This is a genomic window from Streptomyces sp. NPDC000075, from assembly GCF_040301925.1.
Taxonomy (GTDB): Bacteria; Actinomycetota; Actinomycetes; order Streptomycetales; family Streptomycetaceae; genus Streptomyces; species Streptomyces polychromogenes.
This window is the reverse complement of sequence record NZ_JBEPFL010000038.1, coordinates 1-57,671: the sequence shown is the minus strand read 5'-3', so window position 1 is coordinate 57,671 and position 57,671 is coordinate 1. Positions and strand designations below refer to the sequence as shown.

Annotated in this window: 48 protein-coding genes and 1 pseudogene (1 of these 49 running past the window's edge); 29 read left to right on the top strand and 20 right to left on the bottom strand. The window is 72.5% G+C overall.

Going from position 1 to position 57,671, the window contains the following annotated elements:
- A protein-coding gene (locus tag ABT403_RS32445; RefSeq protein WP_344168640.1) for a hypothetical protein crosses the window boundary here: on the top strand, positions 1–407 show its 3' end. 727 nt of this gene lie to the left of the window's left edge; 407 of the gene's 1,134 nt are visible here — the last part of the coding sequence; its start codon lies off the left edge, out of view; the stop codon is at positions 405–407.
- Positions 404–1,801 (top strand): hypothetical protein, encoded by a 1,398-nt coding sequence (locus ABT403_RS32440; RefSeq protein WP_344168643.1) that lies wholly within the window; start codon positions 404–406, stop codon positions 1,799–1,801. Before ABT403_RS32445 ends, ABT403_RS32440 begins: the two co-directional genes overlap by 4 nt.
- Before the next feature lie 75 nt (positions 1,802–1,876).
- Here ABT403_RS32440 and ABT403_RS32435 read toward each other — a convergent pair whose 3' ends face one another.
- Positions 1,877–3,397: a peptide MFS transporter gene (locus ABT403_RS32435; protein ID WP_344168646.1), complete on the bottom strand. Its 1,521-nt coding sequence runs from the start codon at positions 3,395–3,397 to the stop codon at positions 1,877–1,879.
- A 471-nt stretch (positions 3,398–3,868) separates the two neighbouring features.
- On the opposite strand from ABT403_RS32435, the gene ABT403_RS32430 reads away from it, so the two are divergent.
- Positions 3,869–4,546, top strand: coding sequence for a response regulator transcription factor (locus tag ABT403_RS32430; protein WP_042812873.1), 678 nt, complete (start codon positions 3,869–3,871; stop codon positions 4,544–4,546).
- A 58-nt stretch (positions 4,547–4,604) separates the two neighbouring features.
- Positions 4,605–5,870: a sensor histidine kinase gene (locus ABT403_RS32425; RefSeq protein ID WP_344168652.1), complete on the top strand. Its 1,266-nt coding sequence runs from the start codon at positions 4,605–4,607 to the stop codon at positions 5,868–5,870.
- 18 nt (positions 5,871–5,888) lie between these two features.
- Here the strand turns inward: ABT403_RS32425 and ABT403_RS32420 are convergent, their stop codons facing one another.
- Positions 5,889–6,422 (bottom strand): GtrA family protein, encoded by a 534-nt coding sequence (locus tag ABT403_RS32420; protein ID WP_344168655.1) that lies wholly within the window; start codon positions 6,420–6,422, stop codon positions 5,889–5,891.
- 233 nt (positions 6,423–6,655) lie between these two features.
- Here ABT403_RS32420 and ABT403_RS32415 point away from each other — a divergent pair, with 233 nt between their 5' ends.
- The 4 genes from ABT403_RS32415 to ABT403_RS32400 all read left to right on the top strand — a co-directional run bounded on the left by ABT403_RS32415 (position 6,656) and on the right by ABT403_RS32400 (position 10,739).
- Positions 6,656–7,795: a 5-(carboxyamino)imidazole ribonucleotide synthase gene (locus tag ABT403_RS32415; protein ID WP_344168658.1), complete on the top strand. Its 1,140-nt coding sequence runs from the start codon at positions 6,656–6,658 to the stop codon at positions 7,793–7,795.
- The gene (purE, locus tag ABT403_RS32410) at positions 7,792–8,319 is read left to right on the top strand and encodes a 5-(carboxyamino)imidazole ribonucleotide mutase (RefSeq protein ID WP_344168661.1); all 528 of its coding nucleotides are present in this window, start codon (positions 7,792–7,794) and stop codon (positions 8,317–8,319) included. The genes ABT403_RS32415 and purE overlap by 4 nt, the downstream gene beginning before the upstream one ends.
- Complete coding sequence (locus tag ABT403_RS32405; RefSeq protein ID WP_344168664.1) at positions 8,316–9,494, top strand: dipeptidase; 1,179 nt, start codon at positions 8,316–8,318, stop codon at positions 9,492–9,494. The genes purE and ABT403_RS32405 overlap by 4 nt, the downstream gene beginning before the upstream one ends.
- Before the next feature lie 171 nt (positions 9,495–9,665).
- Positions 9,666–10,739, top strand: a complete 1,074-nt coding sequence (locus tag ABT403_RS32400; protein ID WP_344168667.1) for a membrane dipeptidase — start codon at positions 9,666–9,668, stop codon at positions 10,737–10,739.
- A 21-nt stretch (positions 10,740–10,760) separates the two neighbouring features.
- Here the strand turns inward: ABT403_RS32400 and ABT403_RS32395 are convergent, their stop codons facing one another.
- Entirely contained in the window at positions 10,761–12,047 is a 1,287-nt protein-coding gene (locus tag ABT403_RS32395) for a glycosyltransferase 87 family protein (RefSeq protein WP_344168670.1), read from the bottom strand.
- 103 nt (positions 12,048–12,150) lie between these two features.
- Entirely contained in the window at positions 12,151–13,494 is a 1,344-nt protein-coding gene (locus tag ABT403_RS32390; RefSeq protein WP_344168673.1) for a UDP-glucose dehydrogenase family protein, read from the bottom strand.
- 242 nt (positions 13,495–13,736) lie between these two features.
- On the opposite strand from ABT403_RS32390, the gene ABT403_RS32385 reads away from it, so the two are divergent.
- The 3 genes from ABT403_RS32385 (at position 13,737) to ABT403_RS32375 (ending at position 17,236) form a co-directional block, all read left to right on the top strand.
- Complete coding sequence (locus ABT403_RS32385; protein ID WP_042812866.1) at positions 13,737–14,894, top strand: acyl-CoA dehydrogenase family protein; 1,158 nt, start codon at positions 13,737–13,739, stop codon at positions 14,892–14,894.
- Positions 14,895–15,322: 428 nt separating this feature from the next.
- Positions 15,323–16,405: a mannose-1-phosphate guanylyltransferase gene (gene manB / locus ABT403_RS32380; protein ID WP_344168678.1), complete on the top strand. Its 1,083-nt coding sequence runs from the start codon at positions 15,323–15,325 to the stop codon at positions 16,403–16,405.
- A 24-nt stretch (positions 16,406–16,429) separates the two neighbouring features.
- On the top strand, positions 16,430–17,236 hold the full coding sequence (locus tag ABT403_RS32375) for a polyprenol monophosphomannose synthase (RefSeq protein WP_344168681.1): 807 nt from the start codon (positions 16,430–16,432) through the stop codon (positions 17,234–17,236).
- A 91-nt stretch (positions 17,237–17,327) separates the two neighbouring features.
- Here ABT403_RS32375 and ABT403_RS32370 read toward each other — a convergent pair whose 3' ends face one another.
- A complete protein-coding gene (locus ABT403_RS32370; RefSeq protein WP_344168684.1) occupies positions 17,328–18,461 on the bottom strand; it encodes an acyltransferase family protein in 1,134 nt (377 codons plus the stop codon).
- A 138-nt stretch (positions 18,462–18,599) separates the two neighbouring features.
- Entirely contained in the window at positions 18,600–19,994 is a 1,395-nt protein-coding gene (locus ABT403_RS32365; protein ID WP_344168687.1) for an LCP family glycopolymer transferase, read from the bottom strand.
- A 121-nt stretch (positions 19,995–20,115) separates the two neighbouring features.
- Here ABT403_RS32365 and ABT403_RS32360 point away from each other — a divergent pair, with 121 nt between their 5' ends.
- Together ABT403_RS32360 and ABT403_RS32355 are read left to right on the top strand one after the other, a co-directional pair.
- Positions 20,116–20,655 carry an acyl-CoA thioesterase gene (locus ABT403_RS32360; RefSeq protein WP_344168690.1) on the top strand — a complete coding sequence of 180 codons (540 nt, stop codon included), beginning with the start codon at positions 20,116–20,118 and terminating at the stop codon, positions 20,653–20,655.
- Between the two features lie 160 nt (positions 20,656–20,815).
- Positions 20,816–22,342, top strand: coding sequence for a glycosyltransferase family 39 protein (locus tag ABT403_RS32355; protein WP_344168693.1), 1,527 nt, complete (start codon positions 20,816–20,818; stop codon positions 22,340–22,342).
- Between the two features lie 36 nt (positions 22,343–22,378).
- Here the strand turns inward: ABT403_RS32355 and ABT403_RS32350 are convergent, their stop codons facing one another.
- Positions 22,379–23,893, bottom strand: coding sequence for an LCP family protein (locus ABT403_RS32350; protein ID WP_344168696.1), 1,515 nt, complete (start codon positions 23,891–23,893; stop codon positions 22,379–22,381).
- Positions 23,894–24,037: 144 nt separating this feature from the next.
- On the opposite strand from ABT403_RS32350, the gene ABT403_RS32345 reads away from it, so the two are divergent.
- Complete coding sequence (locus ABT403_RS32345) at positions 24,038–25,078, top strand: glycosyltransferase family 2 protein (RefSeq protein ID WP_344168699.1); 1,041 nt, start codon at positions 24,038–24,040, stop codon at positions 25,076–25,078.
- Between the two features lie 79 nt (positions 25,079–25,157).
- On the opposite strand, the gene ABT403_RS32340 is transcribed toward ABT403_RS32345, so the two are convergent.
- From ABT403_RS32340 to ABT403_RS32325, 4 genes are all read right to left on the bottom strand, one after another.
- On the bottom strand, positions 25,158–26,870 hold the full coding sequence (locus ABT403_RS32340; protein ID WP_344168809.1) for an LCP family protein: 1,713 nt from the start codon (positions 26,868–26,870) through the stop codon (positions 25,158–25,160).
- A 152-nt stretch (positions 26,871–27,022) separates the two neighbouring features.
- Positions 27,023–28,759, bottom strand: a complete 1,737-nt coding sequence (locus tag ABT403_RS32335) for an LCP family protein (RefSeq protein ID WP_344168702.1) — start codon at positions 28,757–28,759, stop codon at positions 27,023–27,025.
- A gap of 222 nt (positions 28,760–28,981) precedes the next feature.
- A complete protein-coding gene (locus tag ABT403_RS32330) occupies positions 28,982–30,385 on the bottom strand; it encodes an LCP family protein (protein WP_425580335.1) in 1,404 nt (467 codons plus the stop codon).
- Between the two features lie 26 nt (positions 30,386–30,411).
- Entirely contained in the window at positions 30,412–31,161 is a 750-nt protein-coding gene (locus ABT403_RS32325) for a TIGR03089 family protein (RefSeq protein WP_344168709.1), read from the bottom strand.
- Positions 31,162–31,301: 140 nt separating this feature from the next.
- Here ABT403_RS32325 and ABT403_RS32320 point away from each other — a divergent pair, with 140 nt between their 5' ends.
- On the top strand, positions 31,302–32,720 hold the full coding sequence (locus ABT403_RS32320) for a peptidoglycan recognition protein family protein (protein ID WP_344168712.1): 1,419 nt from the start codon (positions 31,302–31,304) through the stop codon (positions 32,718–32,720).
- Between the two features lie 630 nt (positions 32,721–33,350).
- Here ABT403_RS32320 and ABT403_RS32315 read toward each other — a convergent pair.
- The 3 genes from ABT403_RS32315 to ABT403_RS32305 form a co-directional block, all read right to left on the bottom strand.
- Positions 33,351–33,818 (bottom strand): NUDIX hydrolase, encoded by a 468-nt coding sequence (locus tag ABT403_RS32315; protein WP_344168715.1) that lies wholly within the window; start codon positions 33,816–33,818, stop codon positions 33,351–33,353.
- Positions 33,819–33,886: 68 nt separating this feature from the next.
- On the bottom strand, positions 33,887–34,120 hold the full coding sequence (locus tag ABT403_RS32310; protein WP_344168718.1) for a hypothetical protein: 234 nt from the start codon (positions 34,118–34,120) through the stop codon (positions 33,887–33,889).
- Positions 34,113–34,253, bottom strand: coding sequence for a hypothetical protein (locus ABT403_RS32305; protein WP_344168721.1), 141 nt, complete (start codon positions 34,251–34,253; stop codon positions 34,113–34,115). The genes ABT403_RS32310 and ABT403_RS32305 overlap by 8 nt, the downstream gene beginning before the upstream one ends.
- Before the next feature lie 542 nt (positions 34,254–34,795).
- Between ABT403_RS32305 and ABT403_RS32300 the strand changes: the two genes are divergently transcribed.
- From ABT403_RS32300 to ABT403_RS32285, 4 genes and pseudogenes are all read left to right on the top strand, one after another.
- A complete protein-coding gene (locus ABT403_RS32300; protein WP_344168724.1) occupies positions 34,796–35,299 on the top strand; it encodes an NsdA family TPR-like regulatory protein in 504 nt (167 codons plus the stop codon).
- Between the two features lies 1 nt (position 35,300).
- Positions 35,301–35,615 carry a 4a-hydroxytetrahydrobiopterin dehydratase gene (locus ABT403_RS32295; RefSeq protein WP_344168727.1) on the top strand — a complete coding sequence of 105 codons (315 nt, stop codon included), beginning with the start codon at positions 35,301–35,303 and terminating at the stop codon, positions 35,613–35,615.
- Positions 35,594–36,079 (top strand): annotated as a pseudogene (locus ABT403_RS32290) (XRE family transcriptional regulator); the annotation flags it as partial. The gene ABT403_RS32295 and the pseudogene ABT403_RS32290, both read left to right, overlap by 22 nt.
- A 679-nt stretch (positions 36,080–36,758) precedes the next feature.
- Positions 36,759–37,769 (top strand): DNA-3-methyladenine glycosylase family protein, encoded by a 1,011-nt coding sequence (locus tag ABT403_RS32285; protein WP_344168730.1) that lies wholly within the window; start codon positions 36,759–36,761, stop codon positions 37,767–37,769.
- Between the two features lie 21 nt (positions 37,770–37,790).
- Here ABT403_RS32285 and ABT403_RS32280 read toward each other — a convergent pair whose 3' ends face one another.
- Genes ABT403_RS32280 through ABT403_RS32270 form a run of 3 tightly spaced genes read right to left on the bottom strand, consistent with a single transcriptional unit; the run spans position 37,791 to position 40,634 of the window.
- On the bottom strand, positions 37,791–39,086 hold the full coding sequence (locus tag ABT403_RS32280) for a coenzyme F420-0:L-glutamate ligase (RefSeq protein WP_344168733.1): 1,296 nt from the start codon (positions 39,084–39,086) through the stop codon (positions 37,791–37,793).
- A complete protein-coding gene (gene cofD / locus ABT403_RS32275) occupies positions 39,083–40,045 on the bottom strand; it encodes a 2-phospho-L-lactate transferase (RefSeq protein WP_344168736.1) in 963 nt (320 codons plus the stop codon). The genes ABT403_RS32280 and cofD overlap by 4 nt, the downstream gene beginning before the upstream one ends.
- Positions 40,046–40,058: 13 nt before the next feature.
- Entirely contained in the window at positions 40,059–40,634 is a 576-nt protein-coding gene (locus ABT403_RS32270) for a cysteine dioxygenase (RefSeq protein WP_344168739.1), read from the bottom strand.
- Between the two features lie 649 nt (positions 40,635–41,283).
- Here ABT403_RS32270 and ABT403_RS32265 point away from each other — a divergent pair.
- From ABT403_RS32265 to ABT403_RS32255, 3 genes are all read left to right on the top strand, one after another.
- The gene (locus ABT403_RS32265) at positions 41,284–41,547 is read left to right on the top strand and encodes a WhiB family transcriptional regulator (protein WP_003983763.1); all 264 of its coding nucleotides are present in this window, start codon (positions 41,284–41,286) and stop codon (positions 41,545–41,547) included.
- Between the two features lie 286 nt (positions 41,548–41,833).
- Positions 41,834–45,478 (top strand): glycosyltransferase family 2 protein, encoded by a 3,645-nt coding sequence (locus ABT403_RS32260; RefSeq protein ID WP_344168743.1) that lies wholly within the window; start codon positions 41,834–41,836, stop codon positions 45,476–45,478.
- Entirely contained in the window at positions 45,475–46,962 is a 1,488-nt protein-coding gene (locus ABT403_RS32255) for a DUF5719 family protein (protein WP_344168746.1), read from the top strand. The genes ABT403_RS32260 and ABT403_RS32255 overlap by 4 nt, the downstream gene beginning before the upstream one ends.
- 30 nt (positions 46,963–46,992) lie before the next feature.
- On the opposite strand, the gene ABT403_RS32250 is transcribed toward ABT403_RS32255, so the two are convergent.
- A complete protein-coding gene (locus tag ABT403_RS32250; protein ID WP_344168749.1) occupies positions 46,993–47,469 on the bottom strand; it encodes a metallopeptidase family protein in 477 nt (158 codons plus the stop codon).
- Between the two features lie 217 nt (positions 47,470–47,686).
- Here ABT403_RS32250 and ABT403_RS32245 point away from each other — a divergent pair, with 217 nt between their 5' ends.
- From ABT403_RS32245 to ABT403_RS32220, 6 genes are all read left to right on the top strand, one after another.
- Positions 47,687–48,061: a DUF3499 domain-containing protein gene (locus ABT403_RS32245; protein ID WP_344168752.1), complete on the top strand. Its 375-nt coding sequence runs from the start codon at positions 47,687–47,689 to the stop codon at positions 48,059–48,061.
- 78 nt (positions 48,062–48,139) lie between these two features.
- Complete coding sequence (locus tag ABT403_RS32240) at positions 48,140–49,510, top strand: phosphomannomutase/phosphoglucomutase (protein WP_344168755.1); 1,371 nt, start codon at positions 48,140–48,142, stop codon at positions 49,508–49,510.
- Between the two features lie 254 nt (positions 49,511–49,764).
- Positions 49,765–49,950, top strand: a complete 186-nt coding sequence (locus ABT403_RS32235; RefSeq protein ID WP_344168758.1) for a Trm112 family protein — start codon at positions 49,765–49,767, stop codon at positions 49,948–49,950.
- A gap of 60 nt (positions 49,951–50,010) precedes the next feature.
- A complete protein-coding gene (locus tag ABT403_RS32230) occupies positions 50,011–51,144 on the top strand; it encodes an SIS domain-containing protein (RefSeq protein ID WP_344168761.1) in 1,134 nt (377 codons plus the stop codon).
- A gap of 48 nt (positions 51,145–51,192) precedes the next feature.
- Entirely contained in the window at positions 51,193–52,350 is a 1,158-nt protein-coding gene (gene manA, locus ABT403_RS32225; RefSeq protein WP_344168764.1) for a mannose-6-phosphate isomerase, class I, read from the top strand.
- A 75-nt stretch (positions 52,351–52,425) separates the two neighbouring features.
- On the top strand, positions 52,426–53,361 hold the full coding sequence (locus ABT403_RS32220; RefSeq protein ID WP_344168767.1) for a cation diffusion facilitator family transporter: 936 nt from the start codon (positions 52,426–52,428) through the stop codon (positions 53,359–53,361).
- A gap of 105 nt (positions 53,362–53,466) precedes the next feature.
- Here the strand turns inward: ABT403_RS32220 and lepB are convergent, their stop codons facing one another.
- Both lepB and ABT403_RS32210 read right to left on the bottom strand, forming a co-directional pair.
- Positions 53,467–54,198 (bottom strand): signal peptidase I, encoded by a 732-nt coding sequence (lepB, locus tag ABT403_RS32215; RefSeq protein WP_344168770.1) that lies wholly within the window; start codon positions 54,196–54,198, stop codon positions 53,467–53,469.
- 173 nt (positions 54,199–54,371) lie between these two features.
- Positions 54,372–56,402: a fructose-specific PTS transporter subunit EIIC gene (locus ABT403_RS32210; RefSeq protein ID WP_344168773.1), complete on the bottom strand. Its 2,031-nt coding sequence runs from the start codon at positions 56,400–56,402 to the stop codon at positions 54,372–54,374.
- A 322-nt stretch (positions 56,403–56,724) separates the two neighbouring features.
- Between ABT403_RS32210 and ABT403_RS32205 the strand changes: the two genes are divergently transcribed.
- Positions 56,725–57,671: adenosylhomocysteinase (locus ABT403_RS32205; RefSeq protein WP_351650420.1), on the top strand; the 947-nt coding region annotated here is incomplete at its 3' end.

Genomic DNA, 57,671 nt, shown 5'->3' with positions numbered 1-57,671 from the left:
AGCTGCCGGCGGGCGCGCACGGGGACTACACCGTCTCGCTCAAGTACGGGGAGACCGTCCTGGCCACCCAGCCGTGGGGCGTGGACCGGCCGTACGGGGTGCTGCTCTTCTGGGGGCTGCTGCTGGTGGTGATCCCGACGGCGCTGTTCCGGCTGGGCATGGCCGTCGTGGACCGGGTCCGCCCCCGCGCCGGGACCCCCCGCGCCGGGGCCACCGGTGGCCGCCACCGGGGCGCCGGCCCGCCGCCGGAGGGCGCCGCGGAGGTCACGGCCCGCCTCCCGGGGATCCCGTCGCCGCAGCCCCCGGCGGCCGCTCCGCCCGCCCTTCCGTGGTTCACCCCGGAGCCCCGGCCCCCACAGCCTTCCGCACCGTCCGATCACAGTCCGACGACGAGAGGACCCCAGTGAAGACCCAACGGAGGGCGAGCGCGGCCCTGGTCGCGCTGCTGCTCAGCGGCGCGGGTGTCGCCGTGGCGGCTTCCCCCGCCCAGGCCGCCGAAACCACGTTCAAGGTCAGGTGCGTGCCGCCGGCCGGCGGCGGCGACCCGGTCGAGGGCGAGACCACCGCGCGGATCACCGCACCGGCCACGGCCAAGGTCGGCGACGAGGTCGACGTCTCGTGGGAGACGGTGAAGCCGGCGTCGAACAACACCGACCTGATGGTGATCCCGAAGGACTCGGTCCAGCCCACCGGCTGGCTCACCGCGAGCGACGGGGGAGGCGAGGCCAAGGTCGTCGGGGAGAAGAAGAACCCGGAGATCCCCAAGAAGGCCCCCATGGTCATGTCCGTCATGAAGGGCAAGCTGAAGCTGACCAAGGCCGGCAAGATCACCGTGACCCCCGGCAAGTACGAGGTGGCGGTGACCTTCTCCTTCGGCACGTTCGTCACCAAGTGCGCTCCGGTGGGCGAGGTGAAGGGCGGAGCCGTCATCGACGTCTCGGGCGGCGGGACGGGCGGTACGACGGGCGGCACGACCGGCTCGACGACCACCGGCGGCACCACGGGCGGCTCGACCACCGGCTCCACCACGGGCGGCTCGACGGCCGGCTCCACGGCCGGCGGCTCCACGGGCGGCTCGGCCACGGGCGGCGGGACGGGCGGCTCCACGGGCGGCGGCTCGGCCGGCGGCTCGACCACCGGCGGCTCCGGCGGCCAGACCGACTTCCCCGGCAAGGCGGTGGAGGTCGCCTACGACTGCGGCGCCGTGGTGCCTAATGGCATCAAGACGCCCGTGACCATTAGCGCGAAGAAGAACGGCGGCGACTACGCCCTCACCGTCAAGACCGCCAAGGGCGCGATGGCCAGCCCCATGCAGCTCCCGGCCGGCGCCCTCAAGCCCTCGATGGACATCAAGCTCGGCGGCGCCGACAGCGGCACGGTCAAGGTCACCGGCCCGGCCAACGCCGAGCCGATCCCCAGCGGGGCGCCGGTCAGCCTGACCGACATGACGGGCACTTACAAGCCCGGCAAGTCCGGCAAGGTGACGCTCAGCCCCGACCAGCTGACCATCGACGTCACGATGACCCCGGGCACCACCCCGATCAACGTGCCCTGCAAGGCCACCGGCAGCGGCGTCTCCCTGGAGCTGGACACCACCGCCCAGCCCGGCGGCTCCGGCTCGACCACCGCCGGCCCGTCCGCCGGCGGCTCCTCGGCCGCCGCCTCCGGCGGCCTCGCCGAGACCGGCGCCACGGACGACGGCGGGATCAGGGCCCTGGCCCTGGTCGCCGGCACGGTCGTCCTGCTCGGCGGCGCGGTCTTCACCTTCACCCCCTGGCGCCGCCTGCGCGGCACGAGGTAACCCGGCCCGGAACGGGCGAAGGCCCGGCACACCGTCCGGTGTGCCGGGCCTTCGCTCACCCCTGGGGGCGAAAGGTCACTTCATGTCGCCCATCAGGGCGTCGACCTTCTTGCGGTACATGTAGATCGCGAGACCGGCGATCACGGCGGCGGCCGCCTGGAAGAGGATCACGCCGACGCCGTCCAGCTTCACGTCGGCCAGGCCGAGCAGACCGGTGACGCAGTCACCGGCGGTGACGGCGAGGAACCACACGCCCATCATCTGGGAGGCGTACTTCTGCGGCGCCATCTTCGTGGTGACCGAGAGGCCGACCGGGGACAGGCACAGCTCGGCGACGGTCTGCACCAGGAAGATCAGCACCAGCCACCACATGGTGACCTTGGTGTCGTTGCCGGCGGTCTGGTTCAGCGGAATCGCGAAGAGGAAGAACGAGAAGCCCACGAGGACCAGGGCCCCGGAGAACTTCACGATGGTGCTGGGCTCGCGGTTGCGGCGGGCCAGAACCACCCACAGGGCGGCGAAGACCGGGGCCAGGGCCACCACGAAGAGCGGGTTGAGCGCCTGGAAGATGACGGTGGGGACTTCCCAGCCGAACAGGCTGCGCTCGGAGTTCTTGTCACCGAACAGGGAGAGGGTCGAACCACCCTGGTCGTAGATCATCCAGAACACGGCGGCGGCCACGAAGAACCAGATGTAGGCGCTCATCCGGGACTGCTCACCGGCCGACAGGTCCTTGTCGCGCTTGATGCGCACGAGGACGGCGACCGGGATGATCAGACCGGCGATGGTGATCGGGTACAGGGCCCACTTGATGGTGAACATGCCCGCGACGGCCACGGCGCCGTAGAAGACGGCGATGACGGCCAGAACGGCGAGGGCCTTGAGGATGACGGCCTTGCGCTCCGCCGGGGACAGCGGGTTCGGGACGACGCTGCTCTCGGGGTTCAGGGTGCGGGCGGCGAGCAGGTAGATCACCAGGCCGACGCCCATGCCGATGGCGGCGAGCAGGAAGCCGAGGTGCCAGTTGACGGTCTCGCCGATGGTGCCGATCACGAGCGGCGCCGCGAAGGCACCGACGTTGATGCCGATGTAGAAGATCGTGAAGCCACTGTCGCGGCGCGAGTCGTCCAGGCCCTTGTACAGGTGGCCGACCATCGTGGAGATGTTGGCCTTCAGCAGACCGGAGCCGAGCGCGACGAGCAGCAGACCGACGAAGAACGCGATCTGGCCGGGGAGGGCCAGCGAGACGTGGCCCGCCATGATCACGCCGCCGGCGATGGCGACCGTCTTGCGGGCGCCCCAGACGCGGTCACCGAACCAGCCGCCGGGCATGGCCATGAGGTAGACCATCGCCACGTACACGGAGTAGATCGCCGTGGCCGTCGCGGCCGTGAAGGCGAGGCCCCCGCCCTGGCTGCCGGTCGCGGCGTCGGCGCCGCCGGAGACCAAGTACAGAACGAGAAGCGCACGCATGCCGTAGTAGGAGAAGCGCTCCCACATCTCGGTCATGAACAGCGTGGCCAGGCCAACGGGGTGGCCGAGGAAGGTCTTCTCGTGAGCTGCGCTCGGCGAGGCCTTCGTCAGGCTGGAAGCCATGGTCGATCCTTGTTTGCTCGGGACGCTTGGCTTCGTGAGCTGTTCAGCGCCCGGTGGGGGGTGGCCGGCACCGGCGACGGATGTCCCACCCCACGCCCTGGGGTCTCGTTCCCCGCAGTGTCGGGGTGACGGAGCAGCCGTAACCGGGATCCACGCCCTGCACGCCTCCTCGCGCGCCGGGCCCGGCCCATAGGTCATTCACTGTCATCTGGGCCGGATGAAACCGGCCAGAGCAGAATTTGAGGTTCTTGGCTCGGATTTGAGCGCAAATATCCCCTCGATAGTGCATCGGGCGTTCCGCCACCATACGACAGGGGACCGATGCATATGGAAGGGCTTGAGATATGGATCACAGGATTCCGGGGAACCGATCCATCAAGTTCGAAGGCCGATAGTAGTTAATAACCCCAGTTCGAGAGGGGTACGCAGGCAGGCGCCTCCTTTGAGCCGCCGCGGACTACCATCACCCACATGACGCGTGTACTGCTCGCCGAGGACGACGCATCCATCTCGGAACCCCTGGCCCGCGCCCTGCGCCGCGAGGGCTACGAGGTCGAGGTCCGCGAGGACGGCCCCACCGCCCTCGAGGCCGGACTGCAGGGCGGCGTCGATCTCGTCGTCCTGGACCTCGGACTGCCCGGAATGGACGGCCTGGAGGTGGCCCGGCGACTGCGCGCCGAGGGCCACGGCTTCCCCATCCTGGTCCTGACCGCCCGGGCCGACGAGGTCGACACGGTGGTCGGCCTGGACGCCGGCGCCGACGACTACGTGACCAAGCCCTTCCGCCTCGCCGAGCTGCTGGCCCGCGTACGGGCCCTGCTGCGGCGCGGCGCCAACGACGCCGCCCAGGCCCCCGCCACCCACGGGGTGCGCATCGACGTCGAGTCCCACCGCGCGTGGATGGGCGAGGAGGAGCTCCAGCTCACCGCCAAGGAGTTCGACCTGCTGCGCGTCCTGGTCCGCGACGCCGGCCGGGTCGTCACCCGCGACCAGCTGATGCGCGAGGTCTGGGACACCACCTGGTGGTCCTCCACCAAGACCCTCGACATGCACATCTCCTGGCTGCGCAAGAAGCTGGGCGACGACGCCGCCAACCCCCGCTACATCGCCACCGTCCGCGGCGTCGGCTTCCGCTTCGAGAAGAGCTGACGCGGCGGGCCCCGCAGGCCGTCGGAGCGCGTTCGTCCGTTAGGGCATGCTCTAGGACATGCGCCGCCGTCTGATCAACTCCACGCTCGCCGTGGTCCTCGTCGTGATCGCCGTGTTCGGGGTCTCCCTCGTCATCGTGGAGACCCGGACCATCACCAGCAGCGCCCAGGACCGCATCGGCTCCGAGGCGCTGCGCCTGCTGGGCGTCGTCGAGGCCGACGCCCTGGAGCACCGGAAGGTCGACGCCGGCTCACTGTCCGAACAGCTCGACGTCGGCACCTACGCCCGCATCACCGTCCCCGGGCAACCGGTCGTCGAGGTCGGCGACCGCATCGAGGACAACGTCATCCGGGGCACCGCGCGCGGCGAGCAGGGCGAGGTCGTGGTCGTCGAGGAGTCCCGCTCCACCGTCACCCGCGAGGTCGGCCGCACTCTGGCCGTGGTCGGCGCGGTGGCGCTGCTGGCCGTCGTCGCCGCCGTGCTGCTCGCCGTCCGCCAGGCCAACCGGCTGGCCTCGCCCCTCACCGACCTCGCCGAGACGGCCGAACGGCTCGGCTCCGGCGACCCCCGGCCCCGGCACAAGCGCTACGGGGTCCCCGAGCTGGACCGCGTCGCCGACGTCCTCGACGCCAGCGCCGAACGCATCGCGCGGATGCTCACCGCCGAACGCCGCCTCGCCGCCGACGCCTCCCACCAGCTGCGCACCCCCCTCACCGCGCTGTCGATGCGGCTGGAGGAGATCACGGTCACCGACGACCTGGAGACCGTACGGGAGGAGGCGACCATCGCCCTCACCCAGGTGGAGCGGCTCACGGACGTGGTCGAGCGGCTGCTGACGAACTCCCGCGACCCCCGTACCGGCTCCGCCGTCCCCTTCGACCTCGACGAGGTCGTCAAACAGCAGGTCGAGGAGTGGCGGCCCGCCTACCGCAGCGCCGGCCGGGCCGTCGTCCGCTCCGGGAAGACCGGCATGCGGGCCGTCGGCACCCCCGGAGCCGTCTCCCAGGTCCTCGCCACCCTCGTCGAGAACGCCCTCATGCACGGCGGCGGCACCGTCGCCCTGCGCACCCGCGTCACCGGCAACCAGGCCGTCATCGAGGTCACCGACGAGGGTCCCGGCGTCCCGCCCGACCTCGGCAACCGGATCTTCGAGCGGGCCATCAGCGGCCGCAACTCCACCGGCATCGGCCTGGCCGTCGCCCGCGACCTCGCGGAAGCGGACGGCGGCCGCCTGGAGCTCCTCCAGAGTCAGCCGCCGGTCTTCGCGCTCTTCCTCAGCCGTACCGCCCCCGAGCGCGCGGAGCCGGAACGGACGGTCAGGTGACCGCCGGGCGCCCGTACGTCAGCCCTGGTTGCCCGCCGGCTCCGGGGTACGGGCGGCGACGGCCACCTCGTGCCCGTCGCGCTGCTCCACGACCAGCGAGGGCGCCGCGTCCGTCGGCAGCGCCTTGAACACCCACGTCCGGTACGACCAGAACCGGAAGACCGTCGCCACGCCCATGCCGAAGAACTTGAAGATGTTGTTCTGCAGCGAGCTGTCCAGGCCGAAGCCGTACGTGGCGACGTAGAGCACACCGCTCTCGATGACCATGCCGATCAGGCTGAACAGCACGAACAGGATCATCTCGCGGCGCCGGCTTCCCAGGTCGCGGTCGCGGTAGGTGAAGTAGCGGAACCCCACGTAGTTCGTGATGATGGCGACCACGATGGCTATCACGTTCGCCCGGACCGTCTGCAGGTCCGTGGTGCTGCGCAGCAGGTTGAAGACGCCGAAGTTGACCAGGACGCCCGCACCGCCGACCGCGCCGAACTTGACCGCCTCCCGCACGAGGCCTCGGAAGCGCTCGGACAGCGGTACTGCGTTCGGCGTACTCATGGTGATGGTTCAGTCCCTGTCAGTCGTCGTGGGCGTCGCGGGGTGATCCGTCAGCGCCCGGCGGGGCGTGTCACCCGATCTCGTCAACCCCACCATGTTAAGTCTCGCCCCGGGTGCCCGCCCGCGCCCCGGCACCCTTGCGACACAACGCACACAAGGCCCGCGGACCCCACCGGCGAGTCCGCGCCAGGCCTGCGTCCGTATGGCGGAATACCGGCGGATACCCTGGAGAGGTGACGTTCCCGGTAGTCGGCATGGTCGGCGGCGGTCAGCTCGCCCGCATGACCCACGAGGCGGGTATCCCCCTCGGCATCAGATTCAAGATCCTCAGTGACACCCCCCAGGACTCGGCGGCCCTGGTCGTGAACGACGTCGTCATCGGCGACTATCGCGACCTGGACACGTTGCGCGCCTTCGCGCGCGGCTGCGACGTGATCACCTTCGATCACGAGCACGTACCCACCGAGCACCTCCGGGCCCTGGAGTCGGACGGCATCCCCGTCCGGCCGGGGCCCGACGCGTTGGTGCACGCCCAGGACAAGGGGGTGATGCGCGCCAGGCTCGACGAGATCGGCGCGCCCAGCCCCCGCCACCGGATCGTGAGCGATCCGGCGGACGTGGCGGCCTTCGCGGACGAGGTCGGCGGTTTCCCCGTCATCCTCAAGACGGTGCGCGGCGGGTACGACGGCAAGGGCGTGTGGTTCGTCCGCACGCCCGAGGACGCGGCCGCCCCGTTCCACGCGGGTGTCCCCGTCCTCGCGGAGGAGAAGGTGGACTACGTCCGCGAACTCGCCGCCAACATCGTCCGCTCCCCGCACGGCCAGGCCGTGGCCTACCCCGTCGTGGAGTCCATCCAGGTGGACGGGGTGTGCGACACGGTGATCGCCCCCGCCCCCAACCTCTCCGAAGCCCTCGCGGGCGAGGCCCAGGCCCTGGCCCTGCGCATCGCCAAGGAACTCGACGTGACCGGCCACCTGGCCGTGGAGCTGTTCGAGACCACCGACGGCCGCATCCTCGTCAACGAACTGGCCATGCGCCCGCACAACAGCGGCCACTGGACCCAGGACGGCGCGGTCACCTCCCAGTTCGCCAACCACGTCCGAGCGGTCCTGGACCTCCCCCTGGGCGACCCGCGCCCCCGGGCCCGCTGGACCGTGATGGCGAACGTCCTCGGCGGGGACTACCCCGACATGTACGCGGCGTACCTGCACTGCATGGCCCACGACCCGCAGGTGAAGATCCACATGTACGGCAAGGACGTGAAACACGGCCGCAAGGTCGGCCACGTCAACACCTACGGCGACGACCTGGACGATGTGCTGGAACGCGCACGCCACGCAGCCGGCTACCTCAGAGGAACGATCACCGCATGAGCACCCCTCCCGTCGTAGGCATCGTCATGGGCTCGGACTCCGACTGGCCGGTCATGGAGGCCGCCGCCCAGGCCCTGGACGAGTTCGAGATCCCCTACGAGGTCGACGTCGTCTCCGCCCACCGGATGCCGCGCGAGATGGTCGCGTACGGGGAGCACGCCGCCGAGCGCGGGCTCAAGGCGATCATCGCCGGCGCGGGCGGGGCCGCCCACCTGCCCGGCATGCTCGCCTCCGTCACCCCGCTGCCCGTCATCGGCGTGCCGGTCCCGCTGAAGTACCTCGACGGCATGGACTCGCTCCTGTCGATCGTCCAGATGCCCGCCGGTGTCCCCGTCGCCACCGTCTCCGTCGCCGGCGCCCGCAACGCCGGCCTGCTGGCCGTACGCATGCTCGCCGCGCACGACCCGGAGCTCCTCGGCCGGATGCGCGACTTCCAGCAGGAGCTGAACGACCAGGCCACCGAGAAGGGCAAGCGGCTGCGCGCCAAGGTCGCGGGCGCGGAATCCTTCGGGTTCGGCAAGTGAGCGCGGCGGACCTGCTCGCGCGGGCCCGGGAACTGCTCGCCGAGCACCCGGTCGTCGACGGACACAACGACCTGCCCTGGGCCCTGCGCGAGCAGGTGCGCTACGACCTCGACCGGCGCGACATCGCCGGCGACCAGTCCGCGAACCTGCACACCGACATCCCCCGGCTGCGCGCCGGCGGGGTCGGCGCGCAGTTCTGGTCCGTCTACGTCCGCTCCGACTTCGCGGGCGACCGGGCCGTCAGCGCCACCCTGGAGCAGATCGACGCCGTCGACCAGCTGATCGCCCGTTACCCCCGGGCCCTGGTGCGGGCCCTGACGGCCGACGACATGGAGGCCGCCCGCGCCGACGGCAGGATCGCCTCCCTGACCGGCGCCGAGGGCGGCCACTCCATCAACAACTCCCTCGCCACCCTGCGCGCCCTGCACCGGCTCGGCGTGCGCTACATGACGCTCACCCACAACGACACCATCGACTGGGCGGACTCGGCGACCGACGAGCCCCGGCACGGCGGACTCGCGGACTTCGGCCGCGAGGTGGTGCGCGAGATGAACCGCATCGGCATGCTCGTCGACCTCTCCCACGTCGCCGAGACCACCATGCGCGACGCGATCGCCGTCTCGGCCGCGCCGGTGATCTTCTCGCACTCCTCGGCCCGGGCGGTCTGCGACCACCCGCGCAACGTCCCCGACGACGTGCTGGCACAGCTGCCGGCCAACGGAGGCGTCGCCATGGCCACCTTCGTGCCGAAGTTCATCCTCCCGGCCGCCGTCGAGTGGACCCTGGCCGCGGACGAGAACCTGCGCGCCCACGGCTTCCACCACCTCGACACCACCGCCGAGGCGATGGCCCTGCACCGGGCCTTCGAAGCCGCCCGCCCCCGCCCGGTGGCCACCGCCGCCACCGTCGCCGACCACCTCGACCACATGCGCGAGGTCGCCGGCGTCGACCACATCGGCATCGGCGGGGACTTCGACGGCACCGCCTTCACCCCGGCCGGGCTGGACGACGTCTCCGGCTACCCGAACCTGATCGCGGAGCTCCTGCACCGCGGCTGGTCCCGGGCCGACCTGGCCAAGCTGACCTGGTCCAACGCGGTACGGGCGCTGCGCGACGCCGAAGCCGTCGCCCGGGACCTCTCGGCCACCCGCGGCCCGTCGAACGCGGTGCTGTAGGGGGAGTCCGTACGAGCCGCCCACGGGGGCGGGGCCGGGGAACCATCCCGGCCCCGCCCCCGTCCCGTACGGCCGTACACCCGAACGCCGCGTTCGCCGGGCGGCACCGGTACCCCGCATGTCACGGTGGCCCCATATCTCCCTGCTGCCGCCGAGACCGGAGCGAATGCCATGGCCGACCTGCAGGATGAACCCCACTCCGTGGGTGTCGGAGCCGAAGACGTCCCCGTCACAGCACCGCTGATGGCGGGCGGGTCCCTGGACCGCGCGGCCGCGCTGCTCGCCGTCCATCCCGTCGCCGACGGCTGCAACACCCTCGTCTGGACCCTGCGCCAGAGCCCGTACCACGACATCGACACCCCGGACACCGGCGTCGACACCGACATCCCGCGGCTGCGCGCCGGGGGAGTGGGCGCCCAGTTCTGGACCCTCCTCGTCCCCCCGGGGCCGCCGCGCGCGGACTCCTGCGCCCAGGCCGTGTGCGAGACCCTCGAACAGATCGACGCCGCCCGCGCCCTGATGCGCCGCTACTCCGACAGCCTCTGTCTCGCGCTGACCGCCGACGACATGGCCGACGCCCGCAACCGGGGCCGGATCGCCTCGTTCCTCGGCCCCGTCCCGGGCAGCACCCTCACCGGCTCCCTCGGCGCACTGCGCGCCTTCCACGCCCTCGGCGTACGCCTGCTGGCGCCCGCCGGAGCCCCCTGGGCGGAGGAGGGGCTGACGGCCTTCGGCCACGAGGTGGTCAAGGAGGTGAACCGGCTCGCGATGCTGCTCGACCTGACGGGCTGCCCGCCCGCCGCCGCCTGCCAGCTCGCCGCCGCCTCCAAGGCGCCGGTGATCATCTCGAACACCGGCGCGGCCTCCCTCAACCCGCACCCGGACAACGTCACCGACGAGGTGCTCCTCGCGCTCCGCGCGGCCGGCGGCCTCGCGATGGTCACCTTCGACACCGACCGCACCGGCGACTCGCTGCACGCCGTCGCCGACCACGTCGAACACGTACGGGCCCTCGCGGGCCCGGAGGGCGTCGGCCTCGGCGCCGCCTTCGGCGCCGAACCCGGAAGCCCGAGGCCGACGGGACTCACCGACCCCTCGGGCTACCCGCGGCTGATCGCGGAACTACTGGAACGCGGCTGGTCGGAAACCGAACTCGCCCTGCTGACCTGGGGCAACGCCCAGCGGGTGCTGCGCGAGGCGGAGTTCACCGCCCGCGCCGCACAGTACAAGGCACCCCCCGGCTAGGCCGACCCCGCACGGGACGGCTCAGAGCGCCGACTTCGGCAGCACGGTCGCCTTCCACAGCCGGACGCCGGACCACACCGTCGCCCACAGCAGCAGCGCGTTGCGGGTGCAGAGCAGCACCGTGCCCAGCGCGCTGGTGGTCAGGACCTCCGTGTCGTACCAGACCGGGAAGACCAGCGTGGTCAGCGCGGTCGTGGCGACCAGCAGGAGCGCGACCGGCCGCTGGGTGGTGTGCTTCGAGGTCAGGCAGACGGCCGCCAGACCCAGCAGCCAGATCATGTACTGCGGGCTGATGACCCGGCTGGTGACCGTGAAGACCAGGATCGCGCAGAGCGCGGCGTCGAACGGCGTCGCGCTCGACCAGCGGTTGGCCTTCACCCGCCACAGGAGGAGCAGCAGGAACCCGAGGACCGTCAGCCCCACCGAGGCCCGCGCGATGCTGGACACGTACGGGCCGACGTACTCGAACGCCCCGTACTGGAAGTTCGTCTTGCCGGGCCACAGGTCCAGCAGCCGCGCCGCCATGAGCGCCGAACCGCCCAGCGACTCGACCTGGACACCGCGGTTGCCCTGGTTGCCCAGGAAGCCCAGCGTGTCCTTGAACAGCACCGCGAAGACGCCCAGCAGCGCCACGCAGGACAGCGCCGCCGCGACGAAGGCGTCACGCGTGGACTTGCCCCGGGGGACACCGAGCAGCGTCAGTAGCGGCCACACCTTGACCATCGCCCCGATACCGGCGACGACCCCGCCGAGCCGGGGGCGGTTGCGCATGAGGAGCAGCGCGAAGACCGCGAAGAGGGTGACGTGGATGTCGTAGCGGGCGAACGGGGTCGCCATCATCAGCGGCAGCGCCACCAGCCACATCAGCGCGCCGGCCATGCTGCCGTCACCACGCCGCGCCGCCCGCAGCAGGCCGAGCAGGATGACGGCGTCGCAGAGCACGGTCAGGGCGACGAAGCCCTGGAAGTAGGTGAGGAACGGCAGCAGGTCCGGGGAGAGGAAGACGGCCGCGGCGGCCGGCGGGTACTGCCACATGACGTCGTTGTGCGGCATCGTCCAGTGGACGAGCACGTTGTACCAGTTGTGGTAGGTCAGGGTGACCTCCACACGGGTGTTCGTGGAGTGCCCGACGTTGTGGACGAGCGTCCACAGCATCGCCGCCCTGCTGGCCAGCCAGAAGACCGCGATGCCCAGCAGGGCGCCCCGGCTTCGCACGGCTGCTTCGAAGGATTCCCGCCGGTCACGCGTGGCGGGCCCCGTCGCCGCGGCTGCGGTGGGGTGGACTGTGGGGCTGCTGGTCGTGGTCATCGGCGCGAAGTCTACCCATTCGATTATTCCGGTTCTTTGACTGAGAACCTTCAAAAGTGGGTAGGGGTGTACGCCCCGATCGGCCGGCGCCCCCGCGTATCCCCTAAGCCTGCGGGCGCCCCATGGCCCGGTAGGTCCAGCCGGCGGCCCGCCAGTGCGCCGGGTCCAGGGCGTTGCGGCCGTCGAGGATCAGCCGGTCCGTGACCACGGAGCCCAGCTCCGCGGGGTCGAGCTCGCGGAACTCGCGCCACTCGGTGAGGTGCAGGACGACCTCGGCCCCGCGGGCGGCCTCCAGCGCGGAGCCGGCGTACCCGAGGGTGGGGAAGACGCGGCGGGCGTTGTCCATGCCCTTGGGGTCGTAGACGGTGACCTGCCCGCCCTGGAGGTGGATCTGCCCGGCGACGTTCAGCGCGGGGGAGTCGCGCACGTCGTCCGAGTCGGGCTTGAAGGTGGCGCCGAGCACGGCGACCCGCTTGCCGAGGAAGGAGCCGCCCACCGCGTCGCGCGCCAGCTCGACCATGTGGCCGCGCCGCCGCATGTTGATGGAGTCGACCTCCCGCAGGAAGGTCAGCGCCTGGTCGGCGCCCAGCTCGCCGGCCCGGGCCATGAAGGCGCGGATGTCCTTGGGCAGGCAGCCGCCGCCGAAGCCGATGCCGGCGCGCAGGAACTTGGCGCCGATCCGCTCGTCGTGGCCGATGGCCTCGGCGAGCTTGACGACGTCACCGCCGGCGGCCTCGCAGACCTCGGCCATGGCGTTGATGAAGGAGATCTTGGTGGCGAGGAAGGAGTTGGCCGCGGTCTTCACCAGCTCGGCGGTCGGGAAGTCGGTGACCACCAGCGGGGTCCCCTCGGCCATCGGGGTCGCGTACACCTCGCGCAGCAGCTTCTCCCCGCGCTCGCCCCGGACGCCGATGACGATCCGGTCGGGGTGCAGGGTGTCGTTCACGGCGAAGCCCTCGCGCAGGAACTCCGGGTTCCAGGCCAGCTCCACCTCCTCGCCCGCCGGTGCCAGCGCGGCGAGCTTCGCGGCGAGCCGCTCGGCCGATCCCACGGGCACGGTGGACTTGCCGACGACCAGGGCGGGCCGGGTCAGGTGCGGCGCCAGCGACTCGATGGCGGAGTCCACGTACGACATGTCACACGCGTACTCGCCGTGCTTCTGCGGCGTGTTGACGCACACGAAGTGGACGTCGCCGAACTCCCCGACCTCCTCCCACGACTGCGTGAACCGCAGCCGCCCGGTGGCCCCCGGCAGGCCCGCGACGTGCTGGGCGAGCAGTTCCTCCAGCCCCGGTTCGTACATCGGGACCCGGCCGGAGGCCAGCATCTCGATCTTCTCCGGCACCACGTCCAGGCCCAGCACCTCGAAGCCGAGCTCCGCCATGGCCGCGGCGTGGGTGGCGCCCAGGTAGCCGGTGCCGATCACGGTGATCTTGAGGGGGGCCATGGATGCTCCAGAGGTGCGGGGCCGTTTGCGGCCCCCGAGCATAGTCGGGCGGGTCCCGGGGGACGTTCACGGGAGCATCCCGCTGTCACGCAGCTCACGTACGTGCTGCATACCGCTGTGGCGGCGCCGGGAACTAGAATTTGGGTTACTTAACGGTAGTTAGCATCCCGCGCCGAGCGCACGCCAGCGACGCACAGCCGCCGGCCTGTCACCCGGCGCCGCAGACTGGGGAGTGAAAGATCTTGGCGGGTTCTGCCGACTTCGACCTGTACCGCCCGGCCGAGGAGCACGACATGCTCCGCGAGTCGGTCCGCGCGCTCTGCGAGGCGAAGATCCTCCCGTTCGCGGCCGCGGTCGACGAGGAGGCGCGCTTCCCGCAGGAGGCCCTCGACGCCCTCGTCGCCAACGACCTGCACGCCGTCCACGTGCCCGAGACCTACGGCGGCGCCGGCGCCGACGCCCTCGCCACGGTCATCGTGATCGAGGAGGTGGCCCGCGTCTGCGCCTCCTCCTCCCTGATCCCGGCCGTCAACAAGCTCGGCTCCCTCCCGGTGATCCTCTCCGGCTCCGAGGAGCTCAAGGCCAAGTACCTCGGCCCGCTGGCCAAGGGCGACGCGATGTTCTCCTACTGCCTCTCCGAGCCCGACGCGGGCTCGGACGCGGCCGGCATGAAGACCCGCGCGGTCCGCGACGGCGACTTCTGGGTCCTCAACGGCGTCAAGCGCTGGATCACCAACGCGGGCGTCTCCGACTACTACACGGTCATGGCCGTCACCGACCCGGAGAAGCGCTCCAAGGGCATCTCCGCCTTCGTCGTCGAGAAGTCGGACGAGGGCGTCTCCTTCGGCGCCCCGGAGAAGAAGCTCGGCATCAAGGGCTCCCCGACGCGCGAGGTCTACCTCGACAACGTCCGCATCCCCGCCGACCGCATGATCGGCGCCGAGGGCACCGGCTTCGCCACCGCGATGAAGACCCTCGACCACACCCGCATCACCATCGCCGCCCAGGCCCTCGGCATCGCCCAGGGCGCCCTGGACTATGCCAAGGGCTACGTCCAGGAGCGCAAGCAGTTCGGCAAGCCGATCGGCGACTTCCAGGGCGTCCAGTTCATGCTCGCGGACATGGCCATGAAGATCGAGGCCGCCCGCCAGCTGACCTACGCGGCCGCCGCGAAGTCCGAGCGCGTCGACTCCGACCTCACCTTCTTCGGCGCCGCGGCCAAGTGCTTCGCCTCGGACGTCGCGATGGAGGTCACCACGGACGCCGTCCAGCTCCTCGGCGGCTACGGCTACACCCGCGACTACCCGGTCGAGCGCATGATGCGCGACGCGAAGATCACGCAGATCTACGAAGGCACGAACCAGGTCCAGCGGATCGTCATGGCCCGCAACCTGCCGTAACGCGGACCGCCCGCCCAGCAACCCCGACAAGGCCCCCGGCGCCAGCCGAGGGCCTTGTCGTGCACGGGCTGCTTTGTAACGATTCCGATCCAGCGGTCGCCGTCGTGCGTGGCGCGCGCTCCCGACGGCCGGTGCCCCGGTACCGGCGGGGGAGGGGCGCCGGGGCGGGCCGGGGCGGCGCCGGGCGTACGATGCGGCCGGAAGCGGTGGCACGGGTTCAGGCTGAGCAGGGGCTTTCCCCCGCGCGGGCGCGGCGCCGCCTATATAGGGGAGACGGCCGGCGGTCCCGGTACCCGCACCGTACGGAACCCGTCGTAACCGGAACGTTGCCGCAGCGGCCCCGGGCGGGGCGCCGCCGGGCTTCGCACTATGCCGGATGGGCTAACTTTGAAGCTTCGTACGCCTGAACCGCTTGGGGAGAGAACAAAATGACGGAAGCGATCCTGCTGGTCGGCGGGCAGGGGACGCGTCTGCGCCCCGTGACGGTGAACACCCCCAAGCCGATGGTTCCGGCAGCAGGCGTCCCGTTCCTCGCCCACCAGATCGCCAGGGCCGCTGCCGCCGGTGTCACGCACATCGTGATGGCCACCTGCTACCTGGCCGAGGTCTTCGAGCCCTACTTCGGCGACGGGTCCGACTTCGGCATCACCCTCGAGTACGTCGTCGAGGACGAGCCCCTCGGCACCGGCGGTGCCATCCGCAACGCCGCCCAGCGCCTGACCGGCGGCCCGGACTCCCCGGTCCTCGTCTTCAACGGCGACATCCTGACCGGCCTCGACATCGCCGGCCTGGTCGAGTCCCACCGGGCGGCCGACGCCGACGTCTCCCTCCACCTCGTGCGCGTCGAGGACCCCCGCGCCTTCGGCCTGGTCCCCACCGACGCCGACGGGCGGGTGCTGGCCTTCACCGAGAAGCCGCAGACCCCCGAAGAGATCATCACGGACCAGATCAACGCCGGCTGCTACGTCTTCCGCCGCAGCGTGATCGACTCCATCCCGGCCGGCCGCCCGGTCTCCGTCGAGCGCGAGACCTTCCCCGGCCTCCTCGCCTCCGGTGCCAAGCTGCACGGCGTCACCGAGGACACGTACTGGCTGGACCTCGGCAAGCCCGAGTCCTTCGTCCAGGCCTCCGCCGACCTCGTGCGCGGCGTCGTCTCCTCCCCGGCCGTCCCCGGCCCCCGCGGCGAGGCGCTCGTCCTGCCCGGTGCCCAGGTGGCGGAAGGTGCCAAGCTGACGGGCGGTACCGTGGTGGGTGCCGGCGCCCGGATCGAACCGGGTGCTGTCGTCCAGGGCTCCATCGTGCTGGACGGCGCGATCCTCGGCGCCGACACGGTGGTGAACGCCAGCCTCATCGGCGCCGGCGCCTCGGTGGGTTCGCGCACCGTCGTGACCGGTGCCGTCATCGGTGACGGTGCCGTCGTCGGGGCTGACAACGAACTTCGCGCAGGGGTGCGGGTGTGGTGCGAGGCCGAACTGCCCGACGCAGCCGTCCGCTTCTCCTCCGACCGGTGACCAACTTCAGTGAGGCATAACCCTGTGATAGGCGAGCAGCAGACTCCCCGCACGACCGACGTCGCCACCACCAAGCTCCCCGACACCTGGGCGCACACCCCCCTCACCGTGGTCATGCCGACCTACAACGAGGCGGGCAACCTCCCGGGCATGGTGGAGCTGCTCATGGGCCTCGACCAGCCCGGCCTGCGCCTGCTGGTCGTCGACGACTCCTCGCCCGACGGCACCGGCAAGATCGCCGACGAGCTCGCGGAGGGCTTCCTCACCGAGGACGGCAAGCCGCGCATGTCGGTCCTGCACCGCACCGCGAAGGACGGCCTCGGCCGCGCCTACGCCGCCGGCATGGCCAAGGCCGTCGAGGACGGCGCCGAGTACGTGCTCCAGATGGACGCGGACGGCTCCCACCCGGCCGGCAAGATCGCCGAGATGCTGGGCGTCGCCCGCTCCACCGGTGCCGGCCTCGTCGTGGGCTCCCGCTACGTGCCCGGCGGCACCCTGTCCGACGCCTGGGGCGCGCACCGCAAGCTGCTCTCCCGCTGGGCCAACGCGTACGCGAGCACCATCCTGGGCACCCGCGTCCGCGACATCACGGGCGGCTTCAACCTGTGGAGCGCGGGCGCGCTGAAGGCGATCGACCTCGCGTCGATCGGCAGCGCCGGCTACAGCTTCCAGGTGGAGATGAAGTACAAGGCCCTGCGCCGCGGCTTCCAGGTCATGGAGGTCCCGATCCACTTCGAGGACCGCACCGTCGGTGAGTCGAAGATGAACCTGGCCGTGCAGCTGGAGTCCATCGCGATGCCGTGGAAGCTCCGCGCCCGCGCCGGCCGCTGACCGGCACCGGCACCGGCACCGGCACCGGACCATGAAGAAGGGGCACCCCCTCGGGGGTGCCCCTTCTTCATGTCCTCAGGCCCGCAGGCCCTCAGGCCCTGACCGGGCGCCGTTCCAGCATCCGCTTGAGCGCCGCCGAGCCGGGCCGCTCCACGAACTTCACGACCAGCCAGGACGCCAGCAGCATCGAGCAGGTCATCGACAGGATCAGCACGTACGGGTGGACCCTGCCCGCCCAGTGCTCCATCAGCGTCACGCCCACCTGCTGGTGCAGCAGGTAGAGGGGGTAGGACATCGCGCCCGCCACCGACAGCCAGCGCCAGTTGATCCGGTCCAGCCAGCCCAGCGCGACCGCGGCCATCACGCAGTAGAAGAAGGTGACCACCGCGACGCAGACCGCCCAGGAGAGCTTGTCGCCGGCGCGGGTGTTCCAGCCGTGGATGTCGGTCATGTAGCGCTGCATCAGCAGCCAGGACATGGCCAGCAGGATCCAGGGCTCGCCCACGCGGGCGCCCTCGCGGCGGATCAGGTAGAAGCAGATGCCGGAGATGAACAGCGGCGAGTACGTCTGGTTCGCCAGCGCCTCCAGTACCGGCAGGCCGGAGGTCGGCGCGAGGATCGAGGCCACGGTCCAGATCCAGCAGAAGTTCATGACCCGGCGGTACGTCAGGCCCTTCCAGGCGACGATCGCGAAGATCAGGTAGAACCGGGCCTCCGACCACAGGGTCCAGTAGGAGGGGTCGAGCGAGGGGTTGTTCAGCGGCATCTGCACCATCGTCAGATTGGTCAGGATCTGACTGGGCGTGGGGTGGTTGCCGCCGTAGAACTGCGCGTAGACGGTCATGACCGCGCCGGTCACCAGGGCGCAGAACCAGTACGCCGGTCCGAGCCGCACCACGCGGCTGCGCAGGTAGCTGCCGAGCGGCCGGCCCCAGGCGGACATGCAGATGACGAAGCCGCTGATCATGAAGAACAGCTCGACGCCGAGCCAGCCGTAGCGCGAGGCGGTGGCCAGCGGGCCGAACAGCTCCTTGTTCTCCCGCGCGCCCCAGATCACGGGGTGGACGTAGTGGGCGCTGAGCACCACCACGGCCGCCACGATGCGCAGGCCGTCCAGGACGCGCAGCCGGGGCTTGGCCCCGGAGGGGGAGACGCGCTGCTGCGGTATGAGCTCTTCGTCCCGCTTCAGGTCGCCGGGTCGGGGCGGGGCCGCGGGCAAAGACATCTACGCTCCAGAGCAGGCGTGCAAAAGGCGGATCAGTCTTACGAAGAACCTGCCGGACTGTCCAGCGCGGCGCGGAACGAGTGCTTCATGTCACTGCCGTGCCGATCGCCGCGCCGACTGCCGTGCCGACTGCCGTGCTCACTGCCCCTTGACGGTGACCTTCTGGTCGTTCTGGATCTCCTTGACGAGCTGCTGGACCTTCGGCTTGTCCCAGATGAGGTTGCCGCCGCGCTCGCCGGAGATCGGCATGTTCAGCGACACGCCCTCACCGCTGTTGATGCCCTTCATGGCGAAGAACATCTGGCCCATGTCCCACAGCGACATGTCCTTGTCGACGATGAGGGTGTCCAGGCCGGCGCCCATCACCGGGTAGAGGGAGAAGGGGTTGAGGATGGTCCCCGGGGTGGCGGCCTGGCTGGCGAGGGCGGCCAGGAACTTCTGCTGGTTCTTGGTCCGCTGGAGGTCCGACTCGGCGAAGGCGTAGCGGGTGCGGACGAAGGCCAGGGACTGTTCGCCGTTGAGGGTCTGCCGGCCCGCCTTGAAGTCGGCGCCGGACTTCTCGTCCTTGAAGCCCTTCTCGATGTCCAGCTCCACGCCGCCCAGCGCGTCCACGATGTTCGCGAAGCCGGCGAAGCCGATCTCGGCGTAGTGGTCGATGCGCAGGCCGGTGTTGAACTCGATCGTGCGGACCAGCAGCTCCGGGCCGTCGTCCGCGTACGCGGCGTTCAGCTTGGTGTGCTTGCCGGTGCCGGCGTACTTCTTGCCCGACTGGGAGCCGACGAAGGAGGGGATCTCCACGTCGGAGTCGCGCGGCAGCGAGACCATGGTGTTCCCGCTGGAGCACTTGGCCAGGACCATCATCGAGTCGGTGCGCTTGCCCTCGGCGGAGCCCGTGTGGAGCTTCTTCTTCTCCTCGTCGGACATGCCCTCGCGGCTGTCGGAGCCCACGATCAGGTAGGTCGTGCAGTCGCCTTCCTTGGGCCGCTCGATGACCTTGGACAGGTCGACCTCGCGGCGGACCTTGGAGTCGGCCCAGACGTAGGTGCCGATGGTGGTCACCAGGAGGACGGAGACGAGCGCGATCGACCCGATCTTGATCCGCTTGCGCCAGTCGACGACCACACGGACCGGCACCGGTCCGCCGGGGCCGCCGGGGCCGCCCGGGCCCCCGCGCCGTCCGGGACCGCCGGGACCCGAGGGGCCGCCGGGGCCGGAGGGGCGCCCGTAGACCTGGCCGGTGTTGTAGCCGCTGTCGTACGCCGCGTCGGGGCCCTGGGGCTGGCGCGGCGGCGCCCCGTAGCCGGGGCCGGGCCGCGCGCCCGGCGGCGGGGCCTGCGGCGGGACCGGGGGCCGCGCGGGGCGCTGGGCGGGACGGGGCCGGCCCTGGGGAGGCAGGGGGGCCTGCGGCTGCCGCTGGACGTGCCGCATCCGCTGCGGCCCCTCCGGCTGCGCCTGCCCGCTGCCGCGCCCGTACCCGTCATCACGCCGGCCGCGCGCGTCGCGCTCGCCGCCGAACCCGTCCCAGTCACTCATGCGCACAAGGATGCCCGCCCGGGAGCACCCCGGGACACCCCGGTGGGGTCTTCGTACCGGGGCTGTTGCACACCTGATGCCTGCGGGACGCACTCAAGGGGACCGCACTTAAGGTGGTTGCATGACACAGATACCGGAGGCACCGGAGGGCAAGCCGATCTCGGCGTCCCGGACCACCCTCAGCCACATCATGACCGCGGCCGACACGAACCTCCTCGGCACCGTGCACGGCGGCGTGATCATGAAGCTGGTCGACGACGCGGCCGGCGCCGTGGCCGGGCGGCACTCCGGCGGGGCCGCCGTCACCGCCTCCATGGACGAGATGGCCTTCCTGGCCCCCGTCCGCGTGGGCGACCTCGTGCACGTCCGGGCGCAGGTCAACTGGACCGGCCGCTCCTCGATGGAGATCGGCGTACGGGTCCTGGCGGAGCGGTGGAACGAATCCACCCCCGCCACCCAGGTCGGCAGCGCCTACCTCGTCTTCACGGCGGTGGACGCCGAGGGCAAGCCCCGCACCGTCCCGCCGGTGATCCCCGAGACGGAGCAGGACGAGCGCCGCTACCAGGAGGCGCAGATCCGCCGCACGCACCGCCTCGCCCGCCGTCAGGCGATCAAGGAGCTGCGCGAGCGCCGCATCGCGGAGGGCCTGGACGAGGACTGACGCGGAGCTGCTGCGGAGCTGACGCGGAGCTGACGCGGACCTGCCGCGGACCTGACGTGGACGGACCGGGCATACGGGAGCCTTACGGCGATCCCCCTTATGCTGATACGTCGACGTCCGGCTCCCGCGCGAGTGACGGCCGTGCACCCACGACCGGCCCATGAACGGCACTGCCGCGGAGACCTCACTGATGCCGACTGCCACGCAGAACGCCCCCGCGACCGCCGCCCCCGCCCGTGCGGCGCGGCGGCGCGCGACCGGGCCCGACTGGCTGTGGGCGGCGCTGCTGACCCTGGCGGTGACCGCCTTCCGGGCCGGGACCCCGCAGCTGTGGCGCGACGAGCTGGCCAGCTGGAACGCCGCCTCCCGGAGCACGGGTGAGCTGATCGGGATGCTGGGGCACGTCGACGCCGTGTCCGGCTTCTACTACCTGCTGCTGCACTACTGGGTCACCCTTTTCGGGGACTCCCCGGCGATGCTCCGGCTGCCGTCGGCGCTGGCCATGGCCGGTTCCGCCGCGCTGGTGGTGCTGATCGCCCGCGCCCTGTTCGACCGCCGGACCGCCGTGTTCGCCGGGCTGCTGTTCGCACTGCTGCCCGCCGTCACCCGGTACGGCACCGAGGCCCGGTCGTACGCCTTCGTGGTGCTCGCGGTGACCGCCGCGACCTGGCTGCTGCTGCGGGTGCTGGAGCGGCCGTCGCTGCCGCGCTGGGCCGGGTACGCCGTGCTGGTGGCGGTGTCGGGGCTGCTGCACATGGTGTCCCTGCTGTTCCTGCTGCCGCACGCGATGATCGTCGCCCTGCGGTGGTGGCGCGCCCGCCGTGTCCGCGTGCCGCTGTCCTTCGCGGTGGCGGCCGTGGCCGGGCTGCTGCCGGTGATCCCGCTGGTGCTGCTGGGGCGGCGGCAGGTCGGCCGGCAGATCGCCTGGATCGACACCCCGCACCTGCGGGACGTCTCCGGGCTCTGGGACAACCTGTTCGCCTCCCCGCTGGTGGGCCTGGCCGTCGCCGCGCTCGCGCTGCTGCCGCTGGCGTGGCCGCGGGGCCGGCGTCCCGCCGTGGAGATGCTGCTGATGGGGGCCGTGCCGATCGGCGCCTGCTTCGTGGCCTCGCAGGGCAGCTCCTCGTACTTCATCGACCGCTACGTGCTCTTCACCGTCCCCGCCTGGGCGATCCTCGCCGCCGCCGGCCTGGCCGCGCTGCGGCCCCGCGCGGCCGGTGCGGCCGGGCTGGCCGCGCTGATCCTGCTCGGCGCCCCCGACCAGCGCCAGCTGCGCACCGAGCAGGCCAAGGAGACCTCGGACGGGGTGGCGGCGGCCCGGGTGATCGCCCAGGGGTACCGGCCCGGCGACGGCTTCGTCCCGCCGCGCGGCAAGCTGGAGCGGGTCTTCATGATCGACTACCAGATCGGCTACTACCTGCCCGACCGGGTCAAGCTGCGCGACGTCTTCGCGGAGCGCCCGGCGGTCGCCTCCGACGACCTGTTCCCCGTGGAGTGCGGGCAGCCGGAGCGCTGCCTGGGCGACACCCGGCGGATCTGGCTGGTGACGCGGATCACCGACGGCGACCACGACCCGTACAACAAGCTTCCCGCGGCCCCGAAGAAGGCCCTGAAGGAGCACTACCGGATCGCGCGGACGACCGACGTGCGCGGCCTGCACGTCTCGCTGCTGGAGCGGGTGAAGTAGCGCCCGGGCGCCAGCCACGGGCGGGCGCCCCGCGCGCTACTTCCCGCACACCACCTGGTCGCCGGTGACCACGCCGAACTCGCCCTGGTAGGGGTCCTCGGCCCGCACCGGCACGACCTTCGCGTAGTCGGAGCCGGCGATCACCACGACCGTCTTGCCCTGCCCGGCGACCGCGCGCAGCTCGCTGCCCGGCAGGGCCGCGGCCACCGTCTTGGCGGAGCGGTCCCAGCGCGGGTCGTACGAGATCACCGTGCGCCGGACGTCGCGGCCGGCGCCGCTCGCGGGGGTGCCGGTGGTGTCGAACCCGGTGGCGCGCAGGGCGGAGTCCACCCGGCCCCCCAGACCGTCGATCCGGGTGCCGTTCTCCACCTGGACGCGGACCTGCTGCGGGGGCACGTCCACCGGGACGGGCGAGGGCGCGGCGGGGGCCGGGGGCCGGCCGGCGGGGTGCCCGGGGCGGGGCGGGGACAGCGGGCGGTCCTCGCGCAGGGACTCGAAGAGCTGGGCGGCCTTGTGCTCGTCCCACTTGACGGTGGAGCCGATGCCCTTGACCGGGTACGAGGCGTCACCGATCGGGACGGAGGCGAACTCGGACGAGGAGGGGGTGAAGCCGCGCATGGCCTGCCCCAGCGCCAGCATCTGCTCGGACCCGAAGTCCTTGTCGGCGCGCACCGAGCCGAGCAGGGTGGAGCTGACCTCCTTGAACTTCACCGGGTTGAGCAGCACCCCGCCGCCGGTGGCCTGCTTGATCAGGGCGGCGACGAACCGCTGCTGGCGCTGCATCCGGCCCAGGTCGGAGGCGCCGTCGACGTGGCGGGAGCGGACGTACTGGAGGGCCTGGCCGCCGCTCAGGCGGTGCGTGCCGGGGAGCAGGTCGAGGCCGGTGTTCTGGTCGTGGAGGGCCTTGGCGGTGCAGATCTCGACGCCGCCCATCGCGTCGACGGTCCGCATGAAGCTGGTGAAGTCGACCTCCAGGTAGTGGTCGATCTTGACGCGGGTCATGCTCTCGACGGTCCGCACGGTCAGGTTCGGCCCGCCCTCGGCGTAGGCCGCGTTGAGTTTCACGGGATGCGCCCGGTGGGGTCTGCCGGTGGCGGGGTCCTGGTGCGCGGGGAGCTCGGCGTAGCTGTCGCGGGGCAGGCTGACCACGCTGGCCCGCTGCTGGTCGGCGGACAGGTGCACCAGCATGATCGTGTCGGTGCAGTGGCAGGGCTCCCCGCCGAGGCGGTACTCGCGCTTCTCCTCCGGGGTGATCTTGTCGCGGCCGTCGGTGCCGACCAGCAGGAAGTTGATCCCGTGTCCGGCCTGGGGGCGGTTCTTCATGTCCTTGAAGGGGTCGACCCGTTCGATGCCGGTGTCCAGGCCGGTCATCACGGCGTGCCCGACGGCCCCGGAGCCCAGGACCACCAGGGAGACCCCGGCCGCGATCCGCACCCCCCACCGGGGCCGGTCGCGCCGGCCGCGGGCCGTCCCGCCACGTCCGCCGCCCTTGCGTGCGCGCTGAGCCTGGGCCGGCCCGGCGGGCCGGTGGGGACGGGGCGGCTGGGGCACGGGGGACACCTCCCGGTACGTCGGGCAGATTCATCGGAACAGTAGGCCCATACGATCAGCGCCCGTCCGTACCGCTCGTCCGCCGCGCACCCGTTTCCCCCGTACGCGGTAACGTGACACCGATACCCGACCGTGAAGGACGACATGCCCGCCCAGCAGCCCGCAGTCTCGGTGATCATGCCGGTGCTCAACGAGGAGCGCCATCTGCGCGACTCCGTCCGGCACATCCTCGGGCAGGAGTACGCGGGCGAGATGGAGGTGGTGATCGCGCTCGGGCCGTCCACGGACCGCACCGACGAGATCGCCGCCGAACTCGTACGCGAGACCGCGTCCAACGACCGGGCCCGCGTCCACACCGTCCCCAACCCCAGCGGACGGACCCCCGCCGCCCTCAACGCCGCGATCAAGGCCTCGCGCCACCCGATCGTCGTCCGGGTCGACGGCCACGGCATGCTCTCCCCGAACTACATCGCCACCGCCGTCCGCCTCCTGGAGGAGACCGGCGCGCAGAACGTCGGCGGCATCATGCACGCCGAGGGCGAGAACCCCTGGGAGGACGCCGTCGCCGCCGCGATGACCTCCAGGATCGGCGTCGGCAACGCGGCCTTCCACACCGGCGGCCAGGCCGGCCCCGCCGAGACCGTCTACCTCGGCGTCTTCCGCCGCGAGGCCCTCGAACAGCAGGGCGGGTACAACGAGGAGTTCATCCGCGCCCAGGACTGGGAGCTGAACTTCCGCATCCGCGAGGCCGGCGGGCTGATCTGGTTCTCGCCCGAGCTGAAGGTCCGGTACCGCCCCCGTCCCTCCGTACGGGCCCTGGCCAAGCAGTACAAGGACTACGGCCGCTGGCGGCACGTGGTGGCCCGCTACCACCCCGGCTCCATCAACCTGCGCTACCTCGCCCCGCCGGCCGCCGTCTGCGCGATCGCCGCCGGCGTGGTCGCGGGCGTCGCCGTCACCCCGTGGGCGTTCGCCGTCCCGGCCGGCTACCTCGCGGCGATCACCGCCGGATCCGTCCCGGCCGGCAAGGGGCTGTCCCCGGCGGCCCGGGCGCGGATCCCCCTGGCCCTCGCCACCATGCACATGAGCTGGGGCTACGGCTTCCTCACCAGCCCGCGCTCCCTCGCCCGCAAGGTCATCGCCAGCCGCCGCCCGTCGGTGCGCCGCGACCCGGCCGGGGTCTGAGGGCCCACGCACCACGCGAAGGGGTGACCCGGTCCGCCTCGGACCGGGTCACCCCTTCGCGTTCAGCGCCGTCGCCGGGTCACCAGCGGTACGGCTTGTAGACCTCCATGCAGGCACCCGTGTCGGAGCCGTTGATCGCGTCGGCCGTGTCGGGGATCGACCCGGCCGTCGGCGGGGTCTGCGCCGGGAAGGCGTTGCCCTCGCGCCAGTCCGCGCCCACGATCAGGGTGATCTTCGAGACGTCCGCCGACTGCTGCACCGCCGTGCCCGGGATGCCCAGGGACGCCGCCACGCTCTGCGCCTCGTCCGCCAGGTCCGGCGTCGGGTAGCGCACCACGGTGGTCTTCTCCGGGATCAGCGCGGTGTCCGCCTTGGCGTTGGTGAAGCCCTTGGCGAGCAGGACGTCGGCGATCGCGTTCGCCCGGTGCGGCGCCAGCGGCTGACCGGCCGCCGTGCCGTTGACCACCGCGACCGGGATCTTGTCCGGGGTGGTGACCGGCGCCTTCGAGGCCTCCTGGCCGGGCTGGGCCGGCGGCTGCGAACCGCCCGGCGCGGGCTGCGAGGCACCGGGGGAGGGCTGCGCCGCCGAGGGGGACTGCGCGGCCTGCGGCTCGCCGTTCTTGTCGAACGCGACGTCCTTGCGGAGCATCGTCCACAGCTTGTCGGCGTCCGCCGGGTTCACGATGAGCCGGTTCTCGTCCCGGGGGTCCTGGAACGTCGGCATCGTCGTCATCGTGATGCGGTTGGTGGGCACGTCCTTGAGCTGCATGGCCAGGTTGTAGAGCTTCTTGACCGAGCCGATCTCCTCGGAGACCTCCAGCGCCTTGGTGGCCGCCTCGGCCAGGTCGGTGATCCGGCCGACGTCGGTGAAGGCGTTCTGGCTCTTGAGCTCGCGCATCATCGAGTTCATGTACATGTGCTGGGCCTGCGCCCGGCCCAGGTCACTGCTGAACGCGTGCCGGGTGCGCAGCCACTGGAGCGCCTGCTCGCCCTTGACGCGGGTCGTGCCCTTCTGGAGCTTGAGGCCCGAACCGCCGCCGGAGGTCGGCAGCGGCCGGTCCCAGACGTTGTCCTTGACGCAGACGGGGACGCCGCCGACCGCGTCGGCCATCTTCACCACACCGGAGAAGTCGATCATCATCCAGTGGTCGATGTAGACGTTGGTCAGCTTCTCCCAGGTGGCCAGGGTGCAGCCGGGACCGCCGCGACCGAGCGACTCGTTGATCATCGCGTTGGTCTTCTTGAACTTCTCGCCGGTCTTCGGATCCGTGCACTCGGGTATGTCGACCCGGGTGTCGCGCGGAATGCTCACGACCGAGGCGTTCTCCCGGTCGGCCGACACGTGCAGCAGCATCTGCACGTCCGCGAGCGGGGCGTTGCCCACGGTGTCGCGGCTTCCGCCGAGTTCCACGTTCTCCGGCTTGTTGCGGCTGTCGGAGCCGATCAGCAGGATGTTCAGCGGGCGCTGGCCCTTGGCGTTGGCGTGGGTCTTCTCCACGCCGCTCTCACCGCTCAGGCGCTGTCCGCTGCGGATGTTGCCGTTGAGGTGGTTGTAGTAGAGGTACCCGGCCGCCGAGGTTCCCAGGATCAGGAACGCCAGGACGGACGCCACCCAGAACAGCACCCGCCGGCGGCGCCGGCGGGCGGGGATGCCACCGCCCGGGGGCCGGGCGCCGTCGCCCTCGCCCTTCCGGGGTGGGGGCACCGTGCCGGACGCCTTCTTCTCGCCACCGCCGGATATGCCGTCGGTGGCCTTGTCGGGCGCCCCCTCCCCCCGCACGCTGCTGTGCATCACGCGTACCCCCCTCAAGAATTTTTACTGGTCGGTATTGTGCCGGTCCTGCCGGCTACCGCCCCTAGGCGGTCTGTGGACGATCGGCGGGCGGTCTAACCGCCGCCCGCGGCTCGGCCGCGCCGTACCCCGGCGTCCGGTGGCGCGGCCGGTCACTTGGCGCAGACCGCCTTGTCCGCCTCGACCCGCTGGACCCCCTCCGGGGCCTGCTGGGGGGCCGCGGCGCCGAGCGGCGTGCCCGGCTCCTTGAAGTCGGAGCCCAGGGTCAGCTTCATCGGGGTCCTCGGTCCCGCGTCCACCGCGCCGGGCTTGAGGGCCGAGGCAGGCAGGCCCATCATGTCGGCCAGCGCCCGGGCCTGGTCGGCCTGGTTGGGGGCGTACTCCAGCTGCGTGGCGGCCAGCCGCGCCGAGGCGTTGCCGTGGTTGCCCGCCTTGTAGACGCCCTTGCTGTTCTGCAGCCAGGTCAGGGTGGTGGATGCCGATCCCGGGGGGCCGCCGCCGTTGTACACGTCCACCCGGACGTCCCCGGCCGGGGCGCGGTTCCCCTGGAGCAGCGCGTCCTGCTTGCTCTTGGCGTCGGCCTCGGCCGCGTCCTTGGCGGCCTGCTCCTTCTTCTCGACCTCCGTGAGGGACACGTCCTGGCGGATCATCTGCAGGAGCGGGTCCGCCTGGGAGGGGTTGAGCACCACGGTCGCCTTGCGGTTGGCCGGCTCGTTCGGGTTGTCGATCACCGGGAGCGTCGTGAAGGTGACGTTCTTGGGGTTGATGTCCTTCAACTCGCCCGCGAGGGCGGTGAGCTTGCCGATCGAGCCGAGCCCCTGGTCCACCGTGAGCGACTTGGTGGCCGCCTCCGCCAGCGAGAAGAACTTCTTCGGACTGGTCAGCGTCTCCTTGGACTTCATCTCGCGCATCATCGAACCCAGGAACTGCTGCTGGGTCTTGATCCGGTCCAGGTCGCTCTCGTTGCCGAAGGAGTGCCGCGTCCGGACGAACGCCAGCGCCTGCTCGCCCTCCAGCCGGTGCTCGCCCGCCTTCAGGTTCAGCTTCGAATCGCGGTCGTTGACGTCCTTCGCCAGGCAGACGGGCACCCCGCCCACCGCCGTGCTCAGGTTCTTCACCGCGTTGAAGTCGACCATCATGAAGTTGTCGACCTCGATGCCGGTCAGCGCTTTGACCGTGCGCATCGTGCAGCCCGGGTCCCGGCCCTCCTGGCCCAGGCTGTTGTTGAAGCGGGTGCCCCGGGTGCCGGGGATCTCCTTGACCGAGCCGTCGGTCTTCGTCGGGCAGGACGGGATGTCGGTGATCAGGTCGCGCGGGATGGACAGCGCGGTCGCGTTGCTGCGGTCCTTGGAGACGTGGAAGAGGATCGTGGTGTCGGCGTGGCCGACGCTCTCCGCGTCCCCGTACCCCTCGTTGCCCTTGCCGCTGCGCTTGTCCGTGCCGATCACCAGGACGTTGATCGGCTGGTCCTTCTTGAAGCCGCCGCCCGCGCCGCCGGTGTCGATGACGTTCAGGTTGTCGTTCAGGTGCTGGTAGTACAGGTACGAGCCGAGGCCGCCGCCGACCAGCAGGAAGGCCAGGGTGCCGCCGGTGACCACCAGGAGCCGCCTGCGGCGGTCCGGCCCGCCGCCCTTGCGGGAGCGGCCGCCGCCACGCCGCCCGCCGGGCGGGCCCTCGCCGCGACGGGGCTTGGGGACGGCGGGGGAGGGAGCGGCCGGTGCGGGGGCCGTGGACGTGGAGGATCTGCGCGTCCTGCGGGGGGCGGAGGCGAAACGCTGCTGCGCAGCGGAACGGCCCAGTTGCAGTTCGTAGTTGCCAGTGCGGGGATTGAGGACCCACTGGTCAGCGGGGTCGATCTCGTCCGCCCGCCCACGGCTTTGCGCATCCACGGTTGCTCGAATCCTCCGTCGGTGCTTCGCGACGCGCCTCCCCCCAGGCGCGCGGTCAACGATCCGGCTGCTGGTGCACGGCCTCTTCACGGCCGGTGCACCGGATCGCTCACCTTATCCGGCCAGGTCAGCCGCAAACCATGCTGGTGACAAAATCCACTCCCCCTATAACGGGCCAAAGCGCTCATCCGGCTCGGTTCACCGGGCAGCTTTTGGATTGCTTTACCGGCAGTCGGCCGTGCCCGCCGTGGTTCCCGTGAAGGTGGGGGCCGGTGTGACCGCCGCAGAGGTTCCGCTTCCCGTCGGCGAGGGACCGCCCGAACCGTCACCGGTGGCCTCGCCGGAGCCCTCGCCGGAACCGTCCCGGGGTGCCCCCGCGGGCTCCGGATCCGGGCTCGGCGGCGGCTGCGGCGCGGTCACCGTCACCGGCCGGTCCGCCCGCAGCCGCTCGAACAGCCGGGCCGCGTCCGGCTCCACCAGCTCGTCCCGGTTCGGGTCTGCCGCGTACGGGCGACGGGGCACGGTCAGGAACTTGACCTGGTCGGCCGGTATGTCCCGTACGCCCCGTACGAGTTCATACAGCCCCCGCAGCGAGGCCAGACCCGGGTCGGTGGTCACCGAGGAGGTGGCCGCGTCCAGCAGCGGATACAGCTTCGCCGGGTTCAGCAGCACCCCGTTGCTGCTCACCTTCTCCCACAGCGACCCCAGGAACTGCTGCTGGCGCTCCATGCGCTCCGTGTCACTGCCGTCGCCCAGGCTGTAGCGCGCCCGGACGAACCCCAGCGCCTGCTCCCCGCCCAGCACCTGCCGGCCCGCGGGCAGCCGCAGGTGCGCCTCGGCGTCGTTGACCGGCCGCCGCAGGCACACCTCCACGCCGCCGACCGCGTCGACCATCTTCTTGAACCCGCCGAAGTCCACCACCATGTGGTGATCGATCCGGATCCCGGTCATCTTCTCGACCGTACGGATCGTGCAGGCGGCCCCGCCCCACTGGAAGGCCCAGTTGAACTGCGCGAACCGGTCCCCGGTGCGGGAGCCGTCCGTCCCCAGGCACTCCGGCACCTCCGCCATCAGGTCCCGGGGGATCGACACCGCCGTCGCGCTGCGCCGGTCCGCCGGCAGGTGCAGCAGGATCGTGGTGTCCGAACGCTGGGTGCCCCCGTCCTGCCCGTAGCCCGCGTTACCCGTCCCGGAACGCGAGTCCGAGCCGATCAGCAGGATGTTCTGGGCGCCCGACGCGAAGTGCGCCGGCCGCTCGCGCTCGTAGCGCCGCAGTTCCGCCGCCGCGGAGGTGTCCTCGGTGATGTTCCCGTCGAGCTTCGCGTACAGCCACCAGCCCGCCGCCGCCCCCGCCAGGACCAGCAGGACGGCCCCGAGCCCGATCCAGCGCAGCAGCCGGCGCCGCCGGCGGCCGCGCGGGGGCTTACCCGCGCGGCCGGCCGCCGCGGCGTCATCCGGTATGCCCGCGCCGTCCCTCACTCGCGCACCGTCCCCTCGCCGTGCCGGCCGCGGCTCCACCGCGGCGGCGACGGGCCGTACGGGTGTACGGCCTGCAGCGATACTCCACCCGGGCGGGGCGGGCGGCCCGGGGGGAGGGGGTTGTCTAGACCCATGTGGGTGACAAATCGCCGGGACCGGACGGGGACCTGGGCCTACGCGGTGTGGGTGACGCGCTCGCTCTCCACCCGCTGCGCCAGCGCCTGGGGCGCCAGCGCGTCCAGGTTGCGGCACAGCACCACGGAGCCGCCGATCGCCAGCGGCCCGTACAGGCCGGCCGACAGCCCCTCCCAGCCGTCGAAGTCCAGCCCGGACAGCACCCGGGCGCCCTCGCCGAGCCCACGCTTGCCCGCGTCCTCGCGGGCCCGCTCCACCAGGGCCGCGTACGACAGCTCCTCGCCGCCGACCACCAGCCCCGGCCCGTCCGCGTCCACCGGAACGAACGGGGCGAACCGGTCACCCTGCCCCGGCACCTCCACCGCGTAGTCCGCGAACCCGGCCGGCGCCTGCGGGAACCGCCCGCCCAGCGGGCGCAGCGCCAGCGCGACCCGCTCACCGGAACAGGCGCGGGCCTCCTCCAGCGTGTCCGGCCCGCTCACCACCAGATCGGCGTCGGCGGGATCCCCGCCGATCTCCACGACCACCCCGACGGAAGCACAGGCGAGCAGCCACACGGCGCTCTGCCAGTGCGCGGGCAGCATGAGCGCCAGCCGGTCACCCGGCTCGGCACCCAGGTCGCCCTGGAGCAGATTGGCGGTCTTGGCCACCCAATTGGCGAAGGTGGCGACGGACAATTCGACGCGCTCGCCCGTGGCGTCGTCGTAGAAGGTGACGAGCGGGCGGCCCGGATCGGCGGCGAGCGCGGATCGCAGCAGGTCGGCAGGGGTGCGGTCAGTGGCGTTCACCCGCCCCAGCGTACGCGGCGCCCTCCCCCGTACGGGGGGCGGCGGCTCGCCCGTCCAGGGGAGGCGCGCCCGGCGCGCCGTCGGACGGTGCGTCAGTTCTCCGATGGCGCTTCGTGGTGGGTGTGCCCAGCATCGCTTCCATGCGCGGATTCCTTGCTTCCTCGATCGGTGTCGTGACGGCCGCCGCCCTGGCGCTGCCGCTCTCGCTCTCCACTCCGGCCCTGGCCGAGGCGGTCCCCGTCGTCCCGGGGTCCACCCAGTCACTGCCGCTCGTCCCCCTCGGCCCCTCCACCGCCGCCCGCATCCCCGGCGTCCCCGGCATGAGCACCTCACCGGGGCTGGCCGAGACCCGGGGCCTGGCCCCGCGCGACGTCAAGACGTTCTCGCTGGTCGGGGTCGTCTGGGACGACGCCGCCGCCGAACTCGGCGGCCGCATCCAGGTCCGCACCCGCTCCGTGGCCACCGGCGCCTGGTCCGACTGGCAGGACGTCGACACCCACAACGGCGAACACGCCGCGGACCCCGACGCGGCCGAACGCGGCACCGGCCGCGTCCGCGGCGCCAGCGCCCCGCTGTGGGTCGGCCCCTCCGACGGCGTGGAGGTGCGCGTCCAGGCCGAGAACGCCCCGGCACCCACCCGCGCCGCGGCCGCCCCCGGCCGCCTCCCGTCAGGCCTGCGCATCGAGCTCGTCGACCCCGGCGCGGGCCGGGCGCCGGCTTCGGGCGACGGCAAGAACGGCGTGGGCGCGTCCTCGTCCCACGTCCCCCCGGACGACGACAAGGGCGACGTCGCCGCCACCCTCCCCGCGATGTCCATGGAGGCGGCCGAATCCTCCGCGGCCAACGTCCCGCACGCCCCGCTCGGCGCACTGGAGATCGGCGCCCTCGACAAGGCCGACTCCACCGCCGACGCGATCGCCGCCGACGCCGAACCCGCTGCCGCCGCCCGCCCGTACATCGGCCCGCGCCCGCGCATCGTCACCCGGCGCGGCTGGGGCGCGGACGAGTCCCTGCGCGAACCGGGCTTCGTCTACACGAGCACCGTCAAGGCCGCCTTCGTCCACCACACCGCCTCCGGCAACAACTACGCCTGCACGGAGGCCCCGGCGGTGCTGCGCAGCCTGTACCGGTACCACGTGGTCAGCGAGGGCTGGCGGGACTTCGGCTACAACTTCGCCGTCGACAAGTGCGGCACGGTCTACGAGGGCCGCGCGGGCGGAGTCGCCAAGGCGGTCCTGGGCGCCCACACCATGGGGTTCAACGCGGACAGCATGGGCGTCGCGGTGATCGGCACCTACTCGTCCACGGCCCCGCAGAAGGCGGCGGTGGACGCGGTGGCCCGCCTCACGGCGTGGAAGCTCGGCCTGTTCGGGGCGGACCCGCGGGCGAAGACGACGCTGAAGTCGGGCGGGGGGAACCTGTACAAGAAGGGCACCAACGTCAAGCTGAACGTCATCTCGGGCCACCGCGACGGCTTCGCCACGGAATGCCCGGGCCGCCTCCTGTACAACCAGCTCCCCCCGACGAGAACGGCCTCGGCGAAGCTCCAGGGGCGGTAGCCCCGGAGGGGGCGCGGCGGTGGGGGTGCGGGCCCGCCATCTCCCCCTCGAGGGGTGGGGGCGGGCCGGTGGCTGCCCACCCGCCTCCCTATCTGCGGGCCGGTGGGCGGGGGACGGGGTCCCGGCGGGCGGTGACGGCACAGCCGGCCGGGACCGGGGGAGGGCGGGGCCACACTCAGCGGTCTCAGAGATGGCTTGGGGGGTTCCCGTCAGTCTCATCGTCCTTCCGCGTCGGGCCGCCCTGTCAAGGGCGCTCCTTCGTCGCGTCGCTTCGCGATGGCCTTCGGCCACCCTTGACAGACCGTCCCGCCACGAAAAAACGAAGACTGCCGGGAACCCCCCAAAGGAACGGGACGGACGCAGGTCATGCAATCGGCGGGATCAGCGATCCGTCGGGGTCGTCGGGGGCCGGCAGACCGGGCGTCCGGCCTCCATCACCATCAATCTGAGCCACCCCACGCATCAGATCGCTACGCGCTCCTCCCGTCTCAGCGTCCGACGACCGCCTGGGGCCGCTACCCGCCCCCAAGGCCAACGGAATCGGCATCCGGGACCGGTGGGCGCGTCAGATCGCTACGCGCTCCTGCGATTTCAGCGGCGGACGGTCGTCGTGGGTCGGTGTGACGGAGGTCAGCGGACGGCTGGGCCGTTGCCGGATCGCCAGTCGTCAAGGCGCTTGCGGATGCTGGGGACCATGGGGAGGGCGTCGGTCTCCTGGGGGGTGAACCAGGCGACTTCGAAGGACTCGTCCGAGGAGCGGAGGGTGCCGCCGGTGGGGCGGGCCAGGAGGCAGATGGAGAACTCCTGGCGGACCTCGCCGTCGTCGTAGGCGAAGACGTGACCGGGGTTGGTGTACGTGCCGACGATGCCCGTGATCTCGACGGTGATGCTGGTCTCCTCGTAGGTCTCCCGGATCGCACAGTCGCCGATGGACTCGCCCAGGTCCATCCTGCCGCCGGGAAGGGCCCACATCCCGTTGTCGGTCCGGCGCTGGAGGAGCACCCGCCCGTCCTCGCCCACGACGACGGCGGAGGCGGCGGGAACGAGGCTGTTCGCCGGAGGTGCCGTCGGATCGTCTTCGTAGTCACGCCTGGCCATCGTCGTTCTCCCATCGATGTGAGGTGATGCGCCGGCCGAGGACAGGTTTCCGTCGCCGAGTGCGCGCACTACGTACGGCGGGCGGGCTGGTCGTAGGCAGCCACGACGTTCTCGACGGCTGTGGTGAATTCTCGGCCGGATGCGCCCCGGATGTAGGCGAGTTCCATCCAGCGTTCGTAGGTGGGGCAGTCGGAGACGTCCTCGTTGATGACGGCCATCAGTTCGCCCTCGGTGCCGGAGGCGAGGTCGCGGACGCGGCGGCGCAGGAGGCGATGGGGGACGTATTCGTACTGCTCACTCATCGTCCGGCTCCCTCTGCTCGGGGGCGCTGCGCAGGAACCTGGCCCACCCGGCCGCCGCCCGGGCCAACAGGCCGGGGCTGGGGTGGTAGCAGTCGTGCAACTCGGACTGTTCGTCTGCACCGTTGGCGGTCATGCGGAGATGATGGGCTGGCGGACAGACGGGCAGACAGGTCATCGCGTGGCCATCGGTGGCCATGTGGCGGCCATGGCCGGAAACGGGTGCGATGACGCCTCAAGCTGGGCCCATGAGTCAACGCAATGACGCGCTGCGGGCGGCAAGACTCCGTGTCGGCTGGCGCACCATGGATCAGGCTGCCAAGGGGCTGTCCGAGCACGGGCGGCGGCTTCTCCAGGACCGGCACTTCGACGTCTCGCCTCGTACCTGGCGGCGTTGGGAGGGGGAGCGGCCGGGCTGGCCGTCGGAGGAGACCGCGATCGTGTTGCACGACGCCCTCGGCCGGTGGCCCGAGGACCTGGGGTTCACCGTGCCTGCCGGATGGATCCGCCCCGAGGCCCGCCAGGGGGAAGACGTGAACAGAAGACAGTTCGTCTCCGTCACCGCCGCCGCTCTCGTGCCCGGACCGATGTCGTCCCAGCACGTCGACCCGGCTCTCATCGACTACTTCGAGCAGCAGCTCGAAGGGCACTACCGGGCCGACATGTATCTGGGTCCTCATGATCCTGCCCAAGATCCGCGTCATGGCCTTGCAGCAGCAGGCGCACGGTGCCAGCCTCACCGGCGACCGGGCCGCTGTGGACCGGCTCATCGACACGGCCGACGGCCTTCTGGCCCGTGTCGACGACGACCTTCCCTGGGGCAACGCCTGCCGCAGGACCCCCGGCTACTTGGAGGTCCAACGCGCCACCTGCTACGGCCGGCTCGGCCTCGGCCGGGAAGCGGACTCGCTCTGGGCACAGGTCCTCGACGTCGTGCCCGCGACCGCTCGCCGCGACCGTGGCGTCTACCTCGCCCGGCACGCCACGTCGGCAGCCACTGCCCAGGAGCCCGATCACGCGGTCGAGATCGCCCGCGAGGCCGTCGACATCGCCATCGAGACGAGATCCGCACGCATGGTGCGTGAACTGCGCACCCTGGAACGGGCGATGCGCCCATGGCACGATGCCCCCGTAGGCCGGGATTTCGCGGAGATCCTGGCGCCGGTTGGCAAGGGGAGCTGACATGGGCGTGCCGAGGGTGTTGTCCGACGAGGAGATCGCCGAGAACCTGGCCGACCTGCCCGGCTGGGAACGCAAGGGTGACGAGATCACCCGCACCTACGAGATCCGGTACCACGCCGCCGTGGCGGCCATCGTCACCATCGCCGACCGGTCCCGCCGCGTCCAGCACCACGCGGACCTCGACCTGCGCATCGACCACCTGCGGGCCACCGTCACCACTCATGACGCGGGACACCGTCTCACCGCCGCCGACTTCGACCTCGCCCACCGCATCGACGCCATCGTCGCCGCCCACCAATCCCTCCCTCTCGACTGACCAGGATGGACGGCCGAAGCGGAGCCGCAGGCGCGCAGCCGGGCGGGGAGACGTTCTCGGGGGTGTGGGTCAGCCGTTACGAGTTCTTCTCTTCGAGCCGGGGCGACTCGTACGAGGGCAAGCACTACGTGGTGATCGTCCAGCACGGGAACCGGCTGACGGTCCAGAGTCTGCCCGGGGCGAGCAGCAACCCCGACAGCCCGCTCACGCTGGACCTGACCGTCGACCGTAACGTGGCCACGGGCACATGGGTCGAGCAGACAGCCGCAGACGGCTACTACAACGGGGCCCGCTACCACGGTGCCATCCAGCTCCTGATCGAACCGACCGGACGGCGCATGACCGGGAAGTGGGTCGGCTTCGGCAAGGACTTCGACGTGAACACCGGTCCCTGGGAACTGCGGCTGGTCGACCGCTCCACGAGCAAGGCGACCCTGGAGAGGTACAGCCAGCCCCCGGAGTGAAGCCGACGCCGCGCCGTTCGTCATTTGGTGCGGGTATCAGCCCTGGGCGGTCGTCGGACGCCGAAATTCGAGAAGCGCGTAGTCTGTTGCGCCCGGCGGTCGCGGATGCCGATTCCGTCAGCCTTGGGGGCGGGAAGCGGCCCCGGACGGGCTGCGGACGCTGCGAAATGAGGAGTGCGTAGCGATCTGATGCGTGGGGTGGCGCCGATTGCTGCCTGATGGGGGCCGGATGCCCGGTCTGCCGTGCTCCGGCTCCCCGGCTGGTCGCTGAGGCCGCCGATTGCATGACCATGACCCGTGCCGTCCTTTTGGGGGTTTCCCGGCAGTCTTCGTTTTTCCGTGGCGGGTCGGGCTGTCAAGAGTGGAGCGCAGCGACATCGCGTAGCGACGCGACGAAGGAGCGCTCTTGACTGACCGGCCCGACGCGGAAGGACGATGAGACTGACGGGAAAGCCCCAACCCTTCCCTGAGACCGCTGAGTGGGGTCCCGCCCTTCCCGGTTCCGGATGGCTGTCCGGTCGCCGCCCGGCGGGACCCCGCCCCCGGCCCGCCCACCCGCACCCGGGGAGGCGGGTGGGCGGCCACCGCCCGGGCCCTACCCCTCGAGGGGGAGATAGCGGGCCCCCGCCCCAAGGGGCGACAGCGCCCCCCTGTCCTACCCCGCCGTTACCCTCGAAGCATGGCCGGCCGATTCGACCCCCCGACCCGTACCGACCTCCGGGCCGGGCGGACGCCCGTGCCCGCCGGGGCCGGTACGCGGGCCGGCGGCGGTACGCGGCGGCTCTGGCGGTGTGAGGGGCCCCTCGACCTGGGTCTCGTCCTCGGCCCCCTGCGCCGGGGGCCCGGCGACCCGACCTTCCGGGCCACCCCCGACGGCTCCGTCTGGCGGGCCACCCGGACGCCCGCCGGGCCGGCCACGCTGCGGGTCTCCCTCACCCCCGACGGGGCCGACGCCGAGGCGTGGGGGCCCGGGGCGGACTGGGTGCTCGACCAGCTTCCGGCGCTGCTCGGGGCCGACGACGACCCGGCCGCCTTCGTGCCCCGGCACCGGCTCGTGCACGCCAGCCACCGCCGCCGTCCCGGCCTGCGGCTGACCCGTACCGGGCTGGTGCTGGAGTCGCTGATCCCGACCGTCCTGGAGCAGAAGGTCACCTCCGACGAGGCCTACCGCGCCTGGCGCCGGCTGGTGCGCCAGCACGGGGAGCCGGCGCCGGGGCCGGCTCCGGGCCCCGCCGGGCGGCCGGACCTGTACGTGATGCCCTCCGCCCGCGCCTGGGCGCTGATCCCCTCCTGGGACTGGCACCGCGCCGGGGTCGACATGAAGCGTTCCGGCACCATCGTGCGGGCCGCCCGCGTGGCCGCCCGGCTGGAGGAGGCCGCCGCCATGGGGCTGCCGCAGGCGGCCGCCCGGCTGGAGGCGGTGCCCGGGATCGGCCCGTGGACCTCCGCCGAGACCCTCCAGCGCAGCAACGGCGCGGCGGACGCCGTCACCACCGGAGACCTGCACCTCCCCGGCATCATCGGCTACGCCCTGACGGGCGAGCGGGACGCCGACGACGCGCAGATGCTGGAGCTCCTCGCCCCGTACGCGGGCCAGCGCCACCGCGCGGCCCGCCTCATCCTCCTGGCGGGCCACACCCCGCCGCGCCGCGCGCCCCGGATGTACCGGAGCGACATCGGCCGCATCTGAGCCGGTCGCGGGACCGGGTCCCTACCGGACCTCGAAGAAGTCCTCCGCCGCCCGTCCCGGCCGCTCCGCCGGGGCGGCGGCCGGGTGGCCCACCGCGACGGCGCCCATCGGGTCCCAGCCCGCCGGCAGGCCCAGCACCTTGCGCACCACGTCCCGGCAGAACATCGTCGAGGACACCCACGCCGAGCCCAGCCGCTCGCCGGCCAGTGCGACCAGGAAGTTCTGCACGCCGGCGCCCATGGCGACGACGAACATCTCCCGCTCGGCCGCGTCCCGCCGCGCGTGCCCGTAGTCGTGCGCCCCGTCGGTGACCATGCACGGCACCACCAGGTAGGGCGCGCCGCGCAGGACGTCGCCGCGCCGGACCCGCTTCGCGATGGACTCCTCCGACTTGCCGTCGGCCCGCAGGTCCGCGATCCACGCGTCCCGCATGGCGTCCAGCAGTTCCCGCCGCGAGGCCTGCGACTCCAGCAGGACGAACCGCCAGGGTGTTGTGTGGTGGGGTGCCGGGGCGGTCACGGCCGCCGCGACCGCGCGCCGTACCGCGCCCGGGTCGACGGGCTCGTCGGTGAAGGCCCGGACGGTGCGCCGCCCGGTGACGGCTTCGCGTACCGCCTCCGAGGTGCCCAGCCGGAACATGTCCTCGGCCGGTGCCCGGACCAGGTCGCGGGCCGTGGAGGCGCCGCCCACCAGGTGTCCGAGCCCGCGGACGACCGCCACCGGGAGCCCGGCGGCCTTGCCCTTGACGAGGTCTCCGGCGGCGGCGAGTTCGTCGCCCGTCGCCACTATCGTCGCGCTGAGCGGGTTGCCGTGGGCGTCGGTGCCGCCGCGCAGGTCGTCGAGGACGTGGACGCCGGCCGCGCCGATGGCGACGTCGGTGAGTCCGGTGCGCCAGGGCCGGCCGAAGGTGTCGGTGACCACGACGCCGACGTCGACGGAGAGCAGGTTCCGCAGCCCGGCCCGGATGGCCGCCGCCGAGGCGTCGGGGTCCTCGGGCAGCAGCAGGACGGTGCCGGGTTGGGTGTTGGAGGCGTCGACGCCCGCCGCCGCCATGACCAGCCCCTGCCGGTTCTCGACGATCCGCAGCGGGCCCCGGCGCGCGACGACCCGTACGGTCTCCGCGTCGATGGCCTCCTCGCGCGAGTCGGCCCGTACGATCCGGCCCTCCGCCTTCGAGACGATCTTCGAGGTGACCAGCAGGACGTCCCCGTCGCGCAGGCCGGGCGCCGTGTCGGCGATCAGCCGGGCGAGGTCGTCGCCGGGCCGGACCTCGGGGATCCCGGGGAGGGCCCGCACCTCGTACGAGGGGCCGCTCACCGGGCCTGCCCGGCGGCGAGGTCGAGTGCGGCGCGGGCCATGGCTGCGGTGGCCTCGGGGTCGGTCATCATCAGCGGCACGGCCCGGCAGGGGATGCCGGCGGCGGTGACGGTGTCGACGGCTTCGGCGTCGGCGGTGTCGACGAGCCAGCCGTCGAGCAGTTCGGACCCGTAGTGCAGGGCGACGGCGGAGGCGGTGGACTCGACGCCCACGGCCGCGAGGACCTTGTCGGCCATGCCGCGTACGGGCGCGCCGCCGACGATGGGGGAGAGGCCGACGACCGGGGCGGGGGCCTTGGTGACGGCTTCGCGGATGCCGGGTACGGCGAGGATGGTGCCGATGGAGACGACGGGGTTGGACGGCGGGAAGAGGATGACGTCGGCGGCCGCGATGGCCTCCAGTACGCCGGGTGCGGGCTTGGCCTGTTCGGCGCCGACGGGGACGACGGCCTCGGCGTCGAGGGAGGCGCGGAGCTTGACCCAGTACTCCTGGAAGTGGATGACGCGGCGTTCGCCGGTCTCGGGGTCGTTGACGGCGACGTGCGTCTCGACGCGGTCGTCGGTCATGGGCAGCAGGCGGACGCCGGGCTGCCAGCGGTCGCAGAGGGCCTCGGTGACGGCGCTGAGCGGGTAGCCGGCGTCGATCATCTGGGTGCGGACGATGTGGGTGGCGAAGTCGCGGTCGCCGAGGCCGAACCAGGAGGGTCCGACCCCGTACGCCGCGAGTTCCTCCTTGACGGTGAAGGACTCGTCGGTGCGGCCCCAGCCCTGGTCCTCGTTGATGCCACCGCCGAGGGTGTACATCACGGTGTCCAGGTCGGGGCAGACCTTCAGCCCGAACAGGTGAATGTCGTCACCGGTGTTGCCGATGACGGTGATCTCCGCGTCGGGGACCGCCGACTGGAGTCCGCGGAGGAAACGGGCGCCGCCGATACCGCCGGCCAGAACAACAATGCGCATGCAGCGCAGTCTGTCAGGCGGACGCGTGTTCCCGGTGGGCCGGGGAGCAGCCGCGCATCGGCATCTCGGTCAGGCCGGGGAAGTAGACGTGCAGGCTGACCGCTCCTTCGAGGGTGTCGTTGACGACCTCGTGGGCGTAGCCGGGGGCGAAGACGCGCTGGGCGCCGGGGCGGTGGGTGAGGCGGCCGCGGGGGGTGTGCTCGGTGAGCTGGCCGGCGAGGACGGTCAGGACGCCGGAGGAGGCGCCGTGGTCGTGGAGGCCGCTGCCCTGGCCGGGGACCCAGCTGAGCAGCCAGACCTCGTAGCCGGGGCCCGTGCGCAGGCGGTGGTACCAGCGGGTGGTGGCGTCGTACCGGACCAGGTGTTCCCAGCTCGCGCGGTCTTCGGCGATGGAGCGGGCGAGGCCGGCGAACTCGGCGACGGTGACCGGGTGTTCGCGGGCGGGCTGGAGGAGGTGCTGGACGGCCAGGATGTCGCCGGCGATCTGGAGGTCGCTCTCGACGGCGGCGGGAGCGGGGGCCTCGGCGCGGGGGGCGGGGGTGGCGGTGACGGAGGGGGCGGCGACGGTGGAAGCGGGGGCGCTGTTCATCGTGGGGGTGTCCTCGACGGATGTCAGTCGTGCGGGGCGGTTGCTGTGGGGGGATGGCCGGTGCTCAGGGGAGCCGGGGGCTCCGGTGGCATCAACAGCTGCAACAGCAACAGCGAACCTGGGCAGCGCACAGGAACCCACGAATGGGGGTCCGGCTGGTGGCTGCGGGCGCTGACATGCAGACAAGGAGACCGGGCGGAGGGCCGGACTGTCAACCCAATGTCCGGTTTGAGGGGAAAGTTTCACCTCATCCGGTTACTGTCCGCGGAGAAAGGTTTGTGCAGTCCGGGCCCGGGCAGGTGCCGCTGCACGCACGCCAGCGTGAGCCGCGCTCAAACCTCCCGACGCCAAGTCGTGACCGGAATGTGATCCGCGCCGCATCTTCGGCCGGATTGCAACCCCTCCACGGAGTGACGCGTCGCCCAGGTGGGAGGGGGCCACTCGTCGGTGGGCGGTGGCTTCTGTCACGATTTTTGGCGATATGAACACTTTCTGTATAGGCTTGGTTCCGCAGAGTGAATAAGGCGCCCAATAGCAGATCTCGGCTTGACTGGGCAGAAGACACACACTTGTAATTTCACTCGTGTCGTTACCCGGCGATCGGTAACGGCAACACCACGGGGACGCACAGACAGAGCGAGGGGCGCACATGACCGAGCTGTTTCAGGAACTGCTGGTCGAGGAGGCGGACGAGGAGCTCGGATGGCAGGAGCGCGCTCTGTGCGCCCAGACCGACCCCGAATCCTTCTTTCCCGAGAAGGGCGGCTCCACCCGCGAAGCCAAGAAGGTCTGCCTCGCCTGCGAGGTCCGTTCCGAATGCCTTGAGTACGCACTCGCCAACGACGAGCGATTCGGCATCTGGGGCGGCCTGTCCGAAAGAGAGCGCCGCCGCCTGAAGAAGGCAGCGGTCTGAAACAGGCCGCACCGCACCGGCCGCACCGCGACGGCCGCACCGGCCGGGCCGCACCAGATGGCGAAGACCCCCGGTCAACCGCGCTCCACGGAGCGCCGCACGGCACACGGCACAGAGCAAACGGTCCGCCTCCCGCACCTTCCCCGCAGGAGGCGGACCGTCGCGTTCAGGGCCTTCTCCACAGGAGGCGGACCCGCCCCTTCCCAGCCGTTAGTGTGGGGCGCTGTCCAGCAGCCTCCGAGGGCACAGCACCCCCGGATCCCCAGGCCGGAGGGCCCGTACCGCGATGTCCCCGCACAGCAGCTCGCCGGTCTCCCACCAGGCCGCCGGCGCCCCAGAATTCCCCCGGCACGTCGTCACCGCGGTCCTCGTCGCGCACGACGGAGCCCGCTGGCTGCCCCAGACCCTCGCCGGACTCCTCGCCCAGGAACGTCCCGCGCAGGCCCACGTCGCCGCCGACACCGGCAGCTCCGACGAGTCCGCCCGCCTGCTCGCCGAGGCCCTCGGCGACGAGCACGTCCTGCACCTCGCCCGCCGCACCGGATTCGGCGCCGCCGTCGACGAGGCCGCCCGCAGTGCGGGCACCCTCACCCCCGAGGACCTCCCCTACCTCAAGCGCCCCAGCGGCTGGGACCCCGTCAGCCGCACCTGGCGGGACGACGCCTACGACCTCCCCGACCTCCCCCACGGCGAACCCGTCCAGTGGCTCTGGCTCCTCCACGACGACAGCGCCCCCGAACCCGACGCCCTCACCGAACTCCTGCGCGTCGCCGACCAGAACCCCGAAGCCGCCGTCATCGGCCCCAAGCTCCGCGGCTGGTACGACACCAAGCAGCTCCTCGAAGCCGGCGTCACCATCGCCCGCGGCGGCCGCCGCTGGACCGGCCTCGACCGCCGCGAACAGGACCAGGGCCAGCACGACCAGGTCCGCCCCGTCCTCGCCGTCTCCACCGCCGGGATGCTCGTACGCCGCGACGTGTACGACGCCCTCGGCGGCTTCGACCGCCGCCTGCCCCTCATGCGCGACGACGTCGACCTCTGCTGGCGCGCCCACAGCGCCGGCCACACCGTCCTCGTCGCCCCCGACGCCGTCCTGCGCCACGCCGAGGCCGCCGCCCGCGAACGCCGCACCGTCGACTGCGCCGGCCGCTCCGCCGTCGACCCCCACCGCGTCGACAAGGCCGGAGCCGTCCACACCCTGCTGGCCAACACCCCCGGCCGCGCCCTGCCCTACGTCCTGCTGCGCCTGGTCCTGGGCACCCTCCTGCGCACCCTCGGCTACCTCATCGGCAAGGCCCCCGGCCAGGCCGCCGCCGAGTTCACCGGCCTGCTCGCCACCCTGCTGCGCCCCGGCCGGATCCTCGCCGCCCGCAAGGCCCGCCGCCGCACCGCCGCCCCCGCCGCCGAACTGCGCCCCCTCTTCCCCCCGCCCGGCGCCACCCTGCGCGCGAGCGCCGAACAGCTCGCCTCCTACCTCGGCTCCGGCCGCGACACCGACACCGCCCCCGGCGGACGGCACGGCGGCGCCGTCGAATCCGGGCCCGGCGGCGACGACGCCGACTACCTGGAGATCGAACAGTTCTCCCGGCTCAAGCGGATCGCCCGCAAACCCGCCCCCGTCCTCTTCGCCCTGCTCCTGCTGGTCTCACTCGCCGCCTGCCGCGCCCTGATCGGCGGCGGCACCCTCATGGGCGGCGCCCTCCTGCCCGCCCCCGCGGACGCCCTCGACCTGTGGCACCGCTACACCACCGACTGGCAGCCCGCGGGCACCGGGACCACCGCCGGGGCGCCCCCCTACCTCGCCGTCCTGGCAGGCCTCTCCGCCCTGCTCCTCGGCTCCACCAAGGCCGCGCTGGCCCTGCTGCTCGTCTGCTCCGTCCCCCTCGCCGGCCTCACCGCCTACTTCGCCTCCCGGCCGCTCGCCGAGTCCCGGCTGCTGCGCGCCTGGGCCGCCGTCGCCTACGCCTTCCTCCCCGCCGTCACCGGAGCCCTCGCCGGAGGCCGCCTCGGCACCGCCGTCCTCGCGATCCTCCTGCCCCTCCTCGCCCGCTCCGCCGTCACCGCCTTCGGCTTCGCCGACCGCGACACCCCGGGCACCTGGCGCGCCGTGTGGACGTACACCCTGCTGCTGACCCTGGCCACCGCCTTCACCCCGGTCGCCTGGCCGCTCGCCGCCGTCCTCGGCGCCGCCGCGGTCCTGGTGCGCCGGGCGCGCTGGAAGACGTACGCCCCCCGGCTGCTCGCCGCCCTCGCCGTACCCGTCCTCGTCCTCGCCCCCTGGTCCCTGGGCCTGTTCACCCACCCCGCGCGACTCCTGCGCGAGGCCGGACTCCCCTACGGCAGCGGCTCCGCCACCCCCCTCGGCCTGCTCACCGCCAACCCCGGCGGCCCCGGCACCGGCGGCGGACTGCTCCTCGCCGGCACCCTGCTCGCCGCCCTCGCCGCCCTGCTCCGCGCCGACCGCCGCCTCGCCATCGCCACCGCCTGGACCACCGCCCTGGCCGGACTGCTCCTCGCCGTCCTGCTGAACCGCACCGGCTGGGCCGGCCCCGCCGCCCTCCTCTACGGGCTCGCCCTCATCGCCGCCGCCGTCCTCGGCGCGGACGGAGCCAAGGAGCGCGTCGCCGCCCGCAGCTTCGGCTGGCGCCAGCCGCTGGCCGCCCTCGTCGCGCTGGCCGCGGCCGCCGGACCGCTGCTCGCCGCGGCCGTCTGGACGGTCGCCGGCGCCGACGGGCCCCTGGGGCGGCGCGACCCCGTCCAGGTCCCCGCCTTCGTCGCCGCCCAGTCCGACGACAGCAACCGCACGCGCACCCTCGTCCTCGGCGGCACCTCGCCCGCCACCGTCTCCTACACCCTGGTGCGCGGCGGCGGCGTCGGCCTCGGTGACGCCGAGGTCCTCGCCGAGGCAGGCTCCCAGCCCCGTCTCACCAAGGCCGTCTCCAGCCTGGTCTCCGGCTCCGGCGCCGACCAGTCCGAGCAGCTCGCCGCGTTCGCCGTCCGGTACGTGATGATCCCGCCCGGCGGGCCCGTCGCCCTGCGGCGGATCCTCGACGGCACCCCCGGCCTCAAGCAGCACCACCAGGAGGACGGCACCGCCGTCTGGGAGGTCCAGCGGCTCCCCGCCCGCGTCACGATCGTCCCGGCCCGCCAGGGCCAGGCCCCCATCGCCGTCGACGCCGGACCCGTCGCCGCCCGCGCGAAGATCCCCGCCGGCGAGGAGGGCCGCACCCTGCGCCTCGCCGACCGCGCCGACCCCGGCTGGAAGGCCACCCTCGACGGCAAGCCCCTCACCCCCGTCACCCTCGACGGCTGGGCGCAGGGCTTCCGGCTGCCCCAGGGCGGCGGCCGCCTCGACCTGGTCCACCAGGACTCCGCCACCCGCGACGCCTGGCACTGGGCGCAGGGCCTGCTCGCCCTCGTACTGCTGGTGATGGCCCTGCCGGGCCGCCGCGCCCGCCTCGACGACGACCTCCCCGAGGAGACGGCCCCCGCCGGCGGCGCCGAGGCCGGGCAGGGCCGCCGCGCCCGCCGCCGGGGCGCGCCCGCGGCCGCGGAGCCGGAGGCGGGCCCGGCCGAGGCCCTCGTCGACCCGTACGCGCAGATCCCCGCGCAGCAGGTGTACGGCGAGGAGTCGTACGCCTACCAGGAGCCCTACGCCTACGAACCCCCGTACGAGCCCGGCTACGCGCCCCCGCACGAGCCCGGCTCCGGAGCGCCGTACGAGACCCCGTACGCGCCCGGCTACGGGCAGCCGCAGCCCGCCGCGCCCCCGTACCCGCAGCAGCCGGGGTACGGCGGGACCTACGCCGGCTCCGGGCAGCAGCCCCCCTTCCCGCACCAGCAGCAGCCCCAGCCGTACGAGTACGAGCCCCAGCAGTACGACACCTACGGACAGCACCACCCGCGTCCGGACGGGAGCCCCCAGCCGTGAAGCAGCGCGCCCCCCTCACGCTCGCGGCCGTGACGGCGGCCCTCGCCGCCGCCTGCGGCCTGGCATTCGTCACCGCCCCCACCGCCGCCCCGGCCGCCGACGCCCGGCGCGCGGCCGCCGCGCGGATGCCGGTGGAGCGGTCCGTGCTGGTCTGCCCGGCGCCCAGTTCCTCGGACATCGCCGACACCACCTACACCTCGCTCACCCCGGCCTTCCCCGGCCGCGCGGCGGGCACGGGGACGGCCCGGCTGGCCACCAGGGAGGGCAAGGCCGTCCTGGAGCCCAAGGAGCCCGGCAAGCCGGTCACGGCCACCGCCTCCGGCGCCGAGGCGCCCGCGCTGACGGGGACCGCCGTGGGTGCCCTGGCCCCCGGCTGGACCGCCCAGCAGACCACCAAGGTCGCGGTCGGGCAGGCGCGCGGGCTGCTCGGGCTCGCCTGCACCACGCCCGGCACCGACTTCTGGTTCCCCGGCGTCAGCACCGCCAAGGGCCGCCAGGACTACGTCCACCTCACCAACCCCGACGACACCGTCGCCGAGGTGGACATCAAGCTCTACGGCCCCGACGGCCTGCTCAAGCCCAAGCCGGGCACCGCCGACGCGGTCATCACGGTCGAACCCCACTCCACCACCAAGGTGTGGCTGGCCACCCTGGCCGCCGACGCCCAGCTCCCGGACGTCACCGCGCACGTGACCACCGGCTCCGGCCGGGTCGGCGCCTCCACGCAGATCACCGAGGACGGCGTCGGCTCCGACTGGCTCCCGGCCTCCGCCGGCCCGGCCGGCTCCCTGGTCCTGCCCGGCATCCCGGCCGACGCCGCCTCGGTCCGGCTGGTCGCCTTCGCCCCCGGCGAGGACGACGCCGACCTGACCGTGAAGCTGTCCGGCGCGAACGGCTCGATCAGCCCCGCCGGCAAGGAGCGGCTGCACGTCAAGGCCGGTATGACCGCCTCCGTGGACCTGGGGGACATCACCCGGGGCGAGGCCGGCGCCCTGTTCCTGGCCCCCGCCGACCCGAAGAAGCCCGTCCCCGTGGTGGCGGCGCTGCGGGTGGTCCGCGGCACCGGAGCCAAGCAGGAGGTGGCCTTCATCCCGGCGAGCCCCCCGGTCGGGGAGCGGGCCACCGTCGCCGACGCCCGCCCCGAGGACAAGGCCACCACCCTGACCCTCACCGCCGCGGGCGCCGACGCCAAGGTCCGCGTCACCGCCTCCCCGGGCGCCGAGGGCGGTACGGCGGCCGTCCAGGAACTCACCCTCAAGGCGGGCACCACCCGCGCGGTGACCCCGGTGCCGGCCCCCGCCGGCGGCAAGGGCCCCTACGCGCTGACCGTCGAGACCCTCTCCGGCGGCCCGGTCCACGCGGCCCGCACCCTGACCCTGCCGCAGGACGGGATCCCGATGTTCACCGTCCAGACCTTCGCGGACGACCGCTCCCGCGTGTCCGTCCCCGAGGCCGTCGAGGACCCCTCGGTCCTGCTCCGCTGAACGCCCGGTCCGGCCCCCGGCGCGGCGGACTCAGTCCTGCCCGTACCGGGGGTCGACCGTCTCCGGCGAGAGCCCCAGCAGCTCCGCCACCTGCTCCACGACGATCTCGTGCACCAGCAGCGCCCGCTCGTCGCGGGACTTGGCCCGGATCTCCACCGGCCGCCGGAACACCACGATCCGCGCCGGCCGCCCGTCGCGGGCCTCCACCACCCCGCCCAGCGGCACCGCCTCGTCGTTCCAGCCCGCGTCCGGACCGCCCGGCGGCCCAGGCACGTCCGCGATCACGAACTCCACCTCGTCCAGCTGCGGCCACCGCCGCTCCAGCCGCTCCACGGAGTCCCGTACGAGGTCGCCGAAGATCTCGGCCCGGCTCGCCGAGAGCGGGACCTGGGGCGGGGCCAGCGGCCCGCGCATCCCGCGGCCGTGCCGGTCGCGCCGCCGGGGCCGGGGCTCCCGGGGGGCCTGGGCGTCGGATCCGGGGAGGGGAGGAAGCGAACTGTCCGTCACCCCGGCAGGGTAGCCCGCGCGCGGGGGCGCGCCACGGCCTCGATCCGGTCACGACCTGGTGTCGCGGCGGTGTCACACCCCGAACGATCCGGCCAAGATCGCGCACCATTACGGACTCGCTGCCCCTGTTCGTCACCACCCGGCGGACACGACACGGGGGAGTGGCCGGGGGGAGAGTCGTCGCGGCCCGGTCAAGAGTGCGGTACCGTCCAACGTCGTGAGCCTTGTACGTCGCTGTTCGCGCACCGCGTGCGGCCGCCCTGCCGTCGCCACACTGACGTACGTCTACGCCGACTCGACCGCAGTTCTCGGTCCGCTCGCCACCTACGCCGAACCCCACTGCTATGACCTGTGCGCCGAGCACTCCGAGCGCCTGACCGCGCCGCGCGGCTGGGAGGTCGTCCGCCTGTCGGACGGCTCCGGCCCGTCCGCCCGCAGCGGTGACGACCTCGAAGCGCTGGCCAACGCCGTCCGTGAGGCGGCCCGTCCGCCCGAGCGCGCGGCCGAGGCCGGCGGCTCCTCCGGGGGCGGCCCGGCGTCCGGCGAGACGCGCCGCGGACACCTGCGCGTCCTGCGCTCGCCCGACTCCTGACACTCAGATCGTCTGAAAAGCCACTCTCCGTACAAGGTAGGTTTGCTCCACCGCACGGAATCCTCAGGAGGGCAGGCAGTGGCCGCAGATCTTTCGAACATCGTCAAGGCCTACGACGTACGCGGCGTCGTACCGGACGAGTGGGACGAGCCGCTGGCCGAACTGTTCGGCGCGGCGTTCGTCGAGGTCACCGGCGCGAGCGCCATCGTCATCGGCCACGACATGCGGCCCTCCTCGCCCGGCCTGTCGGCCGCCTTCGCCCGTGGCGCGGCCGCCCGCGGCGTCGACGTCACCCTCATCGGGCTGTGCTCCACCGACCAGCTGTACTACGCCTCGGGCAAGCTCGACCTGCCCGGCGCCATGTTCACGGCCTCCCACAACCCGGCCCAGTACAACGGCATCAAGATGTGCCGCGCCGGCGCCGCCCCCGTGGGTCAGGACACCGGCCTCGCCACCATCCGCGAGCTGGCGGAGAAGTGGACCGACGAGGGCGCCCCCGAGGTCCCCGCCGGCACCGTCCCGGGCACCGTCACCGAGCTGGACAGTCTCCCCGGCTACGCCGAGCACCTGAAGTCCCTGGTGGACCTCACCGCGATCCGCCCCCTGAAGGTCGTCGTCGACGCGGGCAACGGCATGGGCGGCCACACCGTCCCCACCGTCTTCGCGGGCCTGCCGCTCGACCTCGTCCCGATGTACTTCGAGCTGGACGGCACCTTCCCGAACCACGAGGCCAACCCCCTCGACCCGAAGAACATCGTCGACCTCCAGGAGCGCGTGAAGGCCGAGGGCGCCGACCTCGGCCTCGCCTTCGACGGCGACGCCGACCGCTGCTTCGTCGTCGACGAGCGCGGCGAGGGCGTCTCCCCGTCCGCCATCACCGCCCTGGTCGCGGCCCGCGAGCTGGCCCGCAACGGCGGCACCGGCACGATCATCCACAACCTGATCACCTCCTGGTCGGTCCCGGAGGTCGTCCGCGAGAACGGCGGCACCCCCGTCCGCACCCGCGTGGGCCACTCCTTCATCAAGGCCGAGATGGCCGCCTCCGGCGCGATCTTCGGCGGCGAGCACTCCGCGCACTACTACTTCAAGGACTTCTGGAACGCGGACACCGGCATGCTCGCCGCGCTCCACGTCCTCGCCGCCCTCGGCGGCCAGGAGGGCCCGCTCTCCGAGCTGGTCTCCTCCTACGACCGCTACGTCGGCTCCGGCGAGATCAACTCCACCGTCGCCGACCAGGCCGCCCGCACCGCCGCCGTCAAGGCCGCCTACGCCGGCCAGGAGGGCGTCACCTTCGACGAGCTCGACGGCCTCACCGTCGCCGCCGCCGACTGGTGGTTCAACCTCCGCCCCTCGAACACCGAGCCGCTCCTGCGCCTCAACGTCGAGGCCCGCGACGAGTCCACCCTCATCAAGATCCGCGACGAGGTCCTGGCCCTGGTCCGCGCCTGACGAAAACCGCCGGCGGGGTCAGACCGGCCCGAGAACCAGCCCCGCCGGCGTTTGAGGCGCGGGGGCGCGGGGGCAGAGCCCCCGGAACGGCGCCGCAGGGGCAGAATCCAGCCCCGCCGGCGTTTGAGGCGCGGGGTCCGGGGCGGAGCCCCAGGAGCCGGGCGCAGCCCCCGCCCCGCCGCCGAGCCGCACGCCCAGTGACTCGGCGGTACGCTGACCACGCCCAATCCGCATCCCCGAAGGGACACCGCCCCATGCCGCTCGAAGCCGGCCTGCTGGAGATCCTCGCCTGCCCCGCCTGCCACGCCCCCCTCCAGGACAACTCGGCGGACGAGACCACCCCCGAGCTGATCTGCACCGGCCAGGACTGCGGCCTCGCGTACCCGGTCCGCGACGGCATCCCGGTCCTCCTCGTGGACGAGGCCCGCCGCCCCGCCTGACCCGGCGGCCCCGCGCCCCGCTCGACCAGCCTGGATCCGTCAACCCCGCCGGAGGCCCCCATGCTCGACGAGTCACTCCTCGACGCACCGGACGATCTCGCCCGTGCCGACCGCCGCGGCCTGCTCCGCGGCGCCGCCGAGGCCGGGGCCCGCGTGCGCACCGCCGCCCGGCACGCCACCGAGGCTGGCCTCGCGGACCTGCGTCCCGACGGCCGCCCCCGGGCGGTGCTCATCGCCGGCCCCGGCACCGCCGCCACCGGCGTCGCCGACCTCCTCGGCGCCCTCGCCGGAGCCTCCGCCCCGGTGACCCGCCTGCACCCCACCGGCGTCGCGCACGCCGCCGGGGCGCTGCGCTGGACCCTGCCCGGCTGGGCGGGCCCCGTGGACCTGCTGCTCATCGCCACCACCGACGGCAGCGAGCCCGGCCTCGGCGTCCTCGCCGAACAGGCCTACCGGCGGGGCTGCACCGTCGTCGCCGTCGCCCCCGAGCGCTCCCCGCTCAGCGAGACCGTCGACGGCGCCCACGGGCTCCTCGTACCGATGGCCAAGGCCCCGTACCAGGAGTACGACGAGTCGGCCGCCGCCGGCCCCGGCGCCCTGTGGGCCCTGCTCACCCCACTGCTGGTGCTCCTCGACAAGGTCGGGCTGATCGCGGCCGCCCCGGACACCCTCCAGCGCGTCGCCGACCGCCTCGACCGCACCGCCGAACGCTGCGGCCCGGCCATCGCCACCTACTCCAACCCGGCCAAGACCCTCGCCGCCGAACTCGCCGACTCCCTCCCCCTCATCTGGAGCGAGGGCACCGGCGCCGGACCGGCCGGCCGCCGCTTCGCCGCGACCCTCGCCGAACTCGCCGGCCGCCCCGCGCTCGCGGCCGACCTCCCCGAGGCCCTCCCCGCGCACGGCGTCCTGCTCTCCGGGGCCTTCGCCGCCGGGGCCGACCCGGACGACTTCTTCCGCGACCGCGTCGAGGAGCCCCAGGCCCTGCGCGCCCGCGTCGTACTGCTGCGCGACCGGCCTACCGGCGGACTCACCGCCGCACCGGCCGCGCGTGAGCTCGCCCTCAGCCACGACACGGCCGTCAGCGAGCTCGAACCGGAGGAGGGCGGTGAGCTGGAACAGCTCGCCGAACTCCTCGCCGTCACCGACTTCGCCACCGCCTACCTGGCGCTGGCGGGCCGGGGACACAGCTGAGGCACACACCCGTGCCCGCACCGCACCAGCTCCAGGAAGACGACGACGATGGACCGCCTGACGAACACGATCCGCCCCTACGCGTGGGGATCCACCACCGCGATCCCGGCCCTGCTCGGGGTCGAGCCCACCGGTGAACCCCAGGCCGAGATGTGGATGGGCGCCCACCCCGGCGCCCCGTCCCGCCTCGACCGCGGAGCGGGCGAGACCACCCTGTCGGCCGTCATCGCCGCCGACCCCGAGGGCGAGCTCGGCGCCGCCGCCGTCGCGAAGTTCGGCCCCGCACTGCCGTTCCTCCTGAAGGTCCTCGCCGCCGGCGCCCCCCTCTCCCTCCAGGTCCACCCCGACCTCGCCCAGGCCCGGGCCGGCTTCGAGGACGAGGAGCGCCGGGGCGTCCCGATCGACGCGGGCCACCGCAACTACAAGGACCCCAACCACAAGCCCGAACTGATCTGCGCCCTCACCCCCTTCGACGGCCTGTGCGGCTTCCGCCCGCCGCTGGAGGCCGCCGACCTCCTCGAAGGCCTCGGCGTCGACTCCCTGAAGCCGTACGTCGACCTGCTGCGCGCCCACCCCGAGGACGCCGCCCTGCGCGAGGTCCTCACCGCCGTCCTCACCGCCGACCGCGAGGAGATGGCCCACACCGTCGCCGAGACCGCCGCCGCCGCCGAACGCCTCGGCGGCCCGTACGCCCCGTACGCGGGCCTCGTGCACGACTACCCCGGCGACCCGGGCGTGATCGCGGCCATGCTCCTCAACCACGTCCGCCTCCAGCCCGGCGAGGCCATGTTCCTCGGCGCCGGCATCCCGCACGCCTACCTCGACGGCCTCGGCGTCGAACTCATGGCCAACTCGGACAACGTGCTGCGCTGCGGCCTCACCCCCAAGCACGTCGACGTCCCCGAACTGCTGAAGGTCGTCGTCTTCGAACCCACCGCCCCCGGCGTCCTGCGCCCCGAGGGCGACGGCGAGGAGGTCTACGAGACCCCCATCGACGAGTTCCGCCTCTCCCGCTTCGTCCTGGCCCCCGGCGGCGCGTCCCGCGCCCTCCCGGACACCGCCCCGCAGATCCTGCTCTGCACCGCCGGCGCCCCGGCCGTCGGCGAACTGGCCCTCGCCCCGGGCGAGTCGGTCTTCGTCCCGGCGGGCGAAAAGGTCGAACTGTCCGGAACCGGTACCGTGTTCCGGGCCACCGTCGTCGTCTGACACGGCATCGGCCGCACGGCCGGCTGCAACAATGTGCCGCCGTAGTCAGCGGCCAGGAGAGGACATCCAGCACCCATGAGCGCGTCGGGCGGCACCAAGGCGATCGTGGCGGCACTCGCCGCCAACCTGGCCATCGCGGTGGCCAAGTTCGTGGCATTCCTCTTCAGCGGCTCCTCGTCGATGCTCGCGGAGAGCGTCCACTCGGTCGCCGACTCCGGCAACCAGGGCCTGCTCCTCCTCGGCGGCAAGAAGGCCCAGCGCGAGGCCACCCCGCAGCACCCCTTCGGGTACGGGCGCGAGCGCTACATCTACGCCTTCCTCGTCTCCATCGTCCTCTTCACCGTCGGCGGCATGTTCGCCATCTACGAGGGCTACGAGAAGATCCACGACCCGCACCCCATCGAGTCCTGGTACTGGCCCGTCGGCGTCCTCGTCTTCGCGGTCATCGCGGAGGGCTTCTCCTTCCGCACCGCCATCAAGGAGTCGAACGAGACCCGCGGCAGCCAGTCCTGGGGCCAGTTCATCAAGAGCGCCAAGGCCCCCGAGCTGCCCGTGGTCCTGCTGGAGGACCTCGGCGCGCTCGTCGGCCTGGTCCTCGCCCTCCTCGGCGTCGGCCTCGCCCTCATCACCGACGACGGCGTGTGGGACGGCATCGGCACCCTGTGCATCGGCACCCTGCTGATCGTCATCGCCGTCGTCCTGGCCCTGGAGACCAAGTCCCTGCTGCTGGGCGAGTCCGCCGGCACGGCGGAGGTCGAGAAGATCAAGGCCGCGCTCGTCGACGGGGACACCGTCACCGGCGTCATCCACATGCGCACCCTGCACCTCGGCCCCGAGGAGCTCCTGGTCGCCGCCAAGATCGCCGTCCAGCACGACGACACCGCGACCGAGGTGGCCAACGCCATCAACGCCGCCGAGGCCCGTATCCGCGCCTCCGTGCCGATCGCCCGCGTGATCTACCTGGAGCCCGACATCTACAACCCCGACGCCGCCAAGGCCGACGGCCGCTGACCGGACCCTCCGGCCCGTCCGGCCCGTCCGGCACCGGACACACGAAGGCCCCCGCGGCTCGTCACGAGCCGCGGGGGCCTTCGCCCGTATGAGGGAGGGGGAACGCTACGGCTGCGCGTCCGCGCGCTCACCGGACCCGGCCGCCGCGGCGACCGGCTCGGCCGGCCCGGCCGGCGTGGCGGCCGCGGCCTCCCGCGCGGTGGCCCGCCTGCGCGCCCGCCGGGACACGAACGCCAGCACCGCGCCGGCCACCAGCACCAGCGCACCGGCCAGCTGCCCCCACACGGCCAGCTTCGCCATCGGGTACATCACGACCTTGGCGGAGACGTTGTCCGCCGGGACCGGCCCGTTGTTCGCGTACTGCGAGCCGTCCGAGTTCATCCGGTTGTCGCCCATCAGGAACACGGACCCCTCGGGCACCGTCACGTCGAAGGCCACCGCCGAAGGGTTCTTCCACTGCTCCAGGTACGGCTCGTCCAGCGGATCACCGTTGAGCACCAGCCGGTACTGGCCGCTGGTCTTGCTGCTCGGCTTGTACCGGATGCGGTCCCCGCCCACGGCGATGACCCGGTTCATCTGCGTCTTCTGCAGGGACCACGGGACGGAGACGAGGACGACGTCCCCCCGGTGCAGCTTCCCCGTGTCCACCGGCTCCAGGTAGATGCTCTCCCCGTCGGTGTAGGTCGGCGCCATCTGCCAGCCGGCCGCCTTGCCCTCCGAGTAGCGCGACGGGGGGTTGACGGCCTTCGCCACCGTCACCCCGCCGAGGATGACCGCTCCGAGCACCAGCAGGACGATCGCCGCGATCCCGCGTCTGCGTCCTGGCCTGTGTGTCATTTCGTCCCTTCCGATGTACCTGCCTTGCATCGTAGGTCGACGGCGATGCGCCGAACGCCGCCGGGGGCCCGGTGCGCCAAGTCCGTACATACCGATTCGGACACTGCCCGTACGCCGCCGGGCCCCGTACCGAGGCGGTACGGGGCCCGGCGGACGGGGCGCGGGAGACGGGCCTAACGGATCTCGTGCAGGACCTCCAGGACGGCCGGCCCGTCCGGCGCGGACCGGAGCCGGTCGCGGAACCCGCCGTCCATCAGCTTGCGCGACAGCAGGGCCAGGATCCGCAGGTGCTCGTCGCCGGCGGAGGCCTCCGGCACCGAGATCATGAAGATGAGCCGGGCCTTGGTGCCGTCCAGGGAGCCCCACTCGATGCCCTCGGAGGACCGGGCGAAGCCCACCGTGGGGCGGGTGACCGCGTCCGTCTTGGCGTGCGGGATCGCGATCGACTCGCCGAGCCCGGTCGTGCCCTGCGCCTCCCGGGCGAGGGCGACGCGGACGAGTTCCTCGACGTCACGCACGTTGCCGGTGGTGGCCAGCATCCCGGCCATCTCGCGGATCGCCGCCTCCTTGGAGTCCGCCGCCAGCTCCGTCCTGACGGTCCGTTCCGTCAGATAGCCGGACAGCACCTCCGCCTCCTCGGCGGCCGCGGCTCCGGGGGCCGGCGCGGTGGCGGCGGCCACGGCCGTACCGCCCGCCCCGGCGCCCACACCGGCGAGCACCGGCTCGGGCACCGGGCCCGCCTCCGGCGCACCGGCCCGGGCGGCCCTGCGGCCCTTGATCTCGATCAGCGCGTTGGTGGTGAGCGCGGTCACGACCGTGCCGATGGCGATCGCCACGAAGAACATCGCCACCCCGCTGATCGCGCCGAACAGCGAGACGACCGGACCGCCGTGCGGCACCGAGTTCCCGACCCCCGCCAGTCCGGCCACCGCACCGGCGACCGCGCCGCCGAGCATGTTCGCCGGGATGACCTGCGCCGGCCGTGCGGCGGCGAAGGGGATCGCCCCCTCGGAGATGCCGAAGAATCCCATGAACAGGGCGGCCACGCCGGCCTCCCGCTCCTGGTCGGTGTAGAGCCTGCGGCGCAGCAGCGTCGCCAGGCCCTGGCCGAGCGGCATGACGGGGATCGCGGCGGCGGCCATGCCCATGACCGCGTTGTTGGTGCCGATGAGGCCCACGGCCACGAGGAAGGCCGTCTTGTTGACCGGGCCGCCCATGTCGAAGGCGATCATCAGGCCGATCAGGGCGCCGAGGACGATGGCGCTGGAGCCGGTCATCCCGTTCAGCCAGTCGGTCAGGTGCGTGAAGAGCCAGGAGATCGGCTGCCCGATGACGTAGATGTAGAACAGCCCCAGCGCCAGCGTCGACGCGATCGGGATCACGATGATCGGCATGATCGGCTGGACGAACCGGGGAACCTTGACCTTCTTGATCCACACCACCAGGTAGCCGGCCAGGAAGCCGGTGGCGATGGCGCCCAGGAACCCCGCGTTGGCGTCCGCCCCGTAGATGTTCACGGCGTCGGCGGCCAGGAACCCGCCGATCATGCCCGGCACGAGCGCGGGCCGGTCACCGAGCGCGTGGGCGATGTAGCCGGAGAAGATCGGCAGCATCAGCTTGAAGCCGAGACCGCCCAGCGAGTTGACGTAGAACCAGAACGAGTCCTTGTCGAACTCGATGCCCTTGGGCGTGGTGTGCCCGCCCAGCGCGATCGAGACGGCGAGCAGCAGACCGCCGACGACGACGAACGGGATCATGTGGGAGACGCCGTTCATCAGCGCCTTGTACGCGGCGCTGCGCTCCCTTCCCCCGCCCGCCGGACCGCCGGGGGCCCCGTCCCCGCCCTGCACCGGCGCGGTGCGCACCCCTTCGATCAGTTCCTTCGGCCGGTGGATGCCGTCCGCGACGCCCGTGGAGAGGACCCGCTTGCCCGCGAAGCGTGCGCGGTCGACCTCCTTGTCGGCGGCGATGATGATCCCGTCCGCCTCTCTGACATCGTTGTCAGAGAGCACGTTCTCCGCCCCGATGGAGCCCTGCGTCTCCACCTTCATCTCCACGCCGAGCTCGGCGGCGGCCTGCTGGAGCTTCTCCGCGGCCATGTAGGTGTGTGCGATCCCCGTGGGGCACGCGGTGACGGCGAGCAGCTTCAGCCGCTCCGTCCCGCTCGCGCCTCCGCCACCGGGAGGGCCGGCCGTAGTACTCACGTGGAATCTCCTTCGCGCGATGGGTCCGTCCAACGGAATCCTCCACCAGATAAGGAGTGGATCAAAAGTCCGAAAGGCCCCGAACCCTCCGCCGGACGGCCCGAAAACAGGCCGTGACTCGTTCCCCCGCGGGCTGGGGCCCGCTGCGCCGATCGGTGTAGATTCGTCATCAGTGTCAGGCGTCGCCGCTGATGGCGGTCGGGCGGTCCTCGTGACCGGCCGAGGGGAGAGAGGGCCCCGCGACGGACTGTGCTCGGCGCACCGGCTTGCCCGTGCGCGGCTCAGCCGTACCCAACCTCTCGACCCATGAGGAGCAGCACCCATGGACTTCAAGGTCGCCGACCTTTCCCTTGCCGCCTTCGGCCGCAAGGAGATCACCCTGGCCGAGCACGAGATGCCGGGTCTGATGTCGATCCGCCGGGAGTACGCCGAGGCGCAGCCGCTGGCCGGCGCCCGTATCACCGGCTCGCTGCACATGACCGTGCAGACCGCCGTCCTGATCGAGACCCTGGTCGCGCTCGGCGCCGACGTCCGCTGGGCCTCCTGCAACATCTTCTCCACCCAGGACCACGCGGCCGCCGCCATCGCGGTGGGCCCGAACGGCACCCCGGAGAACCCGCAGGGCGTTCCGGTCTTCGCCTGGAAGGGCGAGACGCTGGAGGAGTACTGGTGGTGCACGGAGCAGGCGCTGACCTGGCCGAACACCCCCACCGGCGGCCCGAACATGATCCTCGACGACGGTGGTGACGCCACCCTCCTCGTCCACAAGGGCGTCGAATTCGAGAAGGCCGGCGCGGCCCCGGACCCGTCCACGGCGGACTCCGAGGAGTACGGCCACATCCTCACCCTGCTGAACCGCACCCTCGGCGAGAACCCGCAGAAGTGGACCCAGCTGGCGTCCGAGATCCGCGGCGTGACGGAGGAGACCACCACCGGTGTCCACCGCCTCTACGAGATGATGCAGGCCGGCGAGCTGCTGTTCCCGGCGATCAACGTGAACGACGCGGTGACGAAGTCGAAGTTCGACAACAAGTACGGCTGCCGCCACTCGCTGATCGACGGCATCAACCGTGCCACCGACGTCCTGATCGGCGGCAAGGTCGCGGTCGTCTGCGGTTACGGCGACGTCGGCAAGGGCTGCGCGGAGTCGCTGCGCGGTCAGGGCGCGCGGGTCATCGTCACCGAGATCGACCCGATCTGCGCGCTGCAGGCGGCGATGGACGGCTACCAGGTGGCGACGCTGGACGACGTGGTGGAGACGGCTGACAT

Bases quoted from the DNA above. Each gene is read 5' to 3' on its own strand.
- ABT403_RS32390 (WP_344168673.1), bottom strand. From the start codon at position 13,494: ATGGCCCCCCTCAAGATCACCGTGATCGGCACCGGCTACCTGGGCGCC.
- ABT403_RS32370 (WP_344168684.1), bottom strand. From the start codon at position 18,461: ATGTCTTTGCCCGCGGCCCCGCCCCGACCCGGCGACCTGAAGCGGGAC.
- ABT403_RS32235 (WP_344168758.1), top strand. From the start codon at position 49,765: ATGCCGCTCGAAGCCGGCCTGCTGGAGATCCTCGCCTGCCCCGCCTGC.
- ABT403_RS32285 (WP_344168730.1), top strand. From the start codon at position 36,759: ATGGCCGGCCGATTCGACCCCCCGACCCGTACCGACCTCCGGGCCGGG.
- ABT403_RS32435 (WP_344168646.1), bottom strand. From the start codon at position 3,397: ATGGCTTCCAGCCTGACGAAGGCCTCGCCGAGCGCAGCTCACGAGAAG.
- ABT403_RS32265 (WP_003983763.1), top strand. From the start codon at position 41,284: ATGACCGAGCTGTTTCAGGAACTGCTGGTCGAGGAGGCGGACGAGGAG.
- ABT403_RS32270 (WP_344168739.1), bottom strand. From the start codon at position 40,634: ATGAACAGCGCCCCCGCTTCCACCGTCGCCGCCCCCTCCGTCACCGCC.
- ABT403_RS32345 (WP_344168699.1), top strand. From the start codon at position 24,038: ATGCCCGCCCAGCAGCCCGCAGTCTCGGTGATCATGCCGGTGCTCAAC.
- ABT403_RS32300 (WP_344168724.1), top strand. From the start codon at position 34,796: ATGATCCTGCCCAAGATCCGCGTCATGGCCTTGCAGCAGCAGGCGCAC.
- cofD (WP_344168736.1), bottom strand. From the start codon at position 40,045: ATGCGCATTGTTGTTCTGGCCGGCGGTATCGGCGGCGCCCGTTTCCTC.
- ABT403_RS32260 (WP_344168743.1), top strand. From the start codon at position 41,834: ATGTCCCCGCACAGCAGCTCGCCGGTCTCCCACCAGGCCGCCGGCGCC.
- ABT403_RS32425 (WP_344168652.1), top strand. From the start codon at position 4,605: ATGCGCCGCCGTCTGATCAACTCCACGCTCGCCGTGGTCCTCGTCGTG.
- purE (WP_344168661.1), top strand. From the start codon at position 7,792: ATGAGCACCCCTCCCGTCGTAGGCATCGTCATGGGCTCGGACTCCGAC.
- ABT403_RS32395 (WP_344168670.1), bottom strand. From the start codon at position 12,047: ATGACCACGACCAGCAGCCCCACAGTCCACCCCACCGCAGCCGCGGCG.
- ABT403_RS32315 (WP_344168715.1), bottom strand. From the start codon at position 33,818: ATGGCCAGGCGTGACTACGAAGACGATCCGACGGCACCTCCGGCGAAC.
- ABT403_RS32295 (WP_344168727.1), top strand. From the start codon at position 35,301: ATGGGCGTGCCGAGGGTGTTGTCCGACGAGGAGATCGCCGAGAACCTG.
- ABT403_RS32355 (WP_344168693.1), top strand. From the start codon at position 20,816: ATGAACGGCACTGCCGCGGAGACCTCACTGATGCCGACTGCCACGCAG.
- ABT403_RS32220 (WP_344168767.1), top strand. From the start codon at position 52,426: ATGAGCGCGTCGGGCGGCACCAAGGCGATCGTGGCGGCACTCGCCGCC.
- lepB (WP_344168770.1), bottom strand. From the start codon at position 54,198: ATGACACACAGGCCAGGACGCAGACGCGGGATCGCGGCGATCGTCCTG.
- ABT403_RS32365 (WP_344168687.1), bottom strand. From the start codon at position 19,994: ATGAGTGACTGGGACGGGTTCGGCGGCGAGCGCGACGCGCGCGGCCGG.
- ABT403_RS32320 (WP_344168712.1), top strand. From the start codon at position 31,302: ATGCGCGGATTCCTTGCTTCCTCGATCGGTGTCGTGACGGCCGCCGCC.
- ABT403_RS32340 (WP_344168809.1), bottom strand. From the start codon at position 26,870: ATGCACAGCAGCGTGCGGGGGGAGGGGGCGCCCGACAAGGCCACCGAC.
- ABT403_RS32430 (WP_042812873.1), top strand. From the start codon at position 3,869: ATGACGCGTGTACTGCTCGCCGAGGACGACGCATCCATCTCGGAACCC.
- ABT403_RS32420 (WP_344168655.1), bottom strand. From the start codon at position 6,422: ATGAGTACGCCGAACGCAGTACCGCTGTCCGAGCGCTTCCGAGGCCTC.
- ABT403_RS32230 (WP_344168761.1), top strand. From the start codon at position 50,011: ATGCTCGACGAGTCACTCCTCGACGCACCGGACGATCTCGCCCGTGCC.
- ABT403_RS32310 (WP_344168718.1), bottom strand. From the start codon at position 34,120: ATGAGTGAGCAGTACGAATACGTCCCCCATCGCCTCCTGCGCCGCCGC.
- ABT403_RS32305 (WP_344168721.1), bottom strand. From the start codon at position 34,253: ATGACCGCCAACGGTGCAGACGAACAGTCCGAGTTGCACGACTGCTAC.
- ABT403_RS32400 (WP_344168667.1), top strand. From the start codon at position 9,666: ATGGCCGACCTGCAGGATGAACCCCACTCCGTGGGTGTCGGAGCCGAA.
- manB (WP_344168678.1), top strand. From the start codon at position 15,323: ATGACGGAAGCGATCCTGCTGGTCGGCGGGCAGGGGACGCGTCTGCGC.
- ABT403_RS32360 (WP_344168690.1), top strand. From the start codon at position 20,116: ATGACACAGATACCGGAGGCACCGGAGGGCAAGCCGATCTCGGCGTCC.
- manA (WP_344168764.1), top strand. From the start codon at position 51,193: ATGGACCGCCTGACGAACACGATCCGCCCCTACGCGTGGGGATCCACC.